The following is a 56837-nucleotide window of genomic DNA, read 5'->3' on the forward strand; positions in this document are numbered from 1 at the left end:
GCCAATGGTCTCGAATCCTCAGCCATCGGCTACGAGAACCTCGCCGACGGCTTCGGTGCATCGGCGCTCGGCGGCGAAAACGAGGCGACCAACCAGTTCGCCAGCGCAGTTGGCTGGGCCAACACGGCGAGCGGGCAGAACAGCCTTGCAGCCGGACGCGGCAATCAGGCGACGGGCCTCAACTCTGCCGCCATCGGCAACCAGTCCGTGGCATCGGCTGACAGCGCGCTGGCAGTGGGCGATAATGCCCAGGCGACCGGCCTTGGCAGCACCGCCGTTGGCCTTGGCTCAATCGCAAGCGGCGAGGAAGCCTCCGCAGTCGGGGTCCGCGCGACCGCATCCGGGCTCGAATCCTCAGCCTTCGGTTATGAAGTCGTCGCAGACAGCTTCGGCGCGACGGCTCTGGGCGGAGAAAGCTCAGCGACAGCACAATTTGCAACCTCGGTCGGCTGGGCCAACAATGCCAGCGGCGAAAACAGCCTCGCCACCGGACGCGGTAACCGCGCAACCGGTGCGAACTCCGCCGCCATCGGCAATCAGTCTGTCGCATCAGGCGGCGCCGCACTGGCTGTAGGCGATAACGCCCAGGCAACCGGCACGCGTGCAACTGCTTTAGGCCGCAGCACAAGAGCATCGGACTTGGACACTCTTGCCGCAGGCTCCTTCGCGTCCGCTTCGCAGGAAGAAGCGACCGCGCTTGGAACATTGTCAGTCGCGAGCGCCGCGCAGGCGACCGCAGTCGGCTCGCGCGCTCAAGCAACGGGCGAAGGCAGTCTTGCTGCTGGCTTCCAATCCGCAGCGAGCGGCGAAGAATCCTCGGCAGTCGGCGTTCGCGCGACCGCGCTTGGGCTCGAGTCCTCTGCCTTCGGTTATGAAGTCGTGGCAGACGGCTTTGGCGCAACCGCGCTCGGCGGGGAAAGCGAGGCGACCGCCCAATTCGCAACGTCTGTAGGCTGGGCCAACACGGCGAGCGGTCAGAACAGCCTCGCCACCGGGCGCGGCAACCAGGCGACGGGCCTTAACTCCACCGCAATCGGCAACCAGTCGGCAGCATCGGGCGAAAGCGCGGCAGCTGTGGGCGACAACAACATCGCTTCCGGTCGTCAGTCTGCGGCGCTGGGTTTCACCAACACCGCCAGCGATTTCGGCGCAACGGCTATTGGCGGACGCAATCAGGCGACCGCGCAGTTCGCCACGGCGGTTGGCTGGGCCAACACCGCATCCGGCGTCAACAGCTTCGCAGGCGGCAACCGTGCAGCGGCAACGGCCGACGGTGCAGTTGCCCTTGGTGACAATGCGGCGGCCTCGGCAGCCTCAAGCGTTGCTCTTGGCGCGGGCTCCATCGCTGACGAGGAGAACGTCGTTTCGGTCGGTTCTGCCACAAACCAGCGCCGGGTCGTCAATGTCGCGGCAGGCACCGCAGCAAACGATGCCGTCAATCTGGGTCAGTTCCAAGCTGGGCTCGATGCTCAGGCGCTGCAATTGCAGGGCGCATTCAACACTCAGTTCGCCGATCTGTCCGCCGGCTTGGCCGATCTCGATTTCCGACTGGAGGACGCGGTTGACGATTCCAATGCAGGGATCGCGGGCGCCATGGCCGTTGCAAGCATTCCCCAGCCGATGAACGCAGGCCGCACCATGATCGGCATGGGCACCGCCACATGGGGCGGCGAGGTCGCCTTCTCCTTCGGTGCCTCGCACGCGATGGAAGACGCGGTCATCAAGGTGGGCGCAACCGTCGACGGTCGCGGCAATGCCGGCGCGAATGCCGGGATCGGTATTCAGTTCTAGCCACCGGTTGCTCATCCAGAGCGAAAGGGGGCGACCCGGTGCGGTCGCCCCCTTTTTTTGCGGCATTTTGAGCCCTTTTACGCGGCATAGGCGTGAAGGACGGGGCTTAAGCGAGCCGCGCCAAATCCGGTCTTTCTTCAACGAGTTCGATTATAAGAAAACACTGCACGGGAAGGTTCAACAGAAGACCCCGGATGCATCGCACGAAGCCTTTGGCGCGACGCCAGTTACAACCTAGCTCTATAGACAAGCTACTCCACGAGACACCCAGCAACTACGGCTAGCTGCAATCTCGCCCGAAAAGGTTACGCAGCTCAGCTCTGGCAGATGACAGGAGATTTGAGCGCGGTGGCGCAGTCGAACCGAGAGAACCTCAAGCGCGAGCGTCCCACCGTTTTGTCACAGCGGGCAAGCTTTGCTGTCAAGGGATAGAAGTCTGGATGCCCCGTGAGGATTCGAACCTCAATTGACGGAGTCAGAGTCCGTAGTCTTACCATTAGACGACGGGGCAAGAGCCGCGCGCCTCTAGCCCGTGCAAATGCACGGGTCAAGCAGGGCGAATCGCGTGCCTAGTACCGCTTGTCGCCTTTGGGTTTCGGCTTTTTCCCAGCTCCGCCTTTGTAATCGGCTCCGGCTTTCTTGGCTCCGGTGCCTTTACCCGGTGCGCCTTTATCCTTGCGGTCAAACTTGGGCTTTGCGCCAAAGGGTTTGCCGCCTTCAAATGGTGCAGCGCGGTCATCCGGGCGTTTGCCCCGAGGGCCTTTGTCGCCCCTGGCGCCTTTGGGACCCTTTTCCCAATTGCCGCCGCCTTTGCGAAATGGTTTTGCAAAAGCCTTGGGCCCGCCGTGCTTGCGGTTGCTGCGCGCCTCCATGCGGGGGCCTTCAGCCGATTCCTCAATCGGAATATCGTCCTGCTTGTCGCCGCTGTTTTCTGTTTGCTGCAAGCTTTGCGCAAAAGCGGGTGCCACGGCGCGCGGAACCTGGAACCACGTTTCATCAGGGCCCACACGGATCGCACCGATTTCATTGCGAGTAATCCCCCCGCGCCTGCAGATCAGCGGCAGGATCCAGCGCGGCTCAGCGCTCTGACGCCGGCCCACGCCCATCTTGTACCATACGATATCTTCAAAGCCGTCGCGGCGACGTTCTTCCTTGGCCTTTTCATGCGCCTGGGGTGTGTTTGCCATCAACTCTTCGGGTTGAGGCATCTTGGCGCGGTGCGCTTTGACCAGCGCTGCAGCGATATCCTCTGGTGCCATTTGCTCCAAAAGCTCAGCTGCAATCGCCCGGTCATCGTCCTCATATTCGGCAGGCGCGGTGAGAGCCTCCATCAGACGGACATGATCTTTCTTGGCAATAGCTTCGGGCGTTGGCGCGCCCATCCACTGCGCCTCGATTTTCGCACCGCGAAGCATGCTTTCAAGACGGCGGCGACGGTTGAACGGCACCAGAATTGCTGCTGTGCCTTTCTTGCCTGCGCGCCCTGTGCGCCCCGAACGGTGTTGCAGCGTTTCGGCATCGCGCGGGGCCTCTGCATGGATCACAAGGCTAAGCGAGGGAAGGTCGATGCCGCGTGCAGCAACATCGGTCGCAACGCACACTTGCGCACGCCGGTCCCGCATCGCCTGCAGCGCCTGATTGCGTTCTGATTGGGAGTGCTCCCCAGACAGCGCCACGACCCCAAACCCGCGGTTTTGCAAGGTTGCGTGAAGCCGTCTCACGCTGTCGCGGGTCGCACAAAAACAAATCGCCGTTTCGGGATCGTGAAAACGCAGCAGATTGACCACAGCCTTCTCGATCTCAGATGGGCCAACGGTGATCGCCTGATAGCTGATATCGCCATGCCCGCGGTCTTGTCCTGCAAGAGAGAGCCTGAGCGCATCGCTTTGGTAGCGTTCTGCCAAACGCACAATCGCACGCGGCAAAGTCGCCGAGAACAACAGCGTGCGGCGTGTTTCGGGCGCGGCATCGAGGATTTCTTCCAGATCATCGCGAAAGCCCATATCGAGCATTTCGTCCGCTTCATCGAGCACCACGCCCACCAGGCCCGACAGATCAAGCGAGCCGCGATTGAGGTGATCTTTCAACCGCCCCGGCGTACCCACCACGATGGCTGGACCTGAACGCAAATTGCGACGCTCTTTGCTGGCATCCATGCCGCCGACACAGGTTGCGATGCGAAGCCCCACTTTGGCATAAAGCCAGCTCAGTTCGCGGCTGACCTGCAAAGCGAGTTCGCGGGTTGGCGCAATGACCAAGGCGAGCGGTTTTTCGGTAAGCGGTGTGCCGCGAATTTCGCTTAAGATCTCATCGGACAATGCAAGGCCGAATGCCACAGTCTTGCCGGACCCGGTTTGCGCAGAGACGAGCAAATCCCGGCCCTTTGCTTCAGAATCGATGACGGCTGCTTGAACTGAAGTCGGAGCCGAATAGCCGCGTTCGACCAAAGCCTCGCCCAAAAGTGGCGGTAGTGTTTCAAAAGACATGTAATTTCGCTTGGGTAAGCGCACATTTTGCGTGCGCAGGAATAAAAGAGGTATGAGAAAGGCGCATACTTAGCATGCGGTCCAAACCGGCAAACGCCAGCGCCAATGGCACCCGTGAGAAAGCCCCTTAGCGGTATTGCACAGCTTTGGCTCCATTTATTTTGCGAAATGCGCGTTGCAGGCCACCAAGCTTGCTTGCTCTTGGTCGCCTCATCGTTTAGCTCTGGCGGCAGGTGCCGATGCAAAATACGCAGTCGGTGATATGAAAGAATGACTTATGGCGGATCAGCTTCCGCCGGACGATAATAAAAGAGCTGGCAAAAGACGGAGCAGCAGGTCCGGCAAAGTTGCCGATTTTCGGTATAAACGCTCTAGCCAGCACAAAAAGGCGGCCCCCAAAGGTGCCGGCCAAACCCGCAGTGAACAAAAGCGGGGTGGTTCGAACAGACGCGGGCAAAATGCCAATCGCGCGAGCTCTAGTCGCGAAGGGTCCAACCTCGCACCAGCCGATCGGGCCGAGGCCCTTCCCAATCAACACGGCAAGGGTGGAAAGCCCTCTTCGTTTGCTGGTGGATACAGATCCGGCGAGGCGTATGCTGCACTGGATTTGGGGACGAACAATTGCCGCTTGCTGATCGCAAGGCCTTCAGGGGGCGATTTCACCGTCATTGACGCCTTTAGCCGGGTCGTAAAACTGGGCGAAGATTTGACCTCATCGGGCCGGCTTTCCGACGAAGCAATGGAACGCACGATGAGCGCACTTTCGGTGTGCGCGGAAAAGCTGCGCCGCCGCAATGTCCGCCTTGCCCGGTCGGTCGCAACCGAGGCTTGTCGACGGGCATCCAATGGCGAAGCCTTTATTGAGCGGGTCCGCCGCGAGACAGGGATCGCGCTCGACATCATCAGCGCCGAAGAAGAAGCGCGCCTTGCGGTTCTGGGTTGCCATATCCTGCTCGAAGCGGGCGAAGGCCCGGCGGTCATATTTGATATTGGCGGGGGTTCGACCGAGCTCGTCCTGCTCGAGCCCGGCGAGAAAATCCCCCACATAATCGACTGGCAAAGCGTGCCTTGGGGTGTGGTCTCGCTCACCGATACGGTGCAGCCGGTGCAAGATGATGGCCTATCGCCAACAGAGGCGCGGCTTGCGCGCTATGCCGAAATGCGCCGCGTGGTCTCTGAAAGCTTTGCACCTTTTGCGCGGCGAATTGCGGGCGCCAGCAAGGCGGACGACATCCGGCTTTTAGGGACCAGCGGAACCGTCACCACCCTTGCCAGCCTTCACCTTGAATTGCCGCATTATGACCGTAAGGCGGTCGACGGATTGATCGTCCCCTCCCAATCCATGCGCGAGATCACCAACCGCCTTTCGGGAATGTCCCCGGAAGAGCGAAGCCAACTGCCTTGCATTGGCAATGACCGCGCTGACCTGGTGGTGGCGGGCTGTGCTATCTTGGAGTCGATCCTTGATCTATGGCCTGCACCAAGGCTGGGCGTTGCCGATCGCGGCATTCGCGAAGGTATCTTGCGCAGCATGATGGCAGCAGAGCTTGATAGTCAAAACGGTCGCCACGCATTGCAGGGCGCAAAACCGGGCGATCCAGAAAAAAGAGCAACGGGATAGAGCAATGACACGATCAGGCCGCGATCCCGAAAAACGGGTTAGAACCGCTAAAAAGCGCACGGAAAGTTCCACTCGCTGGCTGCAACGCCAGCTCAATGACCCCTATGTGAAAAAGGCCAAAGCCGACGGCTATCGCAGCAGAGCAGCGTACAAGCTGATCGAGCTGGACGAGAAATTCAGCCTTATTCGCGGATCTAGACGTGTGGTCGATCTTGGCATTGCACCGGGCGGATGGAGCCAGGTTGTGCGCGTTAAAGCGCCCAAGGCGCAGGTTGTTGGAATAGACCTCTTGCCAACAGAGCCCATCGAAGGGGTCACCATCTTTGAGATGGACTTTATGGATGATGCGGCCCCTGCGCGGCTTGAAGAAGCGCTTGGCGGGCCGCCCGATCTGGTCTTGTCAGATATGGCCGCAAACACCGTAGGCCATAAGCAAACCGACCACCTTCGTACGATGGGACTGGTCGAGGCTGGCGCGTGGTTTGCGGTTGAGACGCTTGATAAAGGCGGGGCGTTCGTTGCCAAAGTGCTGGCCGGCGGGACCGATGCTGATCTGCTCAAACTGCTGAAATCGCATTTTAAAACGGTCAAGCACGCCAAACCCCCCGCGAGCCGCAAGGACTCATCGGAATGGTATGTTGTCGCTCAAGGATTTAAAGGGCGCGAATAGAACGCGCCCTCATTAAATCTGCCTGCCCAAATCGGCCCCGCAGGCTCAACTCGAAAATTTAGCTTGCGGCTGTTTCTGCGGTTTCTTCTGAAGTCGCTTCGGCTTCAGCTGCGCCTTCTTCTGCCCCTGCTTCGGCGGCTTCATCCGAAGCCGGCTCTGCTTCTTCTTCAGCAGCAGCAGGCACAAATTCCGGCACAGGGATATTTGACCCAAAGGTGTTGAGATAAAGCGCAATCGCTGCACGATCTTCAATCTTCGAGAGGCCAGCAAAGCCCATGCTGGTGCCGTCGATGTATCCGCGTGGGTTTGCGAGCCACTGGTTCATCTCTTCCCAGCCCCAATTGCCGCCAGCACCGCTTATTGCGCTGGAGTAACCAAAGCTCGGATTGTGCCCGAATTTTGCTCCCATCACGCCGTAAAGGTTGGGACCAACGCCGTTGGCACCGCCTTGTTCAACGCTATGACAGGCTGCGCATTTGGCGAAGGCTTTCTCACCGTCTGCTGGTGTGACAGAGGCGAGAGCCTCAGCGAAGCTGATCTCCGCCGGACCGCTGCCGGTTTCTTCGACGCCTTCGATAATATAGCCGAGCGTTTCAGGACGCTCAGGGTTGTCAGCGTGGAAATACTTCCCGCTCAGAATCGAAAGACCAAGCCCAAGGGCTGCTGCAAAAAGCACCCAGCCTGCTGCGGTGTTAAAAAGATCGCCTGATCCTGCGTCTTTATCTGACATATTTGCGTTGTCCTGTGTCATCCCGGCGCCCCCATAATCTGGCCTTTCTCACTTCGCAAGGTGAAACGCATCATCATATGGTGCATGAATTACAATATCCCGCTTACGATAATCCTTTTCACAAGCCTGTGACTTCATACCTAAGGCTTGCCACTGATTGGCCCGGAGGATAGCACTGCGCGCCAATATGATGGACTTCCCAGAACTTGCGCTCCCCATTATCGAGGAAATGCGCGAAGCCGCCAAGCTGAACCCTGCCAATGCAATCGCGTTTCAAGGCTCGCCAGGAGCCAATTCGCACCGCGCCGCCCTGGAAGCGCGCCCGGATATGGCGCCGCTGCCCTGCTATGGCTTTGTGAACGCGCTGGATGCGGTTAAGTCGGGAGAGGCGGGCCAAGCCATTATTCCGATTGAAAATTCCCACAACGGGCGGGTGGCGGACATTCACTTCCTTCTGCCTGAAAGCGGCCTGTCGATTGTGGGTGAGTATTTCCTGCCGATCCACCACGCGCTGATGGCGCCTGCGCCCCAAAAGGATGAGGCGCGCCCTACTCTTAAATCGATCAAAGCCGCATACAGCCACCCACAAGCATTGGGCCAATCGCGCGCCTTCCTGCGCGAACACGATATCGTCCCGCTGAATTTTATCGATACAGCTGGCGCGGCTGCTCATGTGGCGGAGCTTGGCGATCCGACAATTGGCGCGATTTCGCCTGCGATTTCAGCACAGCTTTATGGGCTCGATATCGTGCAGGACCATGTTGAAGACGCGGCCGACAATATGACGCGGTTTGTGATTCTTGCTGACAAGCCCACGTTCCTGTCGGTTGATCCGAGCAAGCCAGCAATGACGACCTTTATCTTTGAGGTGAAGAACATTCCCGCCGCGCTTTACAAAGTCCTTGGCGGCTTTGCCACGAACGGCGTCAACATGACGAAACTGGAAAGCTATCAGGTGGGCGCAAGCTTTTCAGCGACGCGCTTTTACGCTGACATCATCGGTTTGCCCGGCGATCCTGCGGTTGACCGCGCATTGGAGGAATGTGCATTTCATTCCAAAGAATTGCGAATTCTTGGGACCTATGAACAGGCAAGAAAGCGCGGGTAGGCTTCGCCGCCACCGTTCTTTGAAAGGATTTGCCCGAATTAGTGTGATTTAGCGCGCTTAAGTGTGTTGCTTGCACTGGCAAGCCATGCCACCACTGAAATCGGGATGGCGATTACTTCTCCGACAACCACGCAGCCACAAGAAGCGAGCGCGAGCAACGTGCCTGAGGGTATTGGTGTGCCTGAGCAGATCAACGCGCCCAGTGGCTGGCGCGAATTGCGCAATGATAGCGATATCCAGTTCGATGAATTTGCCATGGCCCCGCCCGAGGTGCGCGAACCGAGCTGGTTTGACGGCATCTTCCGCGCAATCGGAGAGTTTTTGGGTTGGATCTTGGGCCCCGTGGGTGAATTGCTGGCTCGCAATTGGAGCGTTATCCAATGGGTAATCCTCGGCCTTCTTGCCCTGTTCGTGCTCTATTGGATCGCGCGCAGTATTGGGCCACTGGCCAAATCACGCGCTGATGCGAAGGCAAAGGCTGCGGCTGCGGCAAGCGATCCCGAATGGCAACCCAGCGAATCTGAAAGCATGGCGCTTCTCGAAGATGCAGACCGATTGGCCGCTGAGGGGCGCTTTGATGAAGCAACCCACTTGCTTCTGAAACGCAGCGTCAGCCAGATCGCAGGCGCACGGCCTGATTGGGTCGACCCCAGCAGTACCGCAAGAGAGCTTGCCGCGCTTCCTGCACTCTCGGCCCCGGCACGCGGCGCTTTCAAGACGATTGCGGAACAGGTGGAGCGCAGCCTTTTTGCTTTACGCCGCCTTGACCGAGGCGATTGGGAAGCGGCCCGCGCGGCCTATGCCGACTTTGCGCGCCAGTCGATCGAAAGCAAGCAGGAGGCTTCCGCATGAGCGGCGCAATCGCCTCTCCTCAAGGTTCCACCGGGCGAACGGCCAACCCCTTTGGGAAAAGCGCGGTCCTCGCGATCCTACTGGTCGGGTTCGGGGCCTTTGTCGCGATGCTCTATTTTATTGGAGCAGGCGACACTGGCGGCGACCGAGGCACAGGGCCAGCGCACGCATCGTCCAATGCGCTTCATGGGTTTGCAGGGCTTACCCAATTGCTCGAGGCCAATGGATATGAGGTGGAAAAATCGCGTGAACCTGGCGGGCTTGAGACATCGGACCTTCTGGTTCTGACACCGCCACGTGGCACTGACCCGGAAGAGTTCGCCGCGATCCTTGAAGAGCGCCAGTATCGGGGGCCAACACTGGTCATTTTGCCCAAGTGGTACGCGGTGAAGCCGGGCGGCGAAGTGGCCGAAGCGGATGGGGACCGGGTGCAGGATGACTGGGTGCAACTGGTGTCTGCTGAAAACCCCACATGGACCCAGGAATTGCCGGAACCCTATACGCTGGAAGTGGTCGAGGAAACCGCAGATGAGGGCAAAACGCCGCGCTGGGGCGGGCTCAGCCTGTCTGGAGAAATGCCAGCCAAGGATATTCATTATTCCAAGAAAAACCCCGATCACGAAGCCTTGGTGATTGATGCCAGCGGCCGCACGCTGGCTGTCAATGTGATTGGCCAGCCCGGTTCCTATTTCTACGAAGATGCGTATGAACTCACTTTCGTGATCGACCCTGATCTTGTGAACAATTACGGGCTTGCTGACCCGGCGCGCGCCGCCCTTGCGCTTAAAATCATTGAGCAAGCCGGGTATGACGCAAACCGCGTCACTTTCGATATGACGCTGGTTGGCCTTGGCGGATCGACCAACCTTTTGACCCTTGCCTTTCGCCCACCCTTTTTGGCAGCGACCATCTGCCTGATTTTGGCGCTGCTGATCGTTGGATGGCGCGCTTTCTTGCGCTTTGGCCCGGTCGCAGCCCACGCGCCCGAGGCCCGTTTTGGCAAAGCGCAATTGGTGTCAAATGGCGCTGGACTAATCGTTCGCGCAGGGCGTTTGCGGCTTCTGGCAGAGCCTTATGCCGCCCTGATCGAGCGCAAGCTTGGCAAAGCGTTGGGCCTTGCAAAGCCCAACCCACAAGCCATCGATCTGGCGCTTAAACAGCGTCTTCCCGACGAAGAACCTTTTTCAAACCGCGTGGCCAGATTGCAAAATGCCACAAAGGCAATCGAGGTCGTGCGCGCGGCTCAAAGCCTTAATGACCTTGCTTCCAAGACAGTAGGAAAATCCAAACGATGACCACTAGCGAAACCCCTTTGGGCGCAGATTTGACCGATCAAGGCTCCACGAGTTCGGCTCCCAAAAGCGCAATGATGTCGCTTCCCGAGCTTCGCACGCTTGCTGACCGCATCCGGGCCGAAATCGCCAAGGCTATAGTCGGGCAAGAGGCGATGGTCGATCAATTGCTGGTCGCTATGGTGAGCCAGGGGCACGTTCTTCTGGAAGGGCCTCCGGGAACGGCAAAAACCTTCTTGGCGCAGGCGTTTTCGACCGCGCTGGGCCTTGATTTCGGGCGGATTCAATTCACGCCGGACTTGTTGCCGGGCGATATCCTGGGCTCCAACCTGTTCAATTTCCAGACCAGCCAATTCACCCTCACACGCGGGCCAATTTTCTGCGAGCTGCTTCTGGCTGATGAGATTAACCGCACGCCTCCCAAAACACAGGCCGCTCTGCTTGAGGCTATGCAGGAACGGCGCGTTACATTGGACGGTGAGACGCACCGACTGCCGCCGCAATTCATGGTCGTGGCAACCCAAAACCCGATTGAGAACCAAGGCGTCTATCCGCTTCCCGAAGCGCAATTGGACCGGTTCTTGTTCAAGCTTCTGGTGCCATACCCCGATGAAGCGGATGAAGCGCGCATCGTCACCAACTTCGGCTCTCGCCAAGGGCCCCAGCATCCCACCGACCTTGGAGTGGGCGCGGTTGCCAATGAACAAACACTGGCAGCAGCGACCGCTTCCTTGTCGCAAGTGACGCTGGCCGATGACATTACCGGATATGTCGTGCGACTGGTGCGCGCGACGCGCGATCATGCAGATTTGTCGGTAGGCGCATCGCCTCGTGCAGCGGTCATGCTGGCAGGCGCATCCAAAGCGCGCGCCGCGCTTGAAGGGCGCGATTATGTGATACCTGACGATGTGAAAGCGCTGGCTGTCCCGGTTTTGCGCCACCGTCTGACGCTTAGCCCGGCGGCTGAAATCGAAGGGCGCGATGTCGAGGCATTGGTCGCCGAATTGATCGAAATGACTGAGGCACCCCGGTAATCAACCCGGTAATCACCCCTTTGGCACGTTTTCCCACCCTTCCTTTGGTTCCGACACCGCGCGCGGCGTGGAGCATTGCTGGCCTTGCGCCTTTGGCCGTCGTGATTGGCGCGCTGTCGCCTCAGTTTTGGGTGATCGCACCGATTGCAGGCGTAGCGCTCATTGCCTTGATCGTGCTCGACGGATTGATCGCAGGGCCTTGCGAGGAATGGCACGTAATCGCGCCTGCCGATACCGAGGTAGGGCAAGAGACCGCTTTGGATGTGCACGCCCGCTTTGCCCGTGGTGGGGGCTTTGGACACGAGGCCGCGCTCGAATTTGACCCTCGCCTTGGCCCGGATGGCAGCGCCTTGATCGAACTCGTGCCGACCGGAACCGCAAACGAATTTAGCGGCACCCGGACCGTCAAGCCTGCCCGCCGCGGGACAGCGCCAATTACTCGGAGCTGGCTGCGCTGGAACGGTCCGCTTGGCCTTGGTGCGCGGCAGGACATGAAAGTGCTGGAAGATCAGGAGGTCCGCATCTGGCCTGATCTTTCGCCTATCCGGTCCAAAGAGCTGCAAACCTTTTTGAAAGACGCGCAAACCGGCCTTATCGCAAGGCGTATTCGCGGCGAAGGTACGCAATTTGAGGCGCTGACCGAATATGAGCCGGGCATGGACCGCAGGCGGATCGACTGGCGAGCAAGCGCGCGGCATATGGCATTGTATGCGCGTGAAAACGAAAGCGAGCGCAACAATCAGATCGTCTTCGCCTTCGATTGCGGTCAGGCGATGTGCGAGCCTGTGCACGGCCTCCCCCGCATCGACCGGGCTGTCTCCGCCGCGCTCACCTGCGCTTACGTCGCGCTTAAAAGCGGGGACAAGGCGGCCCTCTTCGGATTTGCGCAGCGCCCCCAGGTGATGACACCATTTGTGTCGGATGCGCGCGCCTTTCACCGCTTGCAAAGCGCGGCTGCTGCGCTTGACTATGAAAGCGCAGAGCCCAATTTCACGCTCGCTCTCGCAACATTGACTTCCAAGCTTCAGCGGCGATCCTTGATCGTGCTGTTTTCCGATTTTACCGATCCCACAGCGGCTGAACTCATGGTGGAAAGCATGGGGAGGCTCGTCAAAAAGCACCTCCTGTTGTTTGTCACTATCGCTGATAGCGAGCTTGAAACCTTCATCGAACAAGAGCCTGGCGATGTTGCAACCCTGGCGCGCAGTGTGACCGCTGACACCTTGCTCCAGCAACGCCGCATTGTGCTTGGCCGGCTGCGCCAGATGGGCGTTGATGTGATCGAAGCGCCGTATGACCAGCTTGGCTACGATCTCATCGACCGATATTACACGATCAAGAACAGCGAGGCGATCGGATGAAGGCCCCTGTTTTATCCTCTTGGTTTGGCAAATCCGCCGTCACAGCCCCGCCCGATATCGAAAGCGCAGCGCTGCGTTCTGATCGGTTCCGGCTTGAGCGCGAAGAAGATTGGCTGCGCCTTGAAACAATCGTCAAGCAGATGGAAAAAGGCGGCCTTCGCCGGATAGACGACGAAGACCTGCTCGCCCTGCCCACGCTTTACCGCACCGCTGCCTCAAGCCTGTCGGTCGCGCGCGAAACTTCGCTGGATGCAGCAACCTTGCGCTATCTGGAAAGCCTTGTGCAACGCTCGTGGTTTCAGGTTTACGGCCCGCGCAAGGGCTTTTTTGCATGGTTCCGCGAGTTTATCCTTGGCGGATGGAGCCGGGCGGTGCGCGAGATCTGGCTGGATATTTGCATCGCGCTGTTCGTGATGGTGGCTGGCGCGGTTGTCGGGTGGATTTTGGTCGCGCAGGACAATGACTGGTATTACCGCCTTGTGCCGGGTCAATTCGCCGACACACGCGTTCCGGGTGCAAGCCGCGACGTCTTGCTGGACACGCTCGGCACACAGCAGGATGCCGACGGGTTATCCGCCTTCGCCGCAAGCCTTTTCAGCAACAATGCAGGCGTTTCAATCCTCGCCTTTGCGCTTGGCTTTGCGTTCGGCATCCCCTCGCTTTTGCTGCTGGTTTACAACACCGCCTTGCTAGGGGCGATGATATGGGTGTTTGCCAGCCAGGGGCTCAGCGTTGAATTTGCCGCATGGCTTTCCGTCCATGGGACGACGGAATTGTTCGCAATCCTTTTGTCAGGCGCAGCAGGATTGCACATTGGCCGTTCCATGGCGTTTCCGGGCACATCGTCCGTCCTCGAAGCGGCTGCAACAAGCGGCAGGCGCGGCGCGGTTGTGATGGCAGGGGTCATCATAATGATGGTGATCGCAGGCCTGCTCGAAGCGTTCCCGCGCCAATTGGTCGGTAGCGTCGAAGGGCGCTTTTTGATCGGGGGTGGTTTCCTGGCCTTCTGGCTGACGTACTTCTTCCTCTACAATCCGCGCCGTCCGTTGGAGGGCGAATAGTCATGGTTTCCCTACCGACATTCGGGCGCGCAAAAGCGGACGCTCCCAAATCCGGGCTCCCAAAAGCTGGCGCGTTGAAGCGGCCTAAGAAAGAGCGCATTCTGGTCACCCCTGAGGGGATCGAAGTGCCGATCATGCTCGCCTCTCGCGGCAGCCGCCTGGGCGCTCTCATCCTCGATTTCCTGTTCTTCATCATCGGCACCTATCTCTTTGTCCTGCTGCTCGGCTTTATGGCGGGAGGCGTGCAGGACGCGTTTGACCCTGAGACGATTGAAAACGCGCAAGGGGCGATGGAATTTCTCTATGTGCTCCTCACCCTGTTCATTTTCTTTGTGCGATATGGCTATTTTCTCGCCTTCGAATTGGGCCCGCGCGGCGCAACATGGGGCAAGCGTATTGTCGGCATTCGGGTGGCAGCGCGCGGCGGTGGCCGTTTGACGCCAGAGGCGGTGATTGCCCGCAACCTTTTGCGCGATATTGAGCTGTTTATGCCGCTTGTCTTCCTGCTTGTCGCCCCAACGGGCGAGACGGGCAGTTTCGGGATTGCAGGCGCGATCTGGTTCGGCATCTTCATGCTGTTCCCCTTCTTTAACAAAGACAATTTGCGCGCCGGGGACGTGATCGCGGGCACCTGGGTGGTCGAGGCGCCGCGTACGAAACTGGCGCAAACCCTTTCCACCAGCGGCGCGGCCGCTGCGAGCGGGTCAAGCGAGGTCACCGGCGCGCGATATGACTTTGGCGAGGAAGAGCTTTCGGTGTACGGTGAACATGAGTTGCAGGTGCTCGAACGGGTGCTTCGCGAAGACAAGGACGATGCGCTAAGCCCGGTCCATGCGGCCATTTGTCGCAAGATTGGCTGGGATCCGGGTGCTGGCGATGAACGTGCGTTTCTTGAGGCCTTTTATGCGCAACTTCGCGCCAAGCTTGAAGGCGATATGCGATTTGGCAAACGCAAGGCCGATAAGCATTCATAAGGTACAAGAGCATGACCATGGATAGAAGAACATTTGTCGCAAGCGGGTTTGTCGTTGCAGGCTTTGTGGCCAGTGGATGCTCGGTCGATTTGCCGAAAATCGAAGTGCCTGAAATGGGTCCAGGCAACAAATACGCCGCCATGCTGCGCCAGATCGAAGGTGAGTTTGGCGGGACCCTCGGCGCAGAGTTTGTCGATGTCACAAGCGGGCAAGCGGTGGGGCTTAACAGCGATGTGCGCTTTGGCCATTGCTCTTCATTCAAACTCTCGCTGGCGGCAAAGATACTCCAACGCGATGTGAGCGGCGAAGACAGCGCCGAGCGCCGTGTCACATGGAGCGAAGACGACCTCATGTCCGTCTCGCCCTTCACCACGCGCACGCTTTCCCAAGGGGCCACTTTACGCGAACTGGCCGAGGCGACGCAGAAATATTCCGACAATGCTGCGGCCAATATCCTGCTACGCGAAATCGGCGGGCCTGCTGCCCTCACCGCCTTCTGGCGCTCATTGGGCGATGATGTAAGCAGGCTTGATCGGTATGAACCGACGCTCAATCTTGTGCCCCCAACCGAGGTGCGCGACACAACCACGCCCGCCGCCATGGCGCGCACCGTGGCCAAGTTGGTCTATGGCGATGCTCTACCCGAAGCAGATCGTGCGACTTTAAGGCAGTGGATGGTCGATACCCCCACCGGCCTTGACCGGGTGCGCAAAGGCTTGCCCGAAGAATGGCTTGCAGGCGACAAGACCGGAACCGGCCTTGGCCCTGGAACAGGCGGGATTTACATCGATATAGGCTTTGTCCAGCCGCCCGAACGCGGCGCAATGACCTATGCGGCCTATTACCGTCCGGCGGGCACCGACAACACATATGACAAGGGCCATGAAGAGCCCCTGGCCCGCGCTGGCGAAGTGCTCACTGCCTTTGCCAAGAGCTTTGACAAGGCGGACAAGTAAGCGCGAAGGCGCGCGTCTTCGCTATCAATGGTCGGGGGTGTTCGACGCCCCTGCTTCGTCCTCACCGCCAAAGATCGCCACTTCATTGAGCCCATCGCTATTCGCGCGGCCCCGGTACATGCCAGCGGTGTTGAAGCTATAGAATACATCGCCTTCGGGTATTGCGACAATCACGCCGCCATCGCCGCCCAGTTTTTTCACCTCTGCCATGACCGCGTCAGCGGCATTTTGAGCTTGTTCACTAAACTGGGGTAGGTCGATCTCATCAGAATCTGCCGGCCTCATCATGAGCGCCTTCAAGACTTCGGGATCCATCAAACGCAGGAACCGCAAACGCGAACAAATATCCTGTGCCACACCCACACGAATGAAATACTCACCCCAACCGGTCGCAGACACCGCGCAAGAGCGATTATCCGCATAGGTCCCCGCACCAATCACAGGCGCATCGCCAATCCGGCCCCAGCGCTTGCCCGTCATGCCGCCGGTTGACGTGCCAGCAGCCAAATTCCCGTCTTGATCGAGCGCCACAGCGCCCACGGTGCCGAACTTCAAATCCACATCGAGCGCCGACAACTCCCGCGCCTTCATCCGCTCAAGGCTCTCGCGGCGGCTTTGGGTTGCAAACCATTCTGGCGGGGTCACTTCAAAGCCCTGCTCTCCTGCAAACTGTTCAGCGCCCTCGCCCATCAGGAACACGTGAGGGCTGTTGGTTCGCACTTTGTCAGCGAGAAGGATCGGGTTCTTGACCGTCTTCACCCCCGTCACCGCACCTGCACTGCGATCCCGGCCATCCATGATCGAGGCGTCGAGTTCGTTCTCACCTTCCCATGTGAAAACCGCCCCGCGCCCTGCGTTGAACAGCGGATTGTCCTCCATCGGGATGATCGCCGCCTTCACCGCGTCCATCGCGCTGCCGCCGTTCTTGAGCACCTCGGTCCCCGCATCCAGAGCCTCTTGCAACGCCGCCTCATAGGCCACGCGCTGCTCAGGCGTGATGTTCTCCGGCAAAATCGTCCCCGCCCCGCCATGGATCGCGATCGACCATTTGGGTTTCTCAGCCCCGTGATCACCCCCATGATCATCAGCAAAAGCGGCAGTGGGAGCGAGCAGAGCAAGGCCTGCGGCTACAATCGTGAGAAGAGCGTTTTTCATGGCTTGCATTGCTAACCCGTCTGCGCGCATCACACCAGACACGAATTTGGAAAGGACCCCGCAAATGGCCGCATTTGGAGAAAACACCACCGCTGATGAGGTGCTTGAAGGTGTGGACCTTTCAGGCAAGACGGTGCTGGTCACCGGCGGCTCATCCGGGCTTGGCCAAGAGACAGCCCGCGCCATGGCAGCAAAGGGGGCGCACGTTGTGATCTGCGCGCGCAATCCTGCCCAAATGGAAGAGGCAGTCGCGGCGATCAAGGCCGAGGTGCCTGATGCCAAACTCGACACGCTCACCTGCGACCTCGCATCTCTGGAAAGCATCAAGGCAGCAGGAGCCGAGGCCAACAAGCGTTTTGAGAAAATCGACATTCTCATCAACAATGCAGGCGTTATGGCGTGCCCCAAGATGGACACGGCTGACGGGTTTGAGATGCAGTTTGGCACCAACCATCTCGGGCATTTTGCGCTTACCAGGCACCTGATGCCCTTGATTGAGGCAGGCGCAGGCAAAGCTGGAGGTGGGCGCATCGTAAACCTCTCGAGCCGGGGGCATCACATTGGGCCTGCTGACCTTGATGACCCCAACTTTGAGACCAGCGAATATTCCCCGTGGGAGAGCTATGGCCGCTCAAAGACCGCCAATATCCTGTTTACCAGGGGGCTTGAGGATCGCTTTGCTGCCAAGGGCATCCATGCCTACGCTGTGCATCCCGGCGGCATTCAAACCAATCTTGGCCGCCACCTGACCGAGGAAGACAACAAATTCCTGATGAAGCGGATGAAGCAGCAAGCCGAGGAATCCGGCAAGGCGACGATGTTCAAGACCATCCCCGAAGGCGCAGCGACGCAAGTTTGGGCCGCCACTGCCGCCGAGTTGGAGGGCCAAGGCGGCGTTTATTGCGAGGACTGTCACGTGGCCGAAGTAGACGATGTGTCCAGCAATGGCGGGGTGCGCAGCTACGCGCTTGATAAAGCAACTTCGGACCGCTTGTGGGCGCTTTCTGAAAAGATGACCCACGCGGTTTTTGCCTAGGCTTTACCCAAATAGCATCACATTCATGAGGCGACCGGGAAGGATCACCGCAAACACACCCGGGATCATCAAAGCGCCAAGGAACAGGCTCACGATTTCCGCCTTGTGCCGCTTGATGTCACCCTTGCGAGCGCTGCTGATAATCAGCCACGCCGCACGGTAGGTAAGCGGCACAAAGATATGGATCCACGAAAGCGCCATGCCATCATGGATAAACAGGGTCAATGTCGCGGTGATGACCATCAAGGCCACCCAAAGCTTGCCCAGCGCCTTGTGCAGCGCGGTGCCTTTGCGAGCGATCAAGAGGTACAGACCAAGCGGCACGCAAGGAATAACGGTCGCGACATGAAACATGATCGCGGCATTGCCCAGATGCGGCAGATCAGGGGCGAAACCAAATAGCGCCCGCATAATCGCTGCCACACAAACGGTGGTCATCGTAATGCCAGCGAACAGCACGGCGGCTCTTGTGATAAGCCCCAGCTGCATGACGCCCTTGGGCTGGTTGAGGCGTTGGAAAGCGGTGAGCGGGCTTGGCAAGGTTGCAGTTGTCATGGTGGGCCTTTCAAGTGAATTGCGTTTCGTTGAGACCCAAACTGGCTGATGCCCGTTCGCCTGCAATCGAGTGTTCGCAAAAAGGCCCTACCCTTCGCGAAATGGCGCTGAGCGCACTCAGAACGCGCAAGGTTTCTGCGCTTTGCCACTTTACGAAGCGCGAATGGGCAGGCAGTTTGCGAGCGCAATGACAGAAACTTCAGGCGAAATGGCGATCACGCCGCCAATGGGAAACCGGGCGAAGTTTTTGCGCGGGCTCTTTACTGACCTTGCGATCATGACCGCGATTGGGCTTTTCCTTGGCGTTCTCGGGCCGTTTGGGACGATTGATATGCCGCTTGGCGTTCGGCTGGTGAGCTGGCTTGCCTTCTCCTATCTGGGCTACATTTGCTATCGCCCGATGGAGACGCTGGTCGCATGGGGCGAGCGCACGCTTCACCTGCCGCGCATCGGGCTTTGGATTGCGGCGGCGGCTGTTTCCTCCGTGCCGATGACCATTGCGGTCTTGAGCATCGGCAACTTGCGCAGTCCGCTCTATTGGCCCGGCCTTGATGTTGCGCTCACCAGCTATTTCTACGTTTTTGTCGTAGGCGCAGCGGTGACCTTGCTGTTCAATGTCCTGGGCCTGCGCAAGGCGGTTGAGCCCGACCCCGTGCCCGCCAATCCAGCGCCCCACCCCTTGGCCCAACCCTTGGCAGAAGGGGCAAACGCTGCGCCGCCCGCTGTACCCGCAGATGAACCGGCCCAGTCCAATCCACTCCTCGATGCCCTTCTCCCTGCCCTTGGCAGTGATGTGATCGCTTTGCAGATGGAGGATCATTATGTTCGCGTGCACACAAGTCTTGGATCAGAGCTGGTCCTGATGCGGCTGCGCGATGCGATGGTGCACATTTGCGATATTGAGGGACGTCAGGTCCACCGCAGCTGGTGGGTTGCGCGCCTTGCGGTTGAAGACGTGCGCCGCGATGGCCGCAATGTACGGCTGGTTCTGCCCGGCGGTCTGGAGGCCCCAGTGGCACGCGCCCAAGTGAGCGAGTTGAAAGATGCTGGCTGGATTTAAAAGGTTTGGCACACGAAAAAACCCCCGGCGAGTTTCCTCACCGGGGGTTTTCCAATTCTCAGGGCTCGCGAAAGCGAACCATCGTCTCGCCAGCCTTAGAAGCGGCCTGCATCCATCACTTTGGTGAAGGCGGCGACGAAGTCGTTCACGAACTTCTCTTGCGCGCCGTTTTCCGCATAGACTTCGGCTTGAGCGCGAAGCTGCGAGTTGGAGCCGAAGATCAGGTCGGTGCGGCTTGCGCGGAACTTCTCTTCGCCGGTCTTGCGGTCCGTACCCACATATTCTTCATCGCCTGAGCCATCGACCGGAGCCCATTTGGTGCTCATATCCAGAAGGTTGGTGAAGAAGTCAGTGGTCAGCTGGCCCACGCGGTCCGTGAAGACGCCGTGCGGACGATTGTCACTGTTAGCGCCCAGCACCCGCAGGCCCCCGACCAGAACGGTAAGCTCTGGCAGTGAAAGACCAAGAAGATGCGCCTTGTCGATCAGCATATCTTCGGTTTTCACATTGGCTTTGCTCTTGAGGTAGTTGCGGAAACCATCGGCAAATGGCTCCATCGGTTCAAAACTTGCCGCATCGGTCATTTCGTCGGTCGCATCGCCGCGCCCGCCGGTGAACGGTACGCTGACGGTGAAACCGGCGTCGGTCGCCGCTTTTTCAACGGCTGCGTTACCTGCAAGGACAATTGCATCTGCCATCGAGATAGAACCGCGAAGCTCCTCGATCTTGGCAAGAACCTTCGCGAGTTCCTCAGGATCGTTAGCCGCCCAATCCTTTTGCGGAGCCAAACGAACACGCGCGCCGTCCGACCCGCCACGGTGGTCAGAATTGCGATAGGTCGAGGCCGAAGCCCACGCCGCTTTCACAAGCTCGCTTACGCTGAGGCCGCTGCCCAAAATCGCCGACTTGAACGCATCTGCGTCTGCATCAGAAGGCGCAGTGCCAGCGGGCACGGGATCTTGCCAGATGAGGTCTTCGGCGGGCACTTCGGGACCCTGATAACGGGATTTTGGTCCCATATCGCGGTGGCACAGTTTGAACCATGCGCGCGCAAATGCGTCATCAAGCTGCTCAGGGTTTTCAAGGAAACGCTTGGAAATCTTGGCGTATTCCGGGTCCATTTTGAGCGCCATATCGGCGGTCGTCATCATGGTTGGAACCTTCTTTGACGGATCACGTGCGTCAGGTGCCAGATCCTCTGGATCGGGATTGATCGGGGTCCATTGCTGCGCACCGGCCGGGCTGTGTGTCAGCTCGAAATCATATTTGAACAGCAGGCGGAAGTAGTCGTGGCTCCACGATGTGGGGTTGTTCGACCATGAACCCTCGATGCCAGAGGTCGTGATGTGACCTTTTCCGATTTCCTCTTCATCGTTCAGCCAGCCAAAGCCCTGAAGGTGCAGTGCCTCGCTCTCGGGAGCGCCGCCAAAGGTGTCCGATGGCTGCGCGCCGTGCGCTTTACCAAAGGCGTGACCACCAGCGGTAAGTGCCACGGTTTCTTCGTCATTCATCGCCATGCGGGCAAAGGTTTCGCGCATGTCGCGGGCTGATTCCAGCGGATCAGGGTTGCCGCCTGGCCCTTCGGGATTGACGTAGATCAGGCCCATCTGGATCGCGGCGAGCGGATTTTCGAGCGCCTTGCCTTCATCAGGAATGATCCGGGTTTCAGCGCCTTGGTCGACCCACTGTTCTTCCGTGCCCCAATACACCATTTCTGGCTCGAACACGTCCGAACGACCGCCGCCGAAACCAAAGACCGGTCCGCCCATGCTTTCAATCGCGACGTTACCGGCGAGGATGTAAAGGTCAGCCCAGCTGATGCCTTTGCCATATTTCTGCTTGATCGGCCAAAGCAGACGGCGCGCCTTGTCGAGGTTGCCATTGTCTGGCCAGCTGTTCAATGGCGCAAACCGTTGCTGACCACTGCCAGCGCCGCCGCGGCCATCGCCTGTGCGGTAGGTGCCTGCTGCGTGCCATGCCATGCGGATGAAGAACGGGCCGTAATGGCCATAATCGGCTGGCCACCAATCCTGGCTGTCAGTCATCAATGCCGTGAGGTCAGCCTTCAAAGCGTTGTAATCAATCGCGTTAAAAGCGCTCACATAGTCGAAATCTTCGCCGTATGGATTTGCGCTTTTGCCTCGCTCGGTTAGCAGGCCAAGGTCGGTTGCCTCTGGCCACCAGTCCTTGTTCTGGCGGCCCAACAGCGTGCGGGTTGCTCCGTCGCCGTGGAAGGGGCAGCCGCTCATTTCACCAGTTTTCGCGTCCATAATCGTCTCTCCTTGGGTAATTCTCGCGCCCGACTCATGGAAACGGGCTTAGGGGATGCAAGATGATGGAGAAGCGTCGAACGGTCCAATCGATTAATCTGTCGAGATTGATTGTAAATTCCGATGATACGCAAAAGCGGACGCGCAGAAATGGAGGTGAAAAGACGAACCGGAAGCCGCCAACTTTTTAAGGGGGGGGGGGGTGAAGTCAGCAGACTTCCGGTTCTTTTGGGCGCAAGGCGGTAAAAGGGGGGGCTCGCCTTGGCCGAAGTTTTGAAACCACCAGCAAGAGGGGGTGGCCGATGGTTTCATGAACGGGTGGGGTGACCCGTTGATTGCGAAATAGTGAGCCCGGTCGCGATTGAAAGCTTAGAGTTGCGATCAATATGATCGAAAAAACTGATGTAACCTTTTTAGGCCACCCCCGGTGTTTTACGTGGTCATTCCGCCTTTGCGATAACAGGCGCACCCGTCGGCAGGACTTCGAGATCGTGGCGGTCCGTTTGCGCCAAGACCTCTTCCCAGCCCCAGCGTGTTTTCCATCCCAGATCGCGCATTGCACGGCCCGGATCGTATATACGGTCGATAGTTGAAGGCAGCGTCCACCTGCGCGCCTCAAACGCCTCTGCTAGTTTTGGCGCACGTTCGCGAATTACGGCAGGCGCATGATGGGAAAGCGCTTCGCAATCTTCGCGCCGAAAAGGTGTGGCGCCTGAAATCACGAAGCGGGCAAAGGCCGGGCCATGATGGGCGCGATGTAGGGCAAGCAGATGCGCCTCCCCCACATCGCGCGCATCAATGCCGCGGTGGAGGCGATAGGTGGCCATTTGCGGCGCGCTTTCGGGAAAACACCGCGACATGCGCAGAACTCTGACTGGCAAATGGGGAGCGGCGTGCGCCTCAAGCAGTTTTTCTGCCGCGAGCTTTGTGCGGTGATAAATGGTTTTGGGGAGCGGCACTGTTTCCTCGTCCAACCATGTGCACTGGCCCGGCGAAATCGCATGGCCATAAAGCGCGGTGGTGGAAGTGTAGAGAAACGCAGTGGTCCCCGCTTCACTCGCCCAGGCGTAGAGCTTAGCCGTCGCATCGACATTGGTCTGCGTGAACTCTTTGTCCGGGACAACACCCACATGGGGCGCGTGCGGTCCGCCCGTATGGATCACCGCATCTGCGCCTTCCAACAGAGGGCGCATGACCGCTTCATCGCCGCAATCCGCGACGATGCGCGTGGTCGAGAAAGCGCGCGTATCAACGCCGACAACCTCATGCGCCGGGGCAAGGCTTGAAAAGATAGCGCGGCCAATACGGCCAGAGGACCCTGTAAGAATGACCTTCATGGCGCAGCGTTGTGCCGCATTTGAGGCCACAGGTCACGCCCTGGAATGCAGGGCCTTATGCGGCCTTGGCAACTTCGTCCGTGGCTTCATTGCGGATGAGATAATCAAACGCGCCAAGGCCTGCGGTTGCGCCAGTACCCATGGCGACGACGATCTGCTTGTCCTTCACCGTGGTGGCATCGCCTGCGGCATAGATACCGGGCAAGTTGGTCGCGCCGTGATCATCCACGACGATTTCGCCATATTGCGACAGTTCAAGGCCGGTTTCACGCAGCCAGTCGGTGTTCGGGACAAGGCCGATCTGAATGAACACACCTTCCAATTCGACGCGGCGCTCTTCGCCGTTCTCGCGGTCTTTGACCACAAGGCCGTTGCAGCGCTTGCCATCGCCGGTGATCTCGGTCGTCTGACCATTGGTGATGATCTCGACATTGGAGAGCGAGCGCAGCTTGTTTTGCAGCACGGCGTCCGCGCGCAGAGCCTTGTCAAATTCGATGAGGGTCACGTGGCCCACGATTTTAGCAAGGTCGATTGCCGCTTCGACGCCGGAATTGCCGCCGCCGATGACGGCCACACGCTTGCCCTTGAACAAGGGACCATCGCAGTGCGGGCAATAGGCGACGCCTTTGTTGCGGTATTCCGCTTCGCCCGGCACGCCCAGATTGCGCCAGCGCGCACCCGTTGAAAGGATGAGGCTGCGGGTTTTGAGAACCGCGCCATTGGCAAAGGTGACCTCGTGCATTCCGCCCGCTTGGCTCGCAGGCTTCAATTCAGTTGCACGGGCAAGGTCGATAAGGTCGATCCCGTTGTCGCTGACCTGCTTTTTAAGGTTATCGGAGAGCTTTGGCCCTTCGGTGTAACTGGTGCCGGGCAGGTTCTCGATGCCAAGCGTATCTTGCAACTGGCCGCCGAAACGCTCTGCTGCGATACCTGTGCGGAAACCCTTGCGTGCGGTGTAAACCGCCGATGCGGCGCCAGCCGGACCGCCGCCAATGACGAGCACTTCGAACGCGTCCTTGGCAGACATTTTTTCAGCCGCCTTCGCATCCGCGCCGCTGTCCAGCTTGGACAGGATCTCAGCAAGCTCGATCTTGCCGTTGTAAAAGCTTTCCCCGTTAAGAAAGGTCGCTGGCACTGCGAGAATGTCGCGGCCTTCGACCTCGTCCTTGAACGTGCCGCCTTCGACCAATGTTGCGGTGATGTGCGGGTTTTCGAGCGCCATCAAGGTAAGCGCCTGCACCACGTCGGGGCAGTTGTGACAGGTGAGCGAGAAGAACATCTCGAACTCGTAATCGCCTTCAAGGGCGCGGACCTGTTCGATGAGGTCTGCGTCAACCTTTGGAGGGTGGCCGCCTGCCCAAAGGAGGGCAAGCACCAGCGATGTAAACTCGTGCCCCATGGGAAGACCAGCAAAACGCACCCATTTGGCAGGGTCCGACGCGCGGCGAATGACGAAACTTGGGCGTCTGCCGCCAGCGATCTGGTCATCGCCGTCAAAGCGGGCCGTGACCATGTCATGCTGTTCAGCGATCTGGCCAAGCAGGTCGCGCGTTTGTTCGGACTTCGCACTGTCATCGAGCGCTGCGACCAGCTCAATCGGCTCGCGCAGATTGGCGAGATATTGCTTGAGTTGGGTTTGCATATTTGCGTCGAGCATTGCGAGTTCCATTGGCAATTTTGTGGGAGAAAATAGCCCGAACCGCCCCCCGAGGAGAGGGGAGAGGGAGACGGTTCGGGCCTATGCTGCGTCCAAGCTCGAAAGCTCGGGCAGGGTACCGGCGCGCAGAGGAGAGGGAGAGAGGCGCGCCGTTAAAAGTTCATGGGCGCGATTTAGATCTTGCCAACAAGGTCAAGCGATGGGGCAAGTGTGTCAGCGCCTTCTTCCCATGCTGCCGGGCACACTTGGCCAGGGTTTGCACGCACATATTGAGCGGCTTTGATCTTGCGGGTGAGTTCGTTCGCGTTACGGCCAACACCTTCACAGGTGATTTCCATGATCTGGATCACGCCGTCGGGATCGACAACAAACGTCGCACGGTCAGCAAGACCCATTTCTTCGCGAAGAACGCCAAATTGCTTCGAAAGCGTGTGAAGCTGGTCGCCGAGGAACGGGAAGCTGAGCTTGCCGATTTTCTCGGAGCTGTCGTGCCATGCCTTGTGGCTGAAGTGCGTGTCGGTGCTGACCGCGTAGACTTCGACGCCCATGTCTTGGAGCATCGAGTACTTTTCACCCATGTCTTCAAGCTCGGTTGGACATACGAAGGTCCAGTCGGCTGGGTAGAAGAAGAACACGGCCCACTTGCCTGCGATGTCAGCTTCGGTGACGTCGTAGAAGTCTTTGCCGGCCTGGAAAGCGGTTGCTTTGAATGGTTGTACGGTTGAACCGATAATACCCATGTGATTTTGCCTTTTGTGATTAAGTGTTGGGGTTAGAGGTCTGAACTTTCACAGCGCTACATAGTGATTGCTGCGGTGCAGCAAAATTGATTTGTGCGATTGCGAAGATCGAGATTTTCTATCAGCAAAAACGGGAACTTCTTGAATAAGTTCCCGCTCAATGCTCGCGGTCATTGCTCAAAGGCTGAAATCACCCTTAGGGCGTGAGCCGTTTGGCCTCTCGGAAGGTCACCAGCTTGCGGTTGTCTTCATCCCAAAGCGCGAGCCACATCGTGCCAAAGGCATCGCGCACGCTCACCCGGTTGAATTCGGCCAGTTCGGGGTGGGCCTTCAGCGCGGCAGGCAAGCGATAGAACGGGATGCGGCTCACCAGATGGTGGATATGGTGGATCGAAATATTGCCGGTGAACCAGTTCATGACCGCTGGCAAATGCAGATAAGAGCTGCCTTCGATAGCAGAGGCGTGATAATCCCAATCCTCGCGTTTATCCCAGGATGTGTCCTCAAACTGGTGCTGCACATAGAACAGCCAAACCCCAACCGATGCAGCCGTAAGCAGCACGGGCAGGAACACCATTGCGGTAACCGATGCACCAAACAAAAGGCCAAGCGTCACCAGCAGTCCAGCCGTCACCGCATTGGTCAAAAGCGCGCTGATCCAATAGGTCCAACCGGCTTTCATCAGTCCAATGGGCAAGCGGTGGCGCAGCAAAAAGAGGTACGCCGGGCCAAAGCCCATCAGGAAAAGCGGGTGCCGGTATATGCGATACCAGATCCGTCCCATCCGGCCCAATGCGCGGTATTCGCGCACGGTCAGCGTATCGACATCGCCAAAACCTCTGCGGTCAAGATTGCCCGTGCTTGCATGGTGCAGCTCATGACTGCGCCGCCAGCAATCATACGGCGTCAATGTGAACACACCCAGCGTGCGGCCCAGCCATTTGTTGGTTGCCTTGCTCTTGAAGAAGGAGCCATGGCCGCAATCGTGCTGAATAATGAAGAGCCGCAAAAGCAGCATCCCTGCAAACGGGGTCAGCGCAAAGGCGGCGTAATACCCCGCCTCAACCGCGAAGAGCATGATGGTCATCAGGCCTGCGAAGGGCGCCAGAGTGGAAGCCACCTCCCAGATACTGCGCCCAACGCCGGGAGTGCGAAATTCGGCCAGAGTGCGCGCAAGCTCGCGCGGGTTTGGCATTGCAGATTTATCCATTATTCGCCGCCTGTCTGAGCACGGTGGAGCAGTTTTTGATCGGCCAGAACAAGCGCCATCATCGCTTCGACGACTGGCGTGCCTCGGATGCCCACGCATGGGTCATGGCGGCCCTTGGTGCGGACCTGTGTTGCGTCTCCGTCCGACGTGATCGAATCCACCGGGGTAAGGATTGACGATGTGGGTTTGAACGCCACGCGGCACACCACCGGTTGACCGGTTGAAATGCCGCCGGCGGTGCCCCCTGCATGGTTGCTGGCATAGACCGGCTTGCCATTTTCGTCAGGCGTCATCGCATCGGCGTTTTGTTCACCGGTGAGGCGTGCAGCTTCAAAGCCATCGCCGATCTCGACACCCTTGGTCGCGTTGATGGTCATCATGGCAGAGGCCAATTCGCTGTCGAGTTTTGCATAGATCGGTGCGCCCCATCCCGCTGGCACGCCGTCGGCAACACATTCCACAACCGCGCCCAGAGAAGAGCCTGATTTACGCGCGCCATCGACGATCTGCTCCCAGCGTTTGGCGGCCCAACTGTCCGGACAGAAAAAGGGATTTTGCGTGATTTCATCGAGATTGATTGCATCGCGATCGATCTTGTCGCCGCCAATTTCGCACACGAAAGCGGTGATTTTGACCTCTGGAATGATTGCCCGCGCCACTGCGCCTGCTGCCACGCGCGCTGCTGTCTCGCGCGCACTTGACCGCCCGCCGCCGCGATAATCGCGAATGCCGTATTTCGCGTCATAGGTGTAATCGGCGTGTCCCGGGCGATAGGCCTTGGCGATCTCGGAATAGTCTTTGGAGCGTTGATCGGTGTTTTCGATCATCAGATGGATCGGCGTGCCTGTCGTGACTTGCACGCCTTCATCGTTCGCAAACACACCCGACAAGATGCGCACCTGGTCCGCTTCCTGACGCTGCGTTGTGTATTTGCTCTGCCCTGGACGCCGCGCATCCATGAAGGGCTGAATATCCTTTTCGGTGAGAGGGATACCCGGCGGGCACCCGTCTATCACCACACCCAATGCAGGCCCGTGGCTTTCTCCCCAAGTGGTAAAGCGGAATACCCGCCCGAATGTATTGAAACTCATGGACACGAGCCATAACGCCCCCGCTTTTTTTGTCGAGAGTTTCAAATGCGCAAAACGGTGAGTTGGCTCTGGCGAACGTTGGCCTTTTGCTTCAAGAACAAACCATGATTGCAAAGCTATCTGGCAGGCTGGACTCCGTCGGTGACGATTGGGCCATCGTTGACGTCCAAGGAGTGGGCTATCTCGTCCATTGTTCTGCGCGCACGTTGAGCGCTTTGGGCGAAGTGGGTGAGGCCTGCACCGTGCACACCGATATGCAGGTTTCCGAAAACGACATGCGCCTGCTTGGCTTTGCCGAAGGGTCAGAGCGCGATTGGTTCCGTTTGCTGACACAGGTTCAAGGCGTGGGCTCCAAAGTGGGCTTGGCGATCCTCTCCGCGCTCTCCACCGGAGAATTGCGCGATGCGTGTGCTGGCGGCGATGCAGCGAGCGTGGCGCGGGCGAACGGCGTGGGACCGAAACTGGCCGGTCGGATCGTCAATGAGCTGAAAGACAAAGCAGGCGCATTGCCCGGCGGCGGAATGGCAGGGGTGGCCGCAGTAGGCGCAACGCCAAGAGGGGGCGCGAGCGCCGATGCGGTAAGTGCTCTGGAGAACCTCGGGTTTAAGCCAGCGATTGCGGCACAGGCGGTGTCGCGTGCGCTTGAGGAATTGGGCGAGGATGCCAGCGAGGGCGACTTGATCCGCGTAGCATTGAAGAAGGCGGCTGGGTGATGGCTGAAGACTCCGCCCTTAGACAAGCATCTCTTCGTTATGCAGAATACTACGGTGATGTTCGTCGCCATTTAGTAGGAGAGCATTCCGCTGAAGTTCGTTGGTCGACAGCATCACTATTTGCGTTAAATGGGGGAGCTCTCGCGTTTGCAGGTCAACTTGAGAACCAGAATTTGTTCTTCATGTTCGCTGTTCTGTCTTTCTGGCTTGGCATTCTTACGTCTTTCGTTTTTGTCGGATATTCTCAGACAAAAACTTGCGAGTTCATCGCCAACATAATGAAACTTGAAGAGCTATATATTCTCCAAGCAGCGACAGGCAGCAAGCTCACCGGCGAAATCGAACAGTTCGAGGCGAAGAAGAACGAGATCTCGACTGCATATACCCCCTATCTATCTTATGCGTCGTTCGGATTCTTCTCGTTAGGATTAGCTCTGCTGGGTTTCGCGCGATGACCAACGCTGACCCACTCACCTGTCATCCTGAACTTGTTTCAGGATCCATCGCCAGCGCTGCGCCCCGACAGAGGCGCAAAGCCCAATTCACAAGCCAAGTCCCGCCATCTAGGGTTCGCTTCTTCGATCAAATTGATCTTCCACTGTCGCCGCCAGTTTTTGATCTGCTTCTCGCGAGTGATCGCTTGATCCATGGTGCCAAACATCTCGAAATGCACAAGCAGGTGGGCCGTGTATCGCTTGGTAAAGCCATCAAACGTGCCATCCCTGTGCTGTGCAATCCGCGCCATCAGGTCGGATGTAACGCCGGTGTAGATGGTCCCGCGAAAACCGCTCGCCATAAGGTAAGTGCAAGGTTCGATGACGCGCTTCATATCGTGCAGTGTGCCGTGCGATGGACCCTGAAACAAGTTCAGGGTGACGAGAGGGTTTGGGCATGATCTACTCTGAAGGCCCACCCATCCACTCGGGCGAAACCCGGCCCTTCGATCTTGTCGCGGCATCCAAACAGGAAGCATCATGAAAGCCCTTTGCACAATTCCCTTGGCCATGCTTTTCGCAAGCCAACTCGCGGCCCAATCACCCAGCCTGGATGCGTTCGCCCCCGGCCCTGTATTTGCAGACTTTGGCCCGCACGCCCCGGTTGAAGGCGGTCAACCCGTCGCGCCAACCGACCGTTTTGCGATTGCCTTTGACGTGGCGCAGCGCGCTGACGAGGGTGCGCGCAATCGCGGGTTTGAAAGCGCGGCTCGCTTTATCAATATGCATGTTGCTGCAGGCGTTCCAGAGGACCACATCCGGCTTGCGGTCGTCGTCCACGGCAAGGCAGTGCTTGATCTTGTTCCGGGCGAGAATAACGGTTCACAGGCTATGGTCGAAGAGATGTTAGAGCACGGCGTGCGCTTTATCGTGTGCGGGCAAAGCGCCGCAGCTTACGGCGTGAGCACGGACGCGCTGATCGACGGTGTGGAGATGCATTTGTCCGCCATGACAGCCCACGCCAAGCTGCAGCAAACCGGCTTCACAGTGAACCCGTTCTAGATGAGCGACCTCGACCCTCCTATCCACTCAGGCCCAATCCACTCAGGGGACGCTCAGCCCGGTGATCCAGACACCGCCCTGCGCCCCAAACGCTTGGCCGAATTCATCGGTCAGGAGGGGGCGAAGGACAATCTTCGCGTCTTTATCGACAGCGCAAAATCGCGCGGGGAGGCGATGGATCATACCTTGTTCCACGGTCCGCCGGGTCTGGGAAAAACAACGCTTGCTCAAATTGTTGCAGGCGAATTGGGTGTGGGCTTCAGAGCCACGTCCGGCCCGGTCATCGCCAAGGCCGGGGACCTTGCTGCGCTGCTCACCAATCTTGAGCCGCACGACGTCCTGTTCATTGATGAAATCCACCGGTTGAGCCCTGTGGTGGAGGAAGTCCTTTACCCCGCGATGGAGGACCGCGCGCTCGATCTTATCATCGGCGAAGGGCCGTCTGCGCGCTCGGTACGCATCGACTTGCCGCCCTTTACATTGATCGGAGCCACTACACGCCAAGGGCTGCTCACAACGCCGCTTCGCGACCGGTTCGGGATCCCTGTGCGCCTCCAGTTCTACAGCCATGACGAGCTTGACCTTGTGGTCACCCGGGCGGCTAATTTGTTGGGTCTCGACATTGATCCTGCGGGCGCGCGCGAGATTGCGCGGCGTTCACGGGGCACACCGCGTGTCGCGGGACGGCTGCTACGGCGCGTGCGCGATTTTGCCCATGTCGCGGGCAAAGGCACGGTCACGCGCGCGATTGCTGATGATGCGCTCACCCGGTTGGAGATTGACCGGCTGGGGCTGGACGCGATGGACCGGCGATACCTGACTATGATTGCGACCACTTACAAAGGTGGGCCCGTGGGCGCATCAGCACTAACAGCGGGGCTGGCAGAACAGCGCGATACGGTTGAAGAAGTGATCGAACCTTATCTTATTCAGCTGGGGCTAATCGCAAGAACAGAGCGCGGGCGAATGCTTAATGATGCGGCTTGGGAGCATTTGGAAATGGCCAAACCGATTCTTAAACCAGACACCCCGCAGACCGGCCTGTTCGATGAAAACGGCTAACTAAGCGGTTAATTTCGGTTTCAAAACGGGACAGCGACCCGGAAATCGCGGCAATCTGCGCTCTTTGGGCCCGCTAACGCGCGCCGAACATGGTTAACCCCATTGCGGTCAACCCGGTTTCAATCCCATCACACCACTGGAAAGTAGTGAAAGTGCAGACCGGCTGCGCGCAACTACACAAAGCAGGGTTCGAATTTATGTCGATCAAGATGGTATCAGCCAAGCTCGCGGCAACAGTCGCTGGAGTTGCGCTTTTGCAAGGTGGGGCGGTCCGCATGGCGGAGCCGATGAACACCGATGAGCCGCAGTTCGCTTCTGATGCGGATGGCAAGCTCGTTGACAGCAAAGCGATCCCCTTGGCTCAGCCGATCGGCGAACCGCGCTATGTAAAGACGCAAGGGGTTGCGCCGCCACGCTATGTGAAGACAGACCGGACCCGCGAACTGCCGCCTCTTCCTCAGGTTGAGCCAGATCGTCGCCGCCGGATTGTTGAGCGCACGATTGAATGTCAGCCGGTTCCAGGTGGATACGGTCCTTTTGGCGGTCCAATTGCTGGGCGTGATGTGGTTGCCGGTACCACTTCGCTTCCTGCTGGCGCGGTCGAAGCCTATTATGACGACGCAGAATGTCCTCCGATTGCGCAGGTTGCCTATGCCCCTGCGCCTCTTCCACCCCTTCCGCCCATTCGCGGCGGCGGTGGCGGCTTTGGCGGCCCGATCGCAGTAGGCGGCGGGCTCGGTGGCTTCGGCGGTGGTTTTGGAGGCGGCTTCTTTGGCGGCTTCTTTGGCGGCAGCGGCGGCGGAGGCGGTGTCTCCTCAGGCAATGTAAGCACCACGACAACCACATCGGGTGGTTCGGGCGGATCATCAGGTGATGTCTCGTCAAGCACAAGCGGCGGCAGCACCAGCGGTGGCAGCACCAGCACTGGTGGTAGCAGCACTGGCGGCTCAAGCTCTTCGGGCGATGTTTCGAGCACCAGCGGTTCAAGCGGGGCCACCTCAAGCGGTGCGACCTCTGGCGGCAGCACGACGACAACCACAACGACGACTACAACATCGGGTAACGTCTCAAGCAGCACGTCAGGCAATGTCTCAAGCACATCTGGCAACGTTTCCTCGAGCACATCAGGCAATGTTTCCAGTACGACTTCGGGCAACGTGTCCAGCACTACGTCTGGCAATGTGTCGAGCAGCACCTCGGGCAATGTCTCGACCAGCACGTCCGGTAACGTTTCTTCGACGTCGACCTCAGGTAATGTTTCGTCGAGCACTACTTCGGGCAATGTCTCGAGCACGAGCACATCTTCGGGCAACATCTCAAGCACATCCGGCAATGTTTCGAGCACAAGCACTGGTGGCGGATCATCTTCGTCCAGCTCGTCATCCTCGTCCAGCAGCTCAAGCTCGTCTTCGAGCTCATCTGGCGGCTCAAGCGGCGGCAACACCAGCGGCGGCGGCGACCCACACCCGGGCGGTTCAACCTCGGGCGGCTCTGGGTCATCCTCCTCGTCCTCGTCGAGTTCGTCCTCATCAAGCTCATCGTCATCTGGTGGTAGCTCAGGTGGGGCAACCAGCGGCGGTAGCTCAGGTAACTTCAGCAGCTCGACCAGCTCGTCTTCAAGCAGCTCTTCGTCGGGCTCATCGTCCTCATCAGGTGGGGCAAGCTCAGGTGGTTCCAGCAGCTTTGGTGGCTCGTCATCGTCCAGCTCAGGCTCATCCTCGAGCAGTAGCTCTTCGAGCGGCGGCGCAACCAGCACTGGCGGAAGCAACGGCGGAAGCAACGGCGGAAGCTCTGGCGGTTCGTCCAGCTCATCTTCAAGCGGCAGTTCGTCGTCTTCGGGTGGTTCGAGCAGCTTTGGCGGCAGTTCATCATCTTCGAGCTCTGGCTCATCCTCGAGCAGCAGCTCATCGGGTGGCTCGGGCGGCTCCTCAAGCTTTGGTGGCAGCACCACATCGTCAAGCTCGGGTTCGTCGAGCAGCTCATCCAGCAGTTCTGGCGGTTCAAGTGGCTCGTCCAGCTTTGGCGGAACGACCTCGACCTCAACCTCGGGTTCGTCGTCGAGCAGCAGCTCATCTTCAAGTTCGAGCTCAAGCTCAAGCGGGGGTACCTCTGGTGGCACTTCGGGCGGTACGGATGTTCCAGCGCCGCCCATGATGATCCTGTTCGGCCTTGCGGCTAGCGCGATCCTTTCTCGCCGGGCGTTTGGCAGCAAGGGCAAGAATATCGTTGAAGGCAGCGAGGGCGCTCAAGTCTAAGACGTCAACAAATCCCCTTTGCGGTCATCGCAAAACAGGGGTGGCTAAAGAAAAAAGGGGCGGCTTCCACATCGGAAAGCCGCCCCTTTTTGCATCGCGCTGATTTACGCTGTAGCGCCGTCGTTTAGCCGCCAATCCCGCTGCCCGGGGCCTGGCCACGCCGCTGAAGATCATCGGTCTGGTTACGCGAAGCTTCACTCATTTCTTCCCATTCTTTCTTGGAGGCGCAAACCTTCTTCTTCATGCGCGAACCGATAACGGGCATCCGGCGACAGACGCGCTTGTTCGCGTCGTCCAATTCTTCTTCGTCTTTGGCTTGAGTTTCAGAAGGATCGGAAAGAGCCACTTTCTGCATGGCCGGCACCGCTGAAACGTCAGCTTGCGCTGAGAAAGCCAAAGAGGCGGCGAGGATTGATTCGATAAGCATATTTGGTTTTCCCCTTGAGAAGAGACTCTGCCAGAGTGTTTTCACGCGCGTTCCTACTTGAAAAAGAGCAAATGCGCCAGTTTTGATCGTTAAAACGCGTGTCACCGCCCACGAGCGATGAACCAAAATCGGTCAAAAAAGCGTTTCGACCCTGCCCTAAAACGCTGTTCTACGCCGATCAGCTGTATCAAGCCTGACTATTGAAGGATCGTGTGCCTGAGCAAATTCATAGCCAAACGGGGCGCTGGAAGGCTTATCGCCGTCTTTTTCTTCACCCCCGCCGGGCGCGCAGGCCGGGACCGCGAGCACCGCAATGGTGCAGAAGAAGAGGTGTTTGAGCATTGCTCTGATACAAGTCCTTTAGGCGGCAAGTTTGCGAAGAACGTAATGAAGGATGCCGCCATTGCGGTAATATTCCATCTCGTTCTCAGTATCGATACGGCAAAGTGCGGTGAAAGTGAAGGTTGAGCCATCACCTCTTGTCGCTTCCACTTCAACATCTTGGCCCGGTTTAAGGTCGGCAAGCCCCAGAATCGAGAAAGTACAGTCCGCGTTGATACCGAGGCTCGCACGGGTGTCGCCTTCTTTGAATTGAAGCGGGAGCACGCCCATGCCGACAAGGTTGGAGCGGTGGATGCGCTCAAAGCTTTCAACGATTACGGCGCGAACGCCCAGCAGGATCGTACCCTTGGCCGCCCAGTCGCGCGATGAACCGGTGCCATATTCCTTACCGCCAACAACGATCAATTGCGTGCCGTCCGCCTTGTGGCGCATGGCTGCGTCATAGATCGGCATCTGCTCGCCATTGTAAGTGGTCACGCCCCCTTCGATCCCAGGGACCATTTCGTTTTTGATGCGGATATTGGCAAAGGTGCCGCGCATCATCACATCGTGATTGCCCCGGCGCGAGCCATAGGAGTTGAAGTCCTTTTTCGCGACTTGGTTGCCTTTGAGATAGGCGCCAGCAGGGCTGTCTTCCTTGATCGCACCGGCGGGCGAGATGTGGTCGGTGGTAACCGAGTCTCCAAGGATTGCGAGCGGTTTGGCGTCGACAATGTCGGTGATCGGAGCAGGTGTCATCTCCATCCCTTCAAAGTAAGGCGGGTTGGCGATGTAGGTGGAACCAGCGCGCCATTGATAGGTATCGGAAGGCTCTACCGTAATTGCCTGCCAGTGTTCATCACCGTCAAACACATTGGCATAGCGCTTCACAAACATGGAGCGGTCGATATTGGCCGCGCGGTGCTCAGCAATTTCGGCGTTGGAAGGCCAAAGGTCGGCGAGCATTACATCGTTGCCGTCCTGGTCCTGGCCAATGGGCGTTTCAATGATGTCTTCGGTGACGGTCCCTTTGAGCGCGTAAGCCACCACCAACGGCGGGCTTGCAAGGAAGTTTGCGCGTACATCGGGCGAAACCCTACCTTCAAAGTTGCGATTGCCCGAAAGGACGGATGCTGCAACAATATCATTGCCATTGATCGCATCGCTGATCGGGGGGGCGAGTGGGCCGGAATTGCCGATACAGGTCGTGCAGCCATAGCCCACCAGGTCAAAGCCCAAGGCATCGAGGTCATCTTGAAGCCCGGATTTGACGAGGTAATCGGTCACCACTTGAGAGCCGGGCGCAAGCGAGGTTTTCACCCAGGGCTTTGGCCGCATCCCGCGCTCATTCGCCTTTTTCGCGACAAGGCCTGCTGCAATCAGCACATCGGGGTTGGAGGTGTTGGTGCAGCTTGTGATGGCGGCAATCACGACATCGCCATCGCCAATGTCGTGATCGGTGTCGGCCACATCGACGCGGGCGGCTTGCGTTTTCTTGTAAACTTTCGCGAGGTCTTCATTGAACAGCTCGTCCACTTGTCCAAGCGTCACGCGGTCCTGCGGGCGTTTTGGCCCCGCAAGGCTGGGCACAACGGTGCCTACATCCAATTCGAGCGTGTTGGAGAAGACAGGCTCATTAGTAGGGTCAAACCACATGCCTTGCGCCTTGGCATAGGCTTCGACGAGCGCGATGGTGTCCTCTGATCGGCCCGTCAGGCGCATGTAATCGATGGTTTTGTGGTCGATGCCAAAGAAACCGCAGGTCGCGCCGTATTCGGGCGCCATATTGGCGATAGTCGCGCGGTCGGCGAGGGTGAGGTTTGCAACGCCCTCGCCGTAAAATTCGACGAAACTCCCCACAACGCCCACTTTGCGCAGCATTTCGACACAGGTGAGCACAAGATCGGTCGCGGTCACGCCCTCTGCCATGCGGCCTGTCAGCTTGAACCCAACCACTTCAGGGATCAGCATCGAAATCGGCTGGCCCAGCATGGCGGCCTCTGCCTCGATCCCGCCAACACCCCAGCCAAGGACGCCAAGGCCGTTGATCATGGTGGTGTGGCTGTCGGTGCCAACGCAGGTGTCGGGGTAAGCGACAAGGTCGCCGTTTGCGTCCTCGCTAGACCACACACCGCGCCCGATATATTCAAGGTTTACCTGGTGGCAGATGCCTGTGCCAGGCGGCACAGCGGTGAAGTTTTCAAAGCTCTTTGAACCCCATTTGAGGAAGTCGTAGCGTTCTGCATTGCGCTCATATTCGAGCGCCATATTCGCTTCCATTGCCTTGGGGTGGCCAAATTCGTCCACCATGACCGAATGGTCGATCACAAGATCAACGGGCACCTGCGGATTGATCTTGGCGGTGTCTCCGCCCAGCTTCTTGATCGCATCGCGCATGGCTGCCAGGTCCACGACGCAAGGCACGCCGGTAAAATCCTGCAAGAGCACGCGGGCAGGCCGATATTGGATCTCGCTTCCCGTGACCGGGTTCTTCTGCCAATCGATGATCGCCTGAATATCTTCGCGCCCAACGGTAAAGCCGCCATCTTCAAAGCGCAGCATATTTTCCAGCAGCACCTTCATCGAAATCGGCAGTTTCGACACATCGCCCATCTGCTCAGCCGCTTTATCGAGCGAATAATAGGCGTATGATTTGCCGTTCACTTCGAGGGTGGAGCGGGCGGAGAGGCTGTCTTTTCCGGTGGCGGTCATGAGCTTTGATCCCTTTGGTCTGTGGCTCAAATGATCTGGGCAACGCGGAGGGCCACGTCAAGGTGGCGCTCAGCTATGCGGCCTTTGGCGCTCGCGTCTTTCCCTTGCGCGTCGCAAGCCAGCATCCGGTGACGATAAGCCCCGTTCCGGCAAGTGTTGGGACTGTCACCGCCTCTTGGAAAAACAGCCATCCCAGCACGCTCGCCCACAAGAACCCTGAGTATTCGATCGGCACCAAAGCCTGCGCTTCGGCCCGTGCATAGGCCCATGCGAGCGCCATCGCTCCTGCAACGGTGAGAACGCCTGCTCCGACCAATGGCATAAGCGCCTGCGGTTCAACCGGTGTCGCAAGGAAGGGGGCGAGCAAGAGCAGCACCAAACCGCCGACCCCGCTGTGAAAGGTGGCGACTTCGACCGGGCCTGCGACCTGAGACTGCTTGCGGATGACGATGAAATTATAGGCGTAAAGGAGCGCTGAAAACAGGAGCGCGCCAAGGCCAAGCGCGGCGTCATCGTCAAAATCGCCTTGGCCGATCTTGCCGCTGATAATCACCAAAGTCCCGGCAAAACCCAAAAGGCTGGCAAAGATAGCCTTGGGCAAGATCACCTCGCCCAAAAGGATACGCGCCAGATACAGCGCGATCAGGGGGGCAATAAAGCTGAGCGCGATGGCTTCTGCCAAAGGCAATTTGGTGATCGCATAGAAGAAGGCGAGCGCCATAAAGGCGCTGATGATGCCGCGTTCCAGATGCAGTTTGAGCGTGGACCTGTTTGGCCAGCCTTCGCGTTTCCAAAGCCAGAAGGGCGCGATAATCGCCGCACCAATGAGCGAGCGCAGCACCGTTGCGGTGTAAGTGCCGGTGGTGAGGGCTGCCTCTTTCATGAAAGCATCCATGATCGACAAGCACCCCACACCCAGCAACGCCGCTGCGAAGGGCATGAAGGGGGAATGAGGCGCCGTTTTGGTCATCGTTCACGCTCTTTAAGGGTGGTTTTGCGCCCAGTCACCTTTGGCCCTTTGCAATTTTACGGACAAGTTTTCTTATCTGATTCACCGCTCAGAAATCAGTTTTGGTTGATAGCGCAACTGAAAACGCATTATATTTGCCTCTTAAAGGCATCAACGCGTTGTTTCTGCTCGTTTTGGGCAGGCTTTATTGGATGGACGAAATGCAAAAACGGGTCAGCAGGTTTGCGATAGGCGTAGCAGGAGCGGCACTTGGGGCTGCGGTCATTGGGACAGGCGCGTTTGCACAAGACGCTGTGGAGGAGGGCGCGGTTGAGGCGCAATCGGAAACCGAGACCGAAGCAAATGCAAGTTTCGATGAAGCCTTCCCGGACATGGTCTCTGAACCGCTGGTGCAAGGCGATCTTGAAGCGCCCGGACCCATGGTCGAGGCATGGGCGCTTGAGCATGTGACCGCCTTGATCGACGTGATCGAGGGGATTGGCGCAGAAGGCCTTGACCCGAAGGATTACGATCACACCGCGCTCAAAGAGCTCGCGATGCAAGGGCCGTCTGAGGCGCTGAACAAGCTTGCGTCAAAGAATTTCGTTTGGCTGGTCGAAGACCTTCGCGATGGGCGCACCCCGATGGAAGCGCGGGTGCAGTGGTTCGTGGTGGACCCTGACCGCGACATTTTGCGTTCGCGCGCATTGCTATCAGAGGCTTTGACCAAGGGCGATGTTGCCGGGACTCTTGCAAAGCTTCATCCGACGCATCCCGATTACGCAGCCCTTCGCGCTGAACTTGCCAAAACACCGGCAGAAGACGTTGCGAAACGCAAGCTCATCCGCGCCAATATGGACCGCTGGCGCTGGCTCGCGCGCGACCTTGGCAAGCAATATCTCATCACCAATGTGCCCGAATATCAATTGCGCCTGACGGTGGCTGATAAAATCATCAGCACCTATCGCACTGTCGTTGGAAAGCCCGGCCGCACCGCGACCCCGCAATTGGCCGAAACTGTCTCTGGCGTGGTGTTCAACCCGACCTGGACCGTCCCCCAATCCATTGTGAAGGGTGAAGGGCTTGGCGAGCGTGTCCTTGCCAACCCTGCCTGGGCGCGCTCCAAGGGCTATAAGGCAACCCGCCATGACAGCGGCTGGATCAGCGTTGTGCAGCAACCTGGCCCCACCAATTCGCTTGGCCGGATGAAGCTGGAAATGCCCAACCGCCACGCGATTTTCTTCCACGACACGCCGTCGCGCCACTTGTTCAACAACGATATGCGGGCACTGTCGCACGGCTGCATTCGCACCGAACGCGCGTTGGAGCTGGCGATCACGATGGCGATCCTTGGCAAAGGCGCGACCAAAGAGGAGGCAGTGAAAATCGCGACCTCGGGCGAATACACCAAGGTGATGATCGAGGACAAAATGACCGCCTACATCACCTATTTCACCTATGGCGTGGACATCGATGGCAACCTTCGCCAGTTCAAGGACATCTATGGCCGCGACGCGCCAGTTCTTGCCAGCCTCGATAAACCGCGCGTGCAAAACCGCTCTGGCGAGAGCGACGATGAGGTTATCGTGATTGAGGACGACCTTCAGGACGGGTGAGAACAAGCCGCTTAATGAGGATTGGAATGCGCGCCAAGGCCGCGCGTCACAATACGCGTCAAAACGCCCCGGGCACGCGCCTTTGCATTGCGCTAGGGTTGTCCGCCTTCAGCATCTGCGTTCTCGGCTCATTCAATGCCAGCTGCTCATCGCGGCTAAGCATGGCACCGTTTTCTTGCAGGCCAAGGCTATCGGCATAAAGCAGCCGCCCGCCCGACAGGTTCATCAAGATTTCGTGAAAATCCGCGGTGCCATAGGCAAAACAGCCATTTGACCGGCCCATCCTGCCATAACGCTCCAGATGCGGTGGCTCGGCATAGGCCGCGCGGTGCATCACGATATAACGGCGCAGCGCTGCGTCATTGGTTGGGTCCAATCCGCCAAGCCGCACCGAAGTGCCATAGCGTCCTTGATACCATTCCCAAGTGACATAGGCGCCTTTGCTGGTCGCGTTGGAGCCTTCGACATTGGAATAATGGTTGAGCCAGCCGTCATGCTCGGGGTCGGAGCCTGCGCCGTGGCTGACGTGCATGGTCCGCACTTCTTCGCGGTCCAGATTGACGAGGTAGAACCGCTGGCGTGCGGAATGGACGCCGTAATCGCAAATGCCGACAATATCCTTGCGCCAGATCGCATCGCCTGCGCGGGTTAACTCGCGCTTGGCAATATCAAACAGAGCCCGGTCACGAGACGTTCCCGCGCGCGGTGCTGCGGGCACTTGAGCTGCCAGCTTTGCCGACAAGGTGGGGAGCGTTGCCGAGCCCACCAGAGCAGCGCCAGTGGCCAGGGAGCCTTTGAGAAGATCGCGGCGATTCATATTGGACATACTACCTAACCAATAATGACCTTCGCGTGAATCCCCAAATATTCCCTATGCTGCGCCCTCGTGAAGGGCCTTTGCGGCCATGCCCAATTTTATGACGCCGGGCATGTTGGCCTGAATTTTGGGGCCGACCTTGGAAAGCGCGGCCAGCCTTGGATCGCCCTTTGCCATCATCTCAGCAACCGCTGGTCCGGTTGGATGCAAGCGGCTTTTTGCATTGAAAGCATTGGTCTTTTCATTGCCCGAAAGGATCGCGGTGCTCATCAAATTGGCCATCATCGCATAAGGATAGGTGTCCGTCGTATCGGTCAGCGGGGCGGGCGGGACGAGATTGTTCTTCTCAGCGTCGGTTTCAAAATGCACCTCGATAAAGGCGGCCAAGGCGGCGCTGTAAGGCACAAAAGGCGCCTGAGCGAGTTGGAGCGTGATTCGATCACCTTCAAAAAACGGGCGCCCCTTGTCGCGCTGTTCAAAGGGAACCGCGCTCGCCGTGCAATCAATGAAAAGCGTGGCCTCGGGCATATCGATACGTTCTTCGCCAAAGACCATAGTGGATGGCTCAAGCGCAGTGACACGCTTGCCCCGGTGGACGCGGGTGATCTGTCTCAACAGCGCGACTTCGGCTTCTGAAATCACCGCAAAGTGGAACATTTTGGGCGTTACGCTTTCATCAATGCGAAGCATTGTGCCGCGCTCGCCCAACTTCGCGAACATTTCATCGCCATTTTGCGACCCATTGGCGCATTCGACCAGATCGATCTGGAATTGCACAAGGTCTTCAATGTGATGCTTTGCAGGCTGCAACAATTTGCGATTGAACATCCAGCTGTCGCGAGGGCGCACCCAGTCGATTTTTTCTGCCGGAACGCCTGCCTCCAAAAGCCAGACAGCGGTGTCCATCGCGGTCTTGCCCCCACCGATGATACAGTAATGCTGGGGAAGGTTTTCGGTATCCATCCAAAGCCGGGGCAAATCGCCGGGGATGGCAAAGCGGGTTCCTTCGGCAATGTCGAACGCAGGTTTATGGGTCGAAGGAACACTGGTTTTGAACCATGTCCCATCGACCAGCTTGCGGCGCACTGTGATCGAGTGTTCTTCGCCTGAAAGAATGCTCTTGGCGGCGTGCTGGCCGCTTTGCCCACCCACATACTCTGTCAAAGGCAGATAGGTGACGCGCCCGCTCGGGACCAAACGCTCTGTCATAAGCTTGCTGTAATAGGCGAGAATTTCGGCGTGTTTGGCAAGCGGATACATGCCAGCATTGTGGCCGTGTTCATCGACCCTGTCGGGGCACATCTCCATCGAATTCACACCATAAGTCGCGCTCGGCTGGTGCAGCGCCACAAAGGAATAGGCATCATTCCAGTGCCCACCGGGCCGCGCGTGCTTATCAAGGATTGTGACGTGGCAATCCGGGTGTTCGTCAAGCAGCGTATCGACAAATGCCAATCCCACAGCGCCTGCACCAATGACGAGATAATCTGTTTCGTGAGTGCTCATGCGGGTTTAATCCTGTGGGGCTCAAGGGTTTGCTATGCTGCGTCTCGAATCATAAAAGAGACCTATCATGCGACATCTATCACGCCTCTTGGGGCTTTTTGCCAGTTTTTGGATTTTGGGGATGGCTCCACAAGCGCTCGCACAGGAACCGCCGGTGGAAAATGCGCGTCCCGATGCTGATCTGCCACCCCTCACCGAAATGAAAATCGTGCGCAGCAGCCGGACCGATGTGCCTGACACCATAACGGTTGAAACCGCTGAAATCCCGGGGGAGCCCACGCGTGTGCACGATCAAGAGGGCGCGGAGCGATTGATGCGCAATGAGGGGGTTACCCTTCAATGGAATGGCTTGGAGGAGCGGGGTCCCATTTGGGTGGGCGTTACCCAAAGCGGGCATTGGTCCCTTGTCGGCGGGCAAAAAGGCGAGGCCGACGGCTATCTCGATCTGGAAGGGTTCATCACCGAAATTGGCGAAGATTATTTCGTCTTTTCTGGAACGATCAAGATGCTTGGCACGCCCGATGAAGATCGCTTTTGCCGCGACACCAAACAATGGCGTTTTGAGGTGACCCAGAACCGGTCATATTACCGCCTGCGCGAATTTGAATGGTGCGACGGGCTTACCGATTATATCGACATTTATTTCCCGCCCAGCCTGCGGTGAAAGGACCTTAGCCGCCCGAGAGCACCATCTGGTTGCCTTCGATGTTCACAGAGCTGATTTGGCCGAGATACGATTGGCCCAAGAGCGAGATATCAAGCCCTTCGGGTACGATCATGGCGCGCACATTGTGCCGAGTGAAACCGCCGACATCAACCACATCAAGCTGGCGTTCGACGCCGTAAACCGTGCCGCTGGCACCGCGCGCAATGGGGCGCACTTCGCTTTGGTCCCAGTAAATTCCTGCCGCGCGCGCATCCGATCCGGTCAGCGCAATGACGCTTGCGCCGGTATCCACCAACATGCGCAAGGACGCGCCGTTTACATTGGTGTTGGCGTAGAAATGCCCGTCATATTCACGCGCGAGAGTATGCGTGCCCGCGTTCCAGTCGCTATTCGCAGCGGACCCGCCGGTTTGCGCAACTGAGCTGCGAGGAACCCAATCGCCGCCCTTGTTGGAGCTTCCGGCATCAGAGCCCGCTGCAACAAGCGCTGCGAAAAGGCAAACTCCGGCGGTCAGGGCAAGGTAGCGTCCGATCATGGACGATGGGCTTAATCCGAAAGGTTTAAGGTGCCCTAAAGACGAGCCTTTTATTGCGCCCCATTTTCCTTAGCCATAGCGATCATGGACCGGGCATGGCGGGCGGCGACTTCGCGCTGATCATCGCCGTATCCGCCGCCGAGGGCAGAGGCGATTGCAAGGCCGCGTTGGCGGGCCTCGCGGACCACAAAACGGTCGCGCTCGATCAGCCCTTCGTCGGTCAACGCAAGGCGGCCAAGCTTATCGTCCTTATGGGGATCAACGCCCGCCTGATAGAACACAAAATCTGGCTTGAACCCGTCCAAAAGCTTGGGGATGTGGTGTTGCAGGACCGCCATGTAGTCCGCATCCGTGGTGCCATCGGGCAGGCCGATATCGACGTTAGAGCGCGCCTTTCGCACCGGAAAGTTCTTCTCTGCATGAACGGAGAAGGTGACGATATCCTCGCGCGCGGCGGTCAGGCTAGCGGTGCCGTCGCCCTGGTGGACATCAAGGTCGATGATCGCAATGCGTTTGGCGTGGCCTTCTGCGATCAGCCGGTTGGATGCCACGGCAAGGTCGTTGAAGACGCAATACCCCGCGCCCGTTTCGGCCAAAGCATGGTGGCTTCCCGCAGCAGAGTTGGCAGCATATCCGTGTCGCATTGCAAGCTGAGCGGCGAGCCAGGTTCCGCCATTGGTGTGGCGCACGCGCGAAGCAATAGCCTCGGTCACAGGAAAGCCAATCCGGCGTTCCTTTGCGTGGGGGACTTGGGCGCGGAAAACTTCATCGACATATTCGGGATCGTGGACCGCTTCGAGCCAGTGTCTCGGACACGGTTCCGGGGCGTGTTCTGTGATGGCAGCCCCGGAGCTGCGCAACTCCTCCATGACGAGGTAGTATTTGTCGAACTTGAACGTGCCGCGCTCAGGTCGAGGGGCCATGTAATCGGGATGATGGACGACGTGGAGCACTTACGGGTTGGTCGGATTGCTGATGTACCCTGCAGGCCCCCCGGCAGACTGTATGGCGTATATCACTGTAGCAACGCATCGCCACGGAGTTTCATCGGAGATTTCAGCGGGGCGGGTGCTCGGCCCAATCTTGCCTAAGTCTTTGACCTCCTGAAGCCAAGGACCATTTTCGCCCGCAGCATACTCACATGATTGGCCTTTACTGCGCGTCCAGATTTGCTGCACTATTTTCGATTGCTCACTGTTCCCGCCACTTTGCAGCTCAGCCAGGATCACCAGCTCATCGTAAATCTCGTCCTCGCTGCGGCTGGCGGTGTTGCGCCAGCTTTGCGCGGTGTCTGCGTTCAAGACATCACCCTCGGGCGATACCACCAGCACCAAAGGCGTGCCTTCCTGCTCCTCAATGCCGAAGCGTTGCAACACATCCAGATTATGGCCGTCGCCTTGTTGCGGCATGCCGACATTGACGAAGACCAGCTCGTAGCGGTCCTTGATCAACCGGCCGATCCGCTCACTTTGCGTCCAGCCAGCAAAGGCGCGGCTGTCGTGGCACCAGTTTGCGCCAAAGGCGATCAGCACGTTGACGCGGCGCTCCTTGGCGCGCTCCATCGCGGCATTCACAGCGGCGCCCGCATCAATCGAGGCATCGTAAAGGCGCGCTTCGGGATAGTCATGCGTGTCACCGCCGCGCGCCAAACTCGCGCCGCCGATCACCAGAAGCGCAGCGATAAGTCCTGCGAAAATCGCCTTGATCATTCAGCAGCCTCTGCCGCGTGCGGATCGAACGCCACCGCTTCGCCTGCTTCAATCGCGGCGGCCTTGTCTTCGACCAGCTTAACGATGTGGGCGAGCATATCCTCATCCTCAATCGCGTGCGCTTTGACGCCGGAGAGGTAGACCATGTGCTTGCCATTGCCGCCGCCGGTAAGGCCAATGTCGGTCTCGCGCGCTTCGCCGGGGCCGTTGACCACGCAGCCAAGCACAGAGAGGCTCATAGGCGTTTTGATGTGTTCAAGGCGTTTTTCGAGGGTCTCGACCGTGCGGATCACGTCGAAGCCTTGGCGTGAGCACGAGGGGCAGGAGACTACGCGAACGCCGCGCGTTCTAAGGCCAAGCGACTTGAGCATCTCATAGCCCACTTTGACCTCTTCTTCAGGCTCAGCCGAGAGCGAGACGCGGATGGTGTCGCCAATGCCTGCCCACAGGAGTGAGCCCATGCCGATGCTGGATTTGACTGTTCCGCCGATAAGCCCGCCTGCCTCGGTAATGCCAAGGTGCAGGGGACAATCCACGGTTTCGGCAAGCCCGTGATATGCCGCAACCGCGAGGAAGACGTCACTAGCCTTCACCGCGACCTTGAACTCGTGAAAATCGTGGTCTTGCAAAAGCTTGATGTGATCGAGAGCGCTTTCGATCAGCGCCTCGGGACAAGGTTCGCCGTATTTTTCGAGGAGGTCCTTTTCCAAGGACCCAGCGTTCACCCCGATGCGGATCGCGCAGCCATTGGCTTTCGCCGCGCGGACCACTTCGGCAACGCGTTTTGATGAACCGATATTGCCCGGATTGATCCGCAAACACGCAGCGCCCGCATCGGCGGCTTCCAACGCGCGTTTGTAGTGAAAGTGTATGTCGGCAACGATGGGAATGCGCGCTGCCTTGGTGATCTTGGCAAAGCTTTTGGTCGATTCCTCAGTGGGGCACGAAACGCGGATGATATCGCAGCCCACCTCCTCGCACCGCCTGATCTGATCAAGCGTTGCCACCGCATCTTCGGTGGGGGTGTTGGTCATGGTTTGGACGGTGATCGGAGCCCCGCCACCAACGGGTACATTACCCACCATGATCTGGCGGCATTCCCGCCTGTCGATATCGCGCCAAGGCCGTACTGAAGACATGGAGCGCTATATAGAGCGCTTGATGTGAAGGGGCAATGACATGCGCACCTGCCCCTTCATCAATTCGAGGATTTACCAGCGAATGAGCGGCGGGGCCGCATAGCGCCAGAAGATCGCTGCCATAAACACCGGTGCCACGTGCCAGACGCCTGTGTGCAACAGGCTATCGAGAGGGCAGGTCAAATTATACGCGAGCGCGCCAAGCGAACCGCTGGTCAGCCCGATCAGCCACCCTGCGCGGTTGAGCGAAACCGGCGCGCCCCGGCGAAGGAACAGAACCGATGCCAAAGCGATAAGCGAGCTTGCGCCAAGACCATAGGCGGCACACTCCCAATATCGAAGTCCGGGATCGGAAAGGCTCATCCCATGATCGTGCCCCGCCTCAAGCGACATCACGCCGATGAAAACGGCGATGGGAAGAACCGCGAGCATGGCGGTGCTCCATGCTGGCGCTGGATTTTGCGCGCCGACCCGGGGGGTGACGGTCGAGACAAGCGCGGTCGCGCTTGATGCGCCGACGATTGCGAGCAAGAGATTGCTGATCCAGAAATAGGGAGAAGCGCGGCCATCAAGCATGCCCGCCCAAAATCCGAAGATCACGACACAGGCAAGCGCGGCTGCGACAGTTGCAAAGGCGATAAGCGCAAGACCTTGCCGCGGGCGGATCGGCGTGACTGGGGTCACGTCTTCAGTAAGGGCAGCGATCAGATCGTCGCGGTTGTTGTACTTTTCCATGTTATTCAGCTTTCTCAACCAACGTCGCCAACTTCTTAAGGCCACGGTGGATATTCACTTTGACAAGGCTTTCGCTTTGCCCGGTCTTTTCGGCGGCCTCTCGAATAGAAAGGCCAGAGATTTTGACCATTTCGATCACTTCGGCCTGGCGTTCCGGCAGTTGCCCGAATAGCCGGTCAAGGCTTACCCGCGCCATAACGATTTCCTCGTCACTGTCCTGCGAGGCATCATCATCCATGAGTTCCTGCGACTCATGCTTGTACACCTTGCGCAAGTGATCGACCCAGCGATAGCGCGCAATGGCGGCAAGCCATGGCAGGAACGGACGCGATGGGTCCCATGTTGCCCGCTTGGTATAAAAGGCGATCAGCACATCTTGCACCAGATCATCGATCGAATGCGGGGGAATGCGCCGCCTGAAATACCGCTCAAGCCAAAGCCCGGCCTCTGACAAAAGCACGCTGGTTGCAGCTTTATCGCCGCCTTGTGCTGCCGTCATCAGCCGGGCCAGGGTTGGTTCGTCAGCGACCACGATTACGCGGTTTTCTCGCCGAAGAAACGGTCGCCCAGACGGTCAAGGGCAAACATGCCTCCGCCGCGGCTGATCAGGATGGATGCCATGGCGATAATACCAAGCGCCCAGCCCCAGAAGTGCACACCAGTGGGGTAGATGAAGATCTGGATTGTGATCGCCATCACCGCAAGAGCTGCTGCGCCAAAGCGGGTGAACAGGCCTGCAAAAAGGAGGATCGGGAAGAAGAACTCGGCATAGATCGTCATCGGCATAGCGATATCGACCGGGATCGGGAGCCCTGCATATTCATCCTGAAACAGGAATGGCAGAAACTCGCTTGGGGTGAACCATGTGCCTTCTGCGACCTTGGTTTTGTAGGACCGCCAGAACACCCCGGCAAGCGCAATGCGGATGCCAAGCAGGGCAATGCTTTCAAACAGAGGGCCTTTGAGAACAGCCACGATACGGCCGTAAATGGATGTGATTGCGTTCATGTGTTCCTCCATAAAAGCCATGACTTTGACGCGCGCATTCGTTTGCCTGAAACGGGCGCGTGGGGCTTGGCTTTTTCCTTTTTGTCTGGGACTTACCTCGCCCTCACACTCCTCGATCTCACCCGGATTATGTCACACTATTGTCCGAATGGAAGAAGAAGCGAGAGGGCTTTGAGGCAAGCAAAAGAGTTAGCGGCGAATTGGCGTGAGAGAGCCGTTGCCTTTAGGGGTCTTGATGCTTGTGCAGGTGTTCTTGTCGACATACTTCCAGGCGTTGCCCTGATAATCGCGGGTCGATGTGCCAGCACAGCTTGTGCCGGGGCCTGCTGCACAGTCATTCTTGCCTGCAAGGCTGATCCCGTAGCATTTTTCTTTCGCGCCTTGAGCGGCCACTGGTGTGGTGGCGATGCCAGCTGCGATACCAGCGGTAAGGGCGAGGCCTGCGAGCGAAGCAATTGATTTGTTATTCATGGCATTTCTCCAAACTTAAATCTTGCGTTCCCATTTGTGTCGGAACTGACCAGTGGTTCGCGGGCCATCACAAGACGGTTACATTTTTTCGAAAAAATTAGGCTCAGGACCTATGAATCCCTCCATCGAGGCGCCGGAATGCCGAACATATCGGGCGAAAGCGCGCGCCGGGAAGGCTTTTTGCCTTTCCAAGCGTGTTTTTGTTCGAGACCGCCGGTATTCCTGCGCCTTTACTCCTTGCACAAGGCCATTTTGCTTCAAACCTCGAAGGTGGGATTCATAGGTCCTGAGCCTAGGGCTCACCCTCAAAAAAATCACTGTAACGCGGCGGCCAGCTTGATCGAACTTCTGGCTGAAATGAGCCTGCTTTGTGTGGGCGAATAATCTGCTAGGATTAAGCCCATGAGCCCGCAAACAAACCCCATCGCACCATTTTCAGGCTTTGGCCTTGGTTTGAGGCGCACGCATTATGAGGATTTCCTGCGCGGCGATGTGCCGGTCGATTTCGTCGAAGTGATCAGCGAAAACTACATGATCGAAGGCGGGCGCCAGATGCGCATCCTCGAAGAAGTGCGCGAGCGTCTGCCCGTCATCATCCACGGGGTTTCCATGTCGATTGGCTCGGCGCGCGGGCTTGATCAAGACTATCTGGCAAAGCTCAAGATACTCGAACAGCGGATCGAACCCTTGTGGGTGTCAGACCATTTGTGCTGGACCCGCAACAGCGCCCACAACAGCCACGATCTGCTGCCATTGCCGCTGACACAGGAAGCTTTGCAAGCGGTGTGCGACAATATCGACCATGCGCAAAATGTGCTGGGCCGCGCAATGGTGTTTGAAAACCCATCAAGTTATCTCACCTTTCCCGAAGATGAGATGAGCGAGTGGGAATTCCTCACCGAAATGACGAAGGCGACCGCCTGCTATCTGCTGCTGGATGTGAACAATATCTATGTGTCGTCCAAGAACCACGGGTTTTCGGCAGAGGACTATCTTGCAGGCCTGCCGCTGGACCGTGTGCGGCAGATCCATCTGGCAGGCCATGATCCCGCCACCCCGGAACGCGATATCATCATCGACACCCATGACCGCGCTATTGTTGAGCCTGTGTGGGAGCTTTATGCCAAGGCGCTCGAAATGCTGCCCCACCTGCCGGCCGTAATGATTGAGCGCGATGATCATATCCCGCCTTTGCCTGAGCTTTTGACAGAACTGGACCGGGCGCGCGCGATTTCTGAAAGCGTTCTGGAACCGGCATGAGCACTCTGGCAGAGCGGCAGGACGCGTTTTTGGCCTCGATCCTTGATGAAGGCGCGCCTTTGCCCAGTGGCTGGGGCAATTCCCAGGCCGCCGGGATGGCGGTCTATCGCGGCAATTATCGCGGCGCGCTTATGAGCGCGTTGGCCGAAACGTACGAACGAACGGCACTTTTGTTGGGGCCAAAGGAATTCGCGCAAGGATGCATCAACCACGCCATTGCCCATCCGCCAAGCGGTTGGACGATTGATGAGGCGGGCGAGGGTTTTGATGAAACCTGCACCAAACTGTTCCCTGATCGCCTTGAGGTGGCGGAGCTTGCATGGGTTGAGTGGTCTATGCTTGAGCTTGCGACCGCGCCCGATGTGCAGCCCTTCAAGCCGCAGGATTTTGCCGCCGCAAGCGCGCAATTTGGCGATGAGGATTGGGGCACGCTTCGCCTTCAATTCCAGCCAAGAGCAAGGGCGCGGCTTGTGAACCATGATCTAGAGACGCTTTGGCAGACCATTGGCAATGGTGATGCGGTGTCAGATACAAAGCTTGAAGCCCCGGCCACCTGCCTCGTCTCGCGCGATGGGGAACGGCCCACGTTCACCCTGCTCGATGCCGATCACGCAGACGCCTTTGCCGCGATGCAGGACGGTGCAAATTATGGCGATCTGATTGCGGTCCTTCTGGGCCAGAATGATGACCCGGCCCCCGAAGACATCCAGGCCGCGGCGATGCGTGCAGGCGCAATGCTGGGCGCTTGGCTTAATGAAGGTCTTGTCACTGCCATCAATCCTTGACTTGATTGAGGCTTGCTTCACTCTCCTTTGAAAAAGGAGAGTGATCATGCTTACCGACACATCCATAGAATTGCGCAGCGCAAAGCCCAGCCTGCTGATGCGTGCTGTCAAATGGCTGATGTCCAAGCGCCCCGATGTTTTCCCGAAAGAGGCGGCAGGTCTGGAGCCGTTTCTGGCAGGGCGCCCCCTGCCCAAAGATGCGCCCATGCCCGGCGCCTTCCGTGCCAAGTTTCACGTTGAAGAATGGGAAGCGGCAGGCCAAAAGGTCGTCACCCTTCACCCCAAGTCAGGTCCGGGTGCATGGCACATGCTGTACTTTCACGGCGGAGGATTTGTCCTCCCCATGTTCAAAGAGCATTGGCCACTGGCTCAGGCGATGGTTGAAAAGCTTGGGGTCAGTGTTTCCCTGCCGCTTTACGAAGTCGTCCCTGAAAGCGTGCACACACGCCAAGATGAGCTCGCTGATGCGGCTTTTGCCAAGATTGCTGAGACGCACGACCCTTCGAAGATCATGCTGAATGGCGATAGCGCCGGGGGGCATATGGCTCTGTCGCTTGCCTTGCGCCTTGCCAAAAAGGGCGGACCAATGCCGGGCAAATTGGCGTTGTTTGCCCCGTGGCTTGATCTGACGATGGCCGATCCTGCGATGAAAGCGGTAGAGCCCCACGACTTCATGCTGAGAATTGGCACTCTTCGCGCCTGTGGCCGCGTGTTTGCAGGGGAAGGCGATCCTGCAAGCCCCCAATTCAGCCCGCTCTACTATAGCCAAGAAGATCTCGCCGCGCTTCCACCAACCCGCATTTGGACCGGGCGCCATGACCTTTTCATCATCGACAGTCGCACCTTCACCGGCAAGTTGCGCGATGCAGGGGTGGATGCCAAACTCTACGAATATGAAGGCGCGCCGCACGTCTTTATGGCGATTGTGCCCACGAGAGAATCGAAGGATTGCCTTAACCTCTTGGGCCAATTCCTGAACGAATAGAGGCGACAAAAAAGGGCGCGCTGAACTGTGCCAACGCGCCCTTAAGTTATCTGCGACCCGACGCCGCAGCGTGCGACCCGAGGACTCGATCAGGCCTTTTGGCCTCTATCGAGCTCGTGCAACTTCATGCCGCCTGATGACGTGCATGAAGAATTGGGCAAACGCCCTCTCTAAAACTGTCTGAGCCCGTCGCGGTGTCCGCCCCGAGCACGCCAGTCGCGCAAAACAATCATTCGCGACCGAAGTTTTCCCTTTATTTGCAAGGGCGTGATTTTCTGCCGCCCTGCGCAAACCGTCTTATGCGTTCTGTATAGAGCAAAATGTAAAATAACGGGGTAAAGGGTTGTAAAATGTAAAATCGTCCGCCCGAAGCCCTAAGCGGCATCAGAAGAAAAGGCGCAGCTCCAACTTAGCCAGACCGTTTCAGCACCAGATAAAGCGCGCCCTCTCCGCCATGGCGGATGTGGGCGCGCCGCACGGCTGCGATGGCTTCTGCATGACGGCTGACCGCCAGCCAATCGAGCAGCTTTGCACGGATTGCGCCGCGTTTATTGGCGCGGTCGGCAGGGTCCACCGGGCGCTCTCTTCCCGCCACAACCAACACCACCCGCGCGCCCATCATGCGAGCTTGATCGAGACCGCTCATGATCCGGTCATAGGCGCGGTCAAGATTGTGGTCGTGCAGATCAAGGGTGTAATCAGGCGCAATCTGACCCGATTTCAATTTCCGGTTCCAACTGCCGTCAAGCTGGCTGGTCGCCATCGATCGTTTGGCGGGGTTGAGCGCGGGAGATGGAGAATTGGCTCGCATCAACGGACGCTTCGCGACTGCTTTTGGCCTGGGCATCGGTGCAGGCTTTAAAGCGGGCTTTAAGGCGGGTTGGGGAGCCGGTTTCATCTCCACCGGTTCAGCCACCTGTGGCGCTTTCTTCCCCGGCACGGCTTTACCAGGCAGGGGTGTGACGCTCGATGCAAGGCGCGCCCAAGCGCGCTGCTCGGGTTCGCTAAGGCCGCGCGGGTAACTCATTGCGCAGCAGGTCTGGGATTTCGGGAATTGAGCCGGTCAACGGTGCCTTTGGGCAGCAGCAGGAGCGCGGACCCGCGCCCGCTCATCCCGCCGGCAATGCGCCGCGCCTCTTCACCAGCGCCCCAAAACGTATCGAACCGGTTTGCACCCTTGATCGCGCCGCCTGTATCCTGGACAATCCAAAGGCCGTCTGCTTCATCGCGGTCAAGATCAAGCCATACCGGCGCGCCAAGCGGGACAAATGCGGGATCGGCTGCGACCGAGGCACGGCTGCGCACCGGGACGCCCAGCGCGCCCAAAGGCCCATCGCCGGTCAATTCGCGGAAGAAAATCCAGCTTTTGTTGAGACGCATCAATTCGCGGCCCTCACGCGGATTCTCGCGGATGTAAGCCATGATCCCCTGCATTGAGCCGGAATATTGTCCCGGACCATCCCCCAATAGGCCGCGTTCGCGCATGACCCCGCCAATGCCTGTGTATCCGCGCCCATTTTGCCCGGCATAGCCGATGCGGATGACGTCGCCCTCTGGCGTGCGCAAACGGCCGGACCCCTGGATTTGCAGGAAGAAAAACTCGACTGGATCGGCGGCATAGGCGATCACCGGTACCCGGCCTTCAAGCGCGCCGTCTTCGATGGCGGCGCGGTCATGATAACTCTCAAACGAGCCATCAGACGCATAGCGGCCAAGCGGCGGGCGACCGGTGCGTTCGGCCTCTGGCACATCATCGGGCCAGCCGCGCACCAGATCATCGGGCATGGCATAGACGGGCACATCAAAGCCGGGGCGACGCGTGCGAGAACCGGCAATCTCGGGTTCGAAATAGCCGGTCGCAAAAGCGCTACCATCACCAATGCGCGCGGTTTCAAAATGGGTTTGGAAAAAGCGCGGCGCATCGCGCAAGGGCCATTGATAGGCCGCCTCGCACGCGGGTCGCCAATCGGCGCCAAAGGAAAGCCCGCTTTTATCCTCGCGGCGCAAAAGCTGGGGGCAGCTTTCGATAAAGCCTGCCAGTGCCGTGCCTGCATCGCTCTGGCTCATCCCAAGCGCGCCGACACTCGGACCTCTGACAACGCCTGCAAGAGCCGCGCTTGTCACACTGGTCAAAGGTGGAGGCAGGGGCGCAGCGGGGCGCGGCGCGCTGGCATCAGGCACAAGGCGCAAACAACCCGACAAAAGGACAAGCGACATGAGAGCCGCCGCGCCTGCACCAATCGAGCGGGGAGCGTGGGCTTTCGTCTCAGGCCCTTCGAGCCGAATCGTTTTTTCAGATGAGACCTTAGTGAACCTGCGAAGGCCGAACATCGCGAAGCCCTCCCAGGCGGTGCTTAGGCTTGGTCGGTTTCGTCGAGGATCCAGTTTGGATCACGCGAAGACGTATCGCGGCTAAAGGTCCAGATATCGCGGCTTTCGACCGCATCATCGAGGCTGCCTGCAACGACATTGCCGTCGCTGTCACGCGTTACCGCTGCGATATCGGCAACAAACAGCACGGCGATTCGCGCCACCTTGCTGAACTTGTTGGTGTCGAGCGATGCAGAGTGGACGCGGGTCTCTTCGATTCGGATCAGCTTGTTTTGAAGCGTGTGGCCAGCGGCCTCGCGCTCATCAATGGCCGCTTCGAACCCAGCGTAAACATCGTCATCGCAAAGCTCGCGAAGAGTGTCCTTGTCGCCTGCCCAAAACGCCTCAAGCACCATTTCATAGGCGCCTTTTGCGCCCTCGATGAAAGAGCTGAAATCGAAATTGCGGTCAGCGCTCGCAATGCTGCGGATGCCGGTTTCGACCGCTGGCATGACACCTTCGAGTTCAGCGGGACGCACCTGGGCTGCTTGCGGAGCTTGCGTTGCGGATGGTGTTTGCGCGGGCGCATCATCGCCCGCATCAAAGCGCTGCGGCACTGATTCTTCTTCATGCTCGGCCCGGCGACCCAGCACCGAGTACAGGCGCAGACCCAAAAAGGCTGCGATCATTGCGAGGATGACGATTTCTAGAATCACGTTACTTCCTTGATTTGGCCGCTTTCGCGCATTTTCAACACCCCAATCTTAGCCACCATGACTGAATTGAAAGTGTATGCCAACACGAGATACGACCCGGATTGGCGCAGGATGCATCAAAACCACTAATGTTCGTCCCATAAATAGGCACAAATTTCAATTCTCCAACGTCCAATTACGCGAAGAGACGCCGAATTGTGCTAAGGATAAGGCAATTTTTGGGGTCGGGCGCCTTCATCTGCCGATACACTGCGCCGTCCCTGCTATATTGCTGGGAAATATTGCGCTCCCGATTGCCCAAAAGCCTGCCCCCTGCTAGGCGCGCACCCCAGATTATGTGTTTGCAGCAGCGCTCTTACCCGACGCGGCCAAGAACACGCATACACTTCAAGCGAAAGACACTTCATTATGGCCGACGAAGGCGACGTTCTCACCAATCTAGACAATGCAGGCGCAAACGGCGCGGATGATCAACCAGCGGCTGGCATCATCACGCAATATGTCAAAGACCTCTCGGTCGAAAACCCAAGCGCGCCAGAGGTGTACCAATGGCCAGACCAGCCCAAGGTTGACGTACAGTTCAACATTGGCGCGGCCCCCAAGGGCGAAGATGTCCATGAGGTTGAACTGAAGATCAACATCACCGCAGCAGCGGAACGCGGCCCTGCCTATATCATTGAGCTCGCCTACTGCGCGCTGATCGGCATTCGCAACATCCCTGAAGAACAGGCCCACGCCTTCCTTTACGGCGAAGCACCGCGCATCATCTTCCCATTTGCGCGCCGAGTGATTGCCGATGCCGTGCGCGATGCAGGCTTCCCGCCGCTCATGATTGAGCCGATTGATTTCAACGGTCTTTACATCCAGCAGCTTCAGGCCAAGCGTGCGCAAGAAGGCGCGGTAACCACGCCTTCGCCTACAGCGTAAGAGCCAATACCTTGCGTTCAGCTCGGCGCGCGGGAATACGATAACCCATGAGCCTGCTTAAAAATGTGGGGACCATCGGGTCCCTCACCCTCGTCAGCCGGATCGCCGGGATGGCGCGCGAAATGATCTTCGCGCGCATCCTTGGCGCAAACGGCGTGACGGATGCATGGTTTCAGGCCTTCATCATCCCCAACGTGTTCCGCCGCCTGTTTGCAGAAGGCGCATTTTCGGCCGCCTTTGTGCCAATGTTTTCCAGACGATTGCATGGGAAGGATGACGAGCAAGAAGGCTTGGAAGACGCCAAGAGTTTCAGCGCCGATGTGCTGAGCGTGTTTCTGCCGGTTCTGATCGCGCTGGTGGCGGTGTTTGAGATCGCGATGCCCGGCGTCATCTGGGTCCTGTCGGAAAAGCCGCTGGACTATGAGACCTATCCGCTCGCGGTTGATTTTGCGCGGATCATGTTCCCCTACATCATCCTCGTATCGCTCGTGACGCTGTTCACAGGGATGCTCAATTCGGTGTCGCGTTTCGCACCGGGGGCATCTTTTCCGATTATCTTGAACCTTGTCCTGATTGCGGCGCTTTTGGCGGGCGAATGGTTTGCGCAAACCACAGGCGCCAGCGTCACCCAGATCGCATACGGCATCGCATGGGCGGTGACAGGCGCAGGGGTGATGCAGCTCGCATGGCTGTATTACTGGACCCGGGTCGAAGGGTTTCGCCCCAGGCTTTTGTGGCCGCGTATCACGCCAGAGGTAAAGCGGCTTTCGATCATCGCCCTTCCCGCAGCGATTGGCGGCGGCGCGTATCAGATCAACACTCTGGTGCAGCTTTATTTCCTCAACCAGCTTGAGGATGGAGCGGTCAGCTACATGAATTATGCCGACCGCCTGAACCAATTGCCGCTTGGGATTATCGGGATTGCGCTTTCGACGGCGATCCTGCCTTCATTGAGCAAATTTGTGGGCGGCGATGACAAGGACAGCGCGGACCGACTACAGTCGAATGCGATCGAACTGGCGATGCTGCTCACCATTCCCGCGGCTGTGGCCCTCGCGATTTGTGCCGAGGCGTTTGTGACGATGATTTTCCAAGGCGGGCGGTTTGACCTCGCGGATGCGGCGATAACGGGTCAGGTGCTCAGCACCCTCGTGCTGGGCCTTCCAGCCTATGTGCTGGTGAAGGTGCTGGTGCCCAATTTCTATGCGCGGTCTGATACACGCACCCCGGTGGTGGCGGCGTTCATTTCCTTGGCCGTGTTTATCACTTCGACAATTTTCTTCCTCGACACCTATGGCGTGATCGGCGTTGCCTTTGCCAGCGTTGTGGGCGCGTGGATCAATGTGGTGTTCCTGATGATCGTGCTGGCCTCGCGCGGGTTTTATGCCATGCCCGCCATCCTGCTTTTCCGCATCGCCAAACAGGTCCTCGCAGCTGCCGCTATGGGCGCAGCGCTTTACTACGCAAACGATTTGCTCACTGGCTGGTATTCGGCAGGATTGTTTGCGCGTTTGGGGGCATTGGGCGTGCTCGTCGGGGCGGCTTTGGTGGTCTATTTCGGCATTGCCTTTGCCATTGGCGCAATCGACAAACAACGCATCGCTGCCCTCACCCGCAAGCAATAGGCTTTTCTTGCCCAGCTATGTTCTTGCCCAGCGAAACGCATCTG

General features: G+C 58.4%; 53 protein-coding genes and 1 tRNA gene. 24 read left to right on the top strand and 30 right to left on the bottom strand.

Features of this window, described 5'->3' with window-relative positions; translation table 11 throughout:
• Nucleotides 1-1791: YadA family autotransporter adhesin (locus EH31_RS15255; RefSeq protein ID WP_034962026.1), on the top strand; the 1791-nt coding region annotated here is incomplete at its 5' end.
• A gap of 437 nt (nt 1792-2228) precedes the next feature.
• Here EH31_RS15255 and EH31_RS15260 read toward each other — a convergent pair.
• Nucleotides 2229-2302: transfer RNA gene (locus tag EH31_RS15260), tRNA-Gln, on the bottom strand.
• Nucleotides 2303-2360: 58 nt separating this feature from the next.
• Complete coding sequence (locus tag EH31_RS15265) at nt 2361-4277, bottom strand: DEAD/DEAH box helicase (RefSeq protein WP_081853451.1); 1917 nt, start codon at nt 4275-4277, stop codon at nt 2361-2363.
• A gap of 277 nt (nt 4278-4554) precedes the next feature.
• On the opposite strand from EH31_RS15265, the gene EH31_RS15270 reads away from it, so the two are divergent.
• Nucleotides 4555-5898 carry a Ppx/GppA phosphatase family protein gene (locus EH31_RS15270; protein WP_034962028.1) on the top strand — a complete coding sequence of 448 codons (1344 nt, stop codon included), beginning with the start codon at nt 4555-4557 and terminating at the stop codon, nt 5896-5898.
• Between the two features lie 4 nt (nt 5899-5902).
• Nucleotides 5903-6568 (top strand): RlmE family RNA methyltransferase, encoded by a 666-nt coding sequence (locus EH31_RS15275; RefSeq protein WP_034962030.1) that lies wholly within the window; start codon nt 5903-5905, stop codon nt 6566-6568.
• A gap of 58 nt (nt 6569-6626) precedes the next feature.
• Here EH31_RS15275 and EH31_RS15280 read toward each other — a convergent pair whose 3' ends face one another.
• Complete coding sequence (locus EH31_RS15280; RefSeq protein WP_081853452.1) at nt 6627-7319, bottom strand: c-type cytochrome; 693 nt, start codon at nt 7317-7319, stop codon at nt 6627-6629.
• A gap of 166 nt (nt 7320-7485) precedes the next feature.
• On the opposite strand from EH31_RS15280, the gene EH31_RS15285 reads away from it, so the two are divergent.
• The 8 genes from EH31_RS15285 to bla all read left to right on the top strand — a co-directional run bounded on the left by EH31_RS15285 (nt 7486) and on the right by bla (nt 15936).
• Nucleotides 7486-8406, top strand: a complete 921-nt coding sequence (locus EH31_RS15285) for a prephenate dehydratase (protein WP_034962031.1) — start codon at nt 7486-7488, stop codon at nt 8404-8406.
• A 63-nt stretch (nt 8407-8469) separates the two neighbouring features.
• Nucleotides 8470-9258, top strand: coding sequence for a hypothetical protein (locus tag EH31_RS15290; protein WP_241765955.1), 789 nt, complete (start codon nt 8470-8472; stop codon nt 9256-9258).
• A complete protein-coding gene (locus EH31_RS15295; protein WP_051699347.1) occupies nt 9255-10553 on the top strand; it encodes a DUF4350 domain-containing protein in 1299 nt (432 codons plus the stop codon). The genes EH31_RS15290 and EH31_RS15295 overlap by 4 nt, the downstream gene beginning before the upstream one ends.
• Nucleotides 10554-10627: 74 nt before the next feature.
• Nucleotides 10628-11584, top strand: a complete 957-nt coding sequence (locus tag EH31_RS15300) for an AAA family ATPase (protein ID WP_034962232.1) — start codon at nt 10628-10630, stop codon at nt 11582-11584.
• A 20-nt stretch (nt 11585-11604) separates the two neighbouring features.
• Entirely contained in the window at nt 11605-12945 is a 1341-nt protein-coding gene (locus EH31_RS15305) for a DUF58 domain-containing protein (RefSeq protein ID WP_034962033.1), read from the top strand.
• Nucleotides 12942-14006 (top strand): stage II sporulation protein M, encoded by a 1065-nt coding sequence (locus EH31_RS15310; protein WP_034962034.1) that lies wholly within the window; start codon nt 12942-12944, stop codon nt 14004-14006. Before EH31_RS15305 ends, EH31_RS15310 begins: the two co-directional genes overlap by 4 nt.
• Nucleotides 14007-14008: 2 nt before the next feature.
• The gene (locus EH31_RS15315) at nt 14009-14980 is read left to right on the top strand and encodes an RDD family protein (protein WP_081853453.1); all 972 of its coding nucleotides are present in this window, start codon (nt 14009-14011) and stop codon (nt 14978-14980) included.
• A gap of 17 nt (nt 14981-14997) precedes the next feature.
• Nucleotides 14998-15936 (top strand): class A beta-lactamase, encoded by a 939-nt coding sequence (gene bla, locus EH31_RS15320; RefSeq protein WP_241765956.1) that lies wholly within the window; start codon nt 14998-15000, stop codon nt 15934-15936.
• 24 nt (nt 15937-15960) lie between these two features.
• On the opposite strand, the gene EH31_RS15325 is transcribed toward bla, so the two are convergent.
• Nucleotides 15961-17100, bottom strand: a complete 1140-nt coding sequence (locus EH31_RS15325) for an isoaspartyl peptidase/L-asparaginase family protein (protein ID WP_422110935.1) — start codon at nt 17098-17100, stop codon at nt 15961-15963.
• 55 nt (nt 17101-17155) lie between these two features.
• Between EH31_RS15325 and EH31_RS15330 the strand changes: the two genes are divergently transcribed.
• Nucleotides 17156-18127, top strand: coding sequence for an SDR family NAD(P)-dependent oxidoreductase (locus EH31_RS15330; RefSeq protein WP_034962038.1), 972 nt, complete (start codon nt 17156-17158; stop codon nt 18125-18127).
• 3 nt (nt 18128-18130) lie between these two features.
• On the opposite strand, the gene EH31_RS15335 is transcribed toward EH31_RS15330, so the two are convergent.
• A complete protein-coding gene (locus EH31_RS15335; RefSeq protein WP_034962039.1) occupies nt 18131-18682 on the bottom strand; it encodes a DUF2306 domain-containing protein in 552 nt (183 codons plus the stop codon).
• Between the two features lie 187 nt (nt 18683-18869).
• On the opposite strand from EH31_RS15335, the gene EH31_RS15340 reads away from it, so the two are divergent.
• The gene (locus tag EH31_RS15340) at nt 18870-19742 is read left to right on the top strand and encodes a LytTR family DNA-binding domain-containing protein (protein ID WP_034962238.1); all 873 of its coding nucleotides are present in this window, start codon (nt 18870-18872) and stop codon (nt 19740-19742) included.
• A gap of 95 nt (nt 19743-19837) precedes the next feature.
• On the opposite strand, the gene katG is transcribed toward EH31_RS15340, so the two are convergent.
• The 6 genes from katG to aroC all read right to left on the bottom strand — a co-directional run bounded on the left by katG (nt 19838) and on the right by aroC (nt 28047).
• Entirely contained in the window at nt 19838-22012 is a 2175-nt protein-coding gene (gene katG / locus EH31_RS15345) for a catalase/peroxidase HPI (protein ID WP_034962042.1), read from the bottom strand.
• Between the two features lie 440 nt (nt 22013-22452).
• Nucleotides 22453-23349 (bottom strand): NAD-dependent epimerase/dehydratase family protein, encoded by an 897-nt coding sequence (locus EH31_RS15350; protein WP_034962044.1) that lies wholly within the window; start codon nt 23347-23349, stop codon nt 22453-22455.
• 55 nt (nt 23350-23404) lie between these two features.
• Nucleotides 23405-25006: an alkyl hydroperoxide reductase subunit F gene (ahpF, locus tag EH31_RS15355; protein WP_034962240.1), complete on the bottom strand. Its 1602-nt coding sequence runs from the start codon at nt 25004-25006 to the stop codon at nt 23405-23407.
• 173 nt (nt 25007-25179) lie between these two features.
• Nucleotides 25180-25746 (bottom strand): alkyl hydroperoxide reductase subunit C, encoded by a 567-nt coding sequence (ahpC, locus tag EH31_RS15360; RefSeq protein ID WP_034962046.1) that lies wholly within the window; start codon nt 25744-25746, stop codon nt 25180-25182.
• A gap of 196 nt (nt 25747-25942) precedes the next feature.
• Nucleotides 25943-26956 (bottom strand): fatty acid desaturase, encoded by a 1014-nt coding sequence (locus EH31_RS15365; protein ID WP_034962047.1) that lies wholly within the window; start codon nt 26954-26956, stop codon nt 25943-25945.
• The gene (gene aroC / locus EH31_RS15370) at nt 26956-28047 is read right to left on the bottom strand and encodes a chorismate synthase (protein ID WP_034962049.1); all 1092 of its coding nucleotides are present in this window, start codon (nt 28045-28047) and stop codon (nt 26956-26958) included. The genes EH31_RS15365 and aroC overlap by 1 nt, the downstream gene beginning before the upstream one ends.
• 104 nt (nt 28048-28151) lie before the next feature.
• On the opposite strand from aroC, the gene ruvA reads away from it, so the two are divergent.
• Both ruvA and EH31_RS15380 read left to right on the top strand, forming a co-directional pair.
• Entirely contained in the window at nt 28152-28760 is a 609-nt protein-coding gene (gene ruvA, locus EH31_RS15375) for a Holliday junction branch migration protein RuvA (RefSeq protein WP_034962242.1), read from the top strand.
• Nucleotides 28760-29215, top strand: coding sequence for a hypothetical protein (locus tag EH31_RS15380; protein ID WP_034962051.1), 456 nt, complete (start codon nt 28760-28762; stop codon nt 29213-29215). Before ruvA ends, EH31_RS15380 begins: the two co-directional genes overlap by 1 nt.
• Before the next feature lie 38 nt (nt 29216-29253).
• Here EH31_RS15380 and EH31_RS15385 read toward each other — a convergent pair whose 3' ends face one another.
• Complete coding sequence (locus EH31_RS15385) at nt 29254-29589, bottom strand: GIY-YIG nuclease family protein (RefSeq protein WP_034962052.1); 336 nt, start codon at nt 29587-29589, stop codon at nt 29254-29256.
• A 175-nt stretch (nt 29590-29764) separates the two neighbouring features.
• On the opposite strand from EH31_RS15385, the gene EH31_RS15390 reads away from it, so the two are divergent.
• Nucleotides 29765-30256 carry a DsrE family protein gene (locus EH31_RS15390; protein WP_241765957.1) on the top strand — a complete coding sequence of 164 codons (492 nt, stop codon included), beginning with the start codon at nt 29765-29767 and terminating at the stop codon, nt 30254-30256.
• Nucleotides 30257-31318, top strand: a complete 1062-nt coding sequence (ruvB, locus tag EH31_RS15395; RefSeq protein ID WP_034962055.1) for a Holliday junction branch migration DNA helicase RuvB — start codon at nt 30257-30259, stop codon at nt 31316-31318. It abuts the gene before it with no gap.
• 649 nt (nt 31319-31967) lie between these two features.
• Here the strand turns inward: ruvB and EH31_RS17820 are convergent.
• The 5 genes from EH31_RS17820 to EH31_RS15425 all read right to left on the bottom strand — a co-directional run bounded on the left by EH31_RS17820 (nt 31968) and on the right by EH31_RS15425 (nt 38003).
• Nucleotides 31968-33470 carry a hypothetical protein gene (locus EH31_RS17820; protein WP_051699350.1) on the bottom strand — a complete coding sequence of 501 codons (1503 nt, stop codon included), beginning with the start codon at nt 33468-33470 and terminating at the stop codon, nt 31968-31970.
• A gap of 227 nt (nt 33471-33697) precedes the next feature.
• Nucleotides 33698-34000 (bottom strand): hypothetical protein, encoded by a 303-nt coding sequence (locus EH31_RS15410; protein ID WP_034962056.1) that lies wholly within the window; start codon nt 33998-34000, stop codon nt 33698-33700.
• Between the two features lie 156 nt (nt 34001-34156).
• Nucleotides 34157-34342 carry a hypothetical protein gene (locus EH31_RS15415; protein ID WP_034962058.1) on the bottom strand — a complete coding sequence of 62 codons (186 nt, stop codon included), beginning with the start codon at nt 34340-34342 and terminating at the stop codon, nt 34157-34159.
• 18 nt (nt 34343-34360) lie between these two features.
• Nucleotides 34361-37033, bottom strand: a complete 2673-nt coding sequence (acnA, locus tag EH31_RS15420) for an aconitate hydratase AcnA (RefSeq protein WP_034962060.1) — start codon at nt 37031-37033, stop codon at nt 34361-34363.
• A gap of 73 nt (nt 37034-37106) precedes the next feature.
• Nucleotides 37107-38003, bottom strand: a complete 897-nt coding sequence (locus tag EH31_RS15425) for a DMT family transporter (protein ID WP_034962061.1) — start codon at nt 38001-38003, stop codon at nt 37107-37109.
• Nucleotides 38004-38194: 191 nt separating this feature from the next.
• Between EH31_RS15425 and EH31_RS15430 the strand changes: the two genes are divergently transcribed.
• A complete protein-coding gene (locus EH31_RS15430; protein ID WP_422110933.1) occupies nt 38195-39598 on the top strand; it encodes a L,D-transpeptidase family protein in 1404 nt (467 codons plus the stop codon).
• Between the two features lie 58 nt (nt 39599-39656).
• Here EH31_RS15430 and EH31_RS15435 read toward each other — a convergent pair whose 3' ends face one another.
• Together EH31_RS15435 and EH31_RS15440 are read right to left on the bottom strand one after the other, a co-directional pair.
• Nucleotides 39657-40424 carry a murein L,D-transpeptidase catalytic domain-containing protein gene (locus EH31_RS15435; protein ID WP_338390488.1) on the bottom strand — a complete coding sequence of 256 codons (768 nt, stop codon included), beginning with the start codon at nt 40422-40424 and terminating at the stop codon, nt 39657-39659.
• 45 nt (nt 40425-40469) lie between these two features.
• Nucleotides 40470-41921 carry an NAD(P)-binding protein gene (locus tag EH31_RS15440; protein WP_034962063.1) on the bottom strand — a complete coding sequence of 484 codons (1452 nt, stop codon included), beginning with the start codon at nt 41919-41921 and terminating at the stop codon, nt 40470-40472.
• Nucleotides 41922-41988: 67 nt separating this feature from the next.
• Here EH31_RS15440 and EH31_RS15445 point away from each other — a divergent pair, with 67 nt between their 5' ends.
• Entirely contained in the window at nt 41989-42585 is a 597-nt protein-coding gene (locus EH31_RS15445) for a hypothetical protein (RefSeq protein ID WP_152553602.1), read from the top strand.
• 7 nt (nt 42586-42592) lie between these two features.
• On the opposite strand, the gene EH31_RS15450 is transcribed toward EH31_RS15445, so the two are convergent.
• The 8 genes from EH31_RS15450 to EH31_RS15485 all read right to left on the bottom strand — a co-directional run bounded on the left by EH31_RS15450 (nt 42593) and on the right by EH31_RS15485 (nt 48185).
• Nucleotides 42593-43123 (bottom strand): retropepsin-like aspartic protease family protein, encoded by a 531-nt coding sequence (locus EH31_RS15450; RefSeq protein ID WP_034962065.1) that lies wholly within the window; start codon nt 43121-43123, stop codon nt 42593-42595.
• Nucleotides 43124-43173: 50 nt separating this feature from the next.
• On the bottom strand, nt 43174-44046 hold the full coding sequence (locus tag EH31_RS15455; protein ID WP_199797052.1) for a histone deacetylase family protein: 873 nt from the start codon (nt 44044-44046) through the stop codon (nt 43174-43176).
• A 30-nt stretch (nt 44047-44076) separates the two neighbouring features.
• Nucleotides 44077-44832, bottom strand: coding sequence for a thioredoxin family protein (locus EH31_RS17430; protein ID WP_169738776.1), 756 nt, complete (start codon nt 44830-44832; stop codon nt 44077-44079).
• The gene (gene ispG / locus EH31_RS15465) at nt 44829-45971 is read right to left on the bottom strand and encodes a flavodoxin-dependent (E)-4-hydroxy-3-methylbut-2-enyl-diphosphate synthase (RefSeq protein WP_034962069.1); all 1143 of its coding nucleotides are present in this window, start codon (nt 45969-45971) and stop codon (nt 44829-44831) included. Before ispG ends, EH31_RS17430 begins: the two co-directional genes overlap by 4 nt.
• A gap of 72 nt (nt 45972-46043) precedes the next feature.
• The gene (locus tag EH31_RS15470; RefSeq protein ID WP_034962071.1) at nt 46044-46706 is read right to left on the bottom strand and encodes an NrsF family protein; all 663 of its coding nucleotides are present in this window, start codon (nt 46704-46706) and stop codon (nt 46044-46046) included.
• A 1-nt stretch (nt 46707) separates the two neighbouring features.
• The gene (locus tag EH31_RS15475) at nt 46708-47238 is read right to left on the bottom strand and encodes a sigma-70 family RNA polymerase sigma factor (protein WP_034962073.1); all 531 of its coding nucleotides are present in this window, start codon (nt 47236-47238) and stop codon (nt 46708-46710) included.
• A gap of 2 nt (nt 47239-47240) precedes the next feature.
• The gene (locus EH31_RS15480) at nt 47241-47714 is read right to left on the bottom strand and encodes a DoxX family protein (protein ID WP_034962254.1); all 474 of its coding nucleotides are present in this window, start codon (nt 47712-47714) and stop codon (nt 47241-47243) included.
• A gap of 189 nt (nt 47715-47903) precedes the next feature.
• Nucleotides 47904-48185 (bottom strand): BufA1 family periplasmic bufferin-type metallophore, encoded by a 282-nt coding sequence (locus tag EH31_RS15485; protein WP_051699352.1) that lies wholly within the window; start codon nt 48183-48185, stop codon nt 47904-47906.
• Nucleotides 48186-48587: 402 nt separating this feature from the next.
• Between EH31_RS15485 and bufB the strand changes: the two genes are divergently transcribed.
• Genes bufB through EH31_RS15505 form a run of 3 tightly spaced genes read left to right on the top strand, consistent with a single transcriptional unit; the run spans nt 48588 to nt 51215 of the window.
• Nucleotides 48588-49445 carry an MNIO family bufferin maturase gene (gene bufB, locus EH31_RS15495; protein ID WP_034962077.1) on the top strand — a complete coding sequence of 286 codons (858 nt, stop codon included), beginning with the start codon at nt 48588-48590 and terminating at the stop codon, nt 49443-49445.
• A complete protein-coding gene (locus EH31_RS17060; RefSeq protein ID WP_051699353.1) occupies nt 49442-50230 on the top strand; it encodes an HvfC/BufC N-terminal domain-containing protein in 789 nt (262 codons plus the stop codon). The genes bufB and EH31_RS17060 overlap by 4 nt, the downstream gene beginning before the upstream one ends.
• A 46-nt stretch (nt 50231-50276) precedes the next feature.
• Nucleotides 50277-51215 (top strand): alpha/beta hydrolase, encoded by a 939-nt coding sequence (locus EH31_RS15505; protein WP_034962078.1) that lies wholly within the window; start codon nt 50277-50279, stop codon nt 51213-51215.
• 409 nt (nt 51216-51624) lie between these two features.
• Here the strand turns inward: EH31_RS15505 and EH31_RS15510 are convergent, their stop codons facing one another.
• The 3 genes from EH31_RS15510 to EH31_RS15520 all read right to left on the bottom strand — a co-directional run bounded on the left by EH31_RS15510 (nt 51625) and on the right by EH31_RS15520 (nt 54241).
• Nucleotides 51625-52026, bottom strand: a complete 402-nt coding sequence (locus EH31_RS15510; protein ID WP_338390489.1) for a Smr/MutS family protein — start codon at nt 52024-52026, stop codon at nt 51625-51627.
• A 212-nt stretch (nt 52027-52238) separates the two neighbouring features.
• Nucleotides 52239-53432 (bottom strand): murein transglycosylase A, encoded by a 1194-nt coding sequence (gene mltA, locus EH31_RS15515; RefSeq protein ID WP_034962260.1) that lies wholly within the window; start codon nt 53430-53432, stop codon nt 52239-52241.
• A gap of 137 nt (nt 53433-53569) precedes the next feature.
• Entirely contained in the window at nt 53570-54241 is a 672-nt protein-coding gene (locus EH31_RS15520; protein WP_034962082.1) for a Tim44/TimA family putative adaptor protein, read from the bottom strand.
• A gap of 408 nt (nt 54242-54649) precedes the next feature.
• On the opposite strand from EH31_RS15520, the gene secB reads away from it, so the two are divergent.
• Together secB and murJ are read left to right on the top strand one after the other, a co-directional pair.
• A complete protein-coding gene (gene secB / locus EH31_RS15525) occupies nt 54650-55168 on the top strand; it encodes a protein-export chaperone SecB (RefSeq protein WP_034962084.1) in 519 nt (172 codons plus the stop codon).
• A 47-nt stretch (nt 55169-55215) separates the two neighbouring features.
• Nucleotides 55216-56793 carry a murein biosynthesis integral membrane protein MurJ gene (murJ, locus tag EH31_RS15530; RefSeq protein WP_034962085.1) on the top strand — a complete coding sequence of 526 codons (1578 nt, stop codon included), beginning with the start codon at nt 55216-55218 and terminating at the stop codon, nt 56791-56793.
• The last annotated feature ends 44 nt before the right edge of the window (nt 56794-56837 follow it).

Origin of the sequence: Erythrobacter longus (assembly GCF_000715015.1) — a bacterium.
Taxonomy (GTDB): Bacteria; Pseudomonadota; Alphaproteobacteria; order Sphingomonadales; family Sphingomonadaceae; genus Erythrobacter; species Erythrobacter longus.

Excerpts from the sequence above, each read along its gene's own strand:
- EH31_RS15265 (WP_081853451.1), bottom strand. The coding sequence starts at position 4,277 with ATGTCTTTTGAAACACTACCGCCACTTTTGGGCGAGGCTTTGGTCGAA.
- EH31_RS15270 (WP_034962028.1), top strand. The coding sequence starts at position 4,555 with ATGGCGGATCAGCTTCCGCCGGACGATAATAAAAGAGCTGGCAAAAGA.
- EH31_RS15275 (WP_034962030.1), top strand. The coding sequence starts at position 5,903 with ATGACACGATCAGGCCGCGATCCCGAAAAACGGGTTAGAACCGCTAAA.
- EH31_RS15280 (WP_081853452.1), bottom strand. The coding sequence starts at position 7,319 with ATGACACAGGACAACGCAAATATGTCAGATAAAGACGCAGGATCAGGC.
- EH31_RS15285 (WP_034962031.1), top strand. The coding sequence starts at position 7,486 with ATGATGGACTTCCCAGAACTTGCGCTCCCCATTATCGAGGAAATGCGC.
- EH31_RS15295 (WP_051699347.1), top strand. The coding sequence starts at position 9,255 with ATGAGCGGCGCAATCGCCTCTCCTCAAGGTTCCACCGGGCGAACGGCC.
- EH31_RS15300 (WP_034962232.1), top strand. The coding sequence starts at position 10,628 with ATGTCGCTTCCCGAGCTTCGCACGCTTGCTGACCGCATCCGGGCCGAA.
- EH31_RS15310 (WP_034962034.1), top strand. The coding sequence starts at position 12,942 with ATGAAGGCCCCTGTTTTATCCTCTTGGTTTGGCAAATCCGCCGTCACA.
- EH31_RS15315 (WP_081853453.1), top strand. The coding sequence starts at position 14,009 with ATGGTTTCCCTACCGACATTCGGGCGCGCAAAAGCGGACGCTCCCAAA.
- bla (WP_241765956.1), top strand. The coding sequence starts at position 14,998 with ATGGATAGAAGAACATTTGTCGCAAGCGGGTTTGTCGTTGCAGGCTTT.
- EH31_RS15325 (WP_422110935.1), bottom strand. The coding sequence starts at position 17,100 with ATGCAAGCCATGAAAAACGCTCTTCTCACGATTGTAGCCGCAGGCCTT.
- EH31_RS15330 (WP_034962038.1), top strand. The coding sequence starts at position 17,156 with ATGGCCGCATTTGGAGAAAACACCACCGCTGATGAGGTGCTTGAAGGT.
- EH31_RS15335 (WP_034962039.1), bottom strand. The coding sequence starts at position 18,682 with ATGACAACTGCAACCTTGCCAAGCCCGCTCACCGCTTTCCAACGCCTC.
- EH31_RS15340 (WP_034962238.1), top strand. The coding sequence starts at position 18,870 with ATGACAGAAACTTCAGGCGAAATGGCGATCACGCCGCCAATGGGAAAC.
- katG (WP_034962042.1), bottom strand. The coding sequence starts at position 22,012 with ATGGACGCGAAAACTGGTGAAATGAGCGGCTGCCCCTTCCACGGCGAC.
- EH31_RS15350 (WP_034962044.1), bottom strand. The coding sequence starts at position 23,349 with ATGAAGGTCATTCTTACAGGGTCCTCTGGCCGTATTGGCCGCGCTATC.
- ahpF (WP_034962240.1), bottom strand. The coding sequence starts at position 25,006 with ATGCTCGACGCAAATATGCAAACCCAACTCAAGCAATATCTCGCCAAT.
- ahpC (WP_034962046.1), bottom strand. The coding sequence starts at position 25,746 with ATGGGTATTATCGGTTCAACCGTACAACCATTCAAAGCAACCGCTTTC.
- EH31_RS15365 (WP_034962047.1), bottom strand. The coding sequence starts at position 26,956 with ATGGATAAATCTGCAATGCCAAACCCGCGCGAGCTTGCGCGCACTCTG.
- aroC (WP_034962049.1), bottom strand. The coding sequence starts at position 28,047 with ATGAGTTTCAATACATTCGGGCGGGTATTCCGCTTTACCACTTGGGGA.
- ruvA (WP_034962242.1), top strand. The coding sequence starts at position 28,152 with ATGATTGCAAAGCTATCTGGCAGGCTGGACTCCGTCGGTGACGATTGG.
- EH31_RS15380 (WP_034962051.1), top strand. The coding sequence starts at position 28,760 with ATGGCTGAAGACTCCGCCCTTAGACAAGCATCTCTTCGTTATGCAGAA.
- EH31_RS15385 (WP_034962052.1), bottom strand. The coding sequence starts at position 29,589 with ATGAAGCGCGTCATCGAACCTTGCACTTACCTTATGGCGAGCGGTTTT.
- EH31_RS15390 (WP_241765957.1), top strand. The coding sequence starts at position 29,765 with ATGCTTTTCGCAAGCCAACTCGCGGCCCAATCACCCAGCCTGGATGCG.
- ruvB (WP_034962055.1), top strand. The coding sequence starts at position 30,257 with ATGAGCGACCTCGACCCTCCTATCCACTCAGGCCCAATCCACTCAGGG.
- EH31_RS17820 (WP_051699350.1), bottom strand. The coding sequence starts at position 33,470 with ATGGGCGGCGCTGGAACATCCGTACCGCCCGAAGTGCCACCAGAGGTA.
- EH31_RS15410 (WP_034962056.1), bottom strand. The coding sequence starts at position 34,000 with ATGCTTATCGAATCAATCCTCGCCGCCTCTTTGGCTTTCTCAGCGCAA.
- EH31_RS15415 (WP_034962058.1), bottom strand. The coding sequence starts at position 34,342 with ATGCTCAAACACCTCTTCTTCTGCACCATTGCGGTGCTCGCGGTCCCG.
- acnA (WP_034962060.1), bottom strand. The coding sequence starts at position 37,033 with ATGACCGCCACCGGAAAAGACAGCCTCTCCGCCCGCTCCACCCTCGAA.
- EH31_RS15425 (WP_034962061.1), bottom strand. The coding sequence starts at position 38,003 with ATGACCAAAACGGCGCCTCATTCCCCCTTCATGCCCTTCGCAGCGGCG.
- EH31_RS15430 (WP_422110933.1), top strand. The coding sequence starts at position 38,195 with ATGGACGAAATGCAAAAACGGGTCAGCAGGTTTGCGATAGGCGTAGCA.
- EH31_RS15435 (WP_338390488.1), bottom strand. The coding sequence starts at position 40,424 with ATGTCCAATATGAATCGCCGCGATCTTCTCAAAGGCTCCCTGGCCACT.
- EH31_RS15440 (WP_034962063.1), bottom strand. The coding sequence starts at position 41,921 with ATGAGCACTCACGAAACAGATTATCTCGTCATTGGTGCAGGCGCTGTG.
- EH31_RS15445 (WP_152553602.1), top strand. The coding sequence starts at position 41,989 with ATGCGACATCTATCACGCCTCTTGGGGCTTTTTGCCAGTTTTTGGATT.
- EH31_RS15450 (WP_034962065.1), bottom strand. The coding sequence starts at position 43,123 with ATGATCGGACGCTACCTTGCCCTGACCGCCGGAGTTTGCCTTTTCGCA.
- EH31_RS15455 (WP_199797052.1), bottom strand. The coding sequence starts at position 44,046 with ATGGCCCCTCGACCTGAGCGCGGCACGTTCAAGTTCGACAAATACTAC.
- EH31_RS17430 (WP_169738776.1), bottom strand. The coding sequence starts at position 44,832 with ATGATCAAGGCGATTTTCGCAGGACTTATCGCTGCGCTTCTGGTGATC.
- ispG (WP_034962069.1), bottom strand. The coding sequence starts at position 45,971 with ATGTCTTCAGTACGGCCTTGGCGCGATATCGACAGGCGGGAATGCCGC.
- EH31_RS15470 (WP_034962071.1), bottom strand. The coding sequence starts at position 46,706 with ATGGAAAAGTACAACAACCGCGACGATCTGATCGCTGCCCTTACTGAA.
- EH31_RS15480 (WP_034962254.1), bottom strand. The coding sequence starts at position 47,714 with ATGAACGCAATCACATCCATTTACGGCCGTATCGTGGCTGTTCTCAAA.
- EH31_RS15485 (WP_051699352.1), bottom strand. The coding sequence starts at position 48,185 with ATGAATAACAAATCAATTGCTTCGCTCGCAGGCCTCGCCCTTACCGCT.
- bufB (WP_034962077.1), top strand. The coding sequence starts at position 48,588 with ATGAGCCCGCAAACAAACCCCATCGCACCATTTTCAGGCTTTGGCCTT.
- EH31_RS17060 (WP_051699353.1), top strand. The coding sequence starts at position 49,442 with ATGAGCACTCTGGCAGAGCGGCAGGACGCGTTTTTGGCCTCGATCCTT.
- EH31_RS15505 (WP_034962078.1), top strand. The coding sequence starts at position 50,277 with ATGCTTACCGACACATCCATAGAATTGCGCAGCGCAAAGCCCAGCCTG.
- EH31_RS15510 (WP_338390489.1), bottom strand. The coding sequence starts at position 52,026 with ATGCGAGCCAATTCTCCATCTCCCGCGCTCAACCCCGCCAAACGATCG.
- mltA (WP_034962260.1), bottom strand. The coding sequence starts at position 53,432 with ATGTCGCTTGTCCTTTTGTCGGGTTGTTTGCGCCTTGTGCCTGATGCC.
- secB (WP_034962084.1), top strand. The coding sequence starts at position 54,650 with ATGGCCGACGAAGGCGACGTTCTCACCAATCTAGACAATGCAGGCGCA.
- murJ (WP_034962085.1), top strand. The coding sequence starts at position 55,216 with ATGAGCCTGCTTAAAAATGTGGGGACCATCGGGTCCCTCACCCTCGTC.